51 protein-coding genes (1 of these 51 running past the window's edge) are annotated in these 57671 nt (G+C 50.2%); 27 read left to right on the forward strand and 24 right to left on the reverse strand.

Going from position 1 to position 57671, the window contains the following annotated elements:
- The first annotated feature begins 485 nt into the window (after positions 1 to 485).
- From OGX98_RS12885 to OGX98_RS12950, 14 genes are all read left to right on the forward strand, one after another.
- On the forward strand, positions 486 to 1484 hold the full coding sequence (locus tag OGX98_RS12885; protein WP_048998125.1) for a hypothetical protein: 999 nt from the start codon (positions 486 to 488) through the stop codon (positions 1482 to 1484).
- A 175-nt stretch (positions 1485 to 1659) separates the two neighbouring features.
- Entirely contained in the window at positions 1660 to 2547 is an 888-nt protein-coding gene (locus OGX98_RS12890; protein ID WP_047358715.1) for a GTPase family protein, read from the forward strand.
- A 205-nt stretch (positions 2548 to 2752) separates the two neighbouring features.
- A complete protein-coding gene (locus tag OGX98_RS12895; RefSeq protein ID WP_047358714.1) occupies positions 2753 to 3154 on the forward strand; it encodes a hypothetical protein in 402 nt (133 codons plus the stop codon).
- A gap of 96 nt (positions 3155 to 3250) precedes the next feature.
- Entirely contained in the window at positions 3251 to 3718 is a 468-nt protein-coding gene (locus OGX98_RS12900) for a YfjT/YkfB family phage-associated protein (RefSeq protein ID WP_047358713.1), read from the forward strand.
- 190 nt (positions 3719 to 3908) lie between these two features.
- On the forward strand, positions 3909 to 4160 hold the full coding sequence (locus tag OGX98_RS12905; protein WP_047358712.1) for a DUF905 family protein: 252 nt from the start codon (positions 3909 to 3911) through the stop codon (positions 4158 to 4160).
- A gap of 117 nt (positions 4161 to 4277) precedes the next feature.
- Positions 4278 to 5096 (forward strand): DUF932 domain-containing protein, encoded by an 819-nt coding sequence (locus OGX98_RS12910; RefSeq protein WP_047358711.1) that lies wholly within the window; start codon positions 4278 to 4280, stop codon positions 5094 to 5096.
- A 268-nt stretch (positions 5097 to 5364) separates the two neighbouring features.
- The gene (locus tag OGX98_RS12915; RefSeq protein ID WP_047358733.1) at positions 5365 to 5838 is read left to right on the forward strand and encodes an antirestriction protein; all 474 of its coding nucleotides are present in this window, start codon (positions 5365 to 5367) and stop codon (positions 5836 to 5838) included.
- A gap of 12 nt (positions 5839 to 5850) precedes the next feature.
- A complete protein-coding gene (gene radC / locus OGX98_RS12920; protein ID WP_047358710.1) occupies positions 5851 to 6330 on the forward strand; it encodes a RadC family protein in 480 nt (159 codons plus the stop codon).
- A gap of 13 nt (positions 6331 to 6343) precedes the next feature.
- Positions 6344 to 6565 (forward strand): DUF987 domain-containing protein, encoded by a 222-nt coding sequence (locus OGX98_RS12925; protein ID WP_047358709.1) that lies wholly within the window; start codon positions 6344 to 6346, stop codon positions 6563 to 6565.
- A gap of 21 nt (positions 6566 to 6586) precedes the next feature.
- The gene (locus tag OGX98_RS12930) at positions 6587 to 6952 is read left to right on the forward strand and encodes a type IV toxin-antitoxin system YeeU family antitoxin (protein WP_047358708.1); all 366 of its coding nucleotides are present in this window, start codon (positions 6587 to 6589) and stop codon (positions 6950 to 6952) included.
- 57 nt (positions 6953 to 7009) lie between these two features.
- The gene (locus OGX98_RS12935; protein WP_047358707.1) at positions 7010 to 7390 is read left to right on the forward strand and encodes a TA system toxin CbtA family protein; all 381 of its coding nucleotides are present in this window, start codon (positions 7010 to 7012) and stop codon (positions 7388 to 7390) included.
- Positions 7387 to 7878 (forward strand): DUF5983 family protein, encoded by a 492-nt coding sequence (locus OGX98_RS12940; protein WP_047358706.1) that lies wholly within the window; start codon positions 7387 to 7389, stop codon positions 7876 to 7878. The genes OGX98_RS12935 and OGX98_RS12940 overlap by 4 nt, the downstream gene beginning before the upstream one ends.
- On the forward strand, positions 7872 to 8111 hold the full coding sequence (locus OGX98_RS12945) for a DUF957 domain-containing protein (protein WP_075206725.1): 240 nt from the start codon (positions 7872 to 7874) through the stop codon (positions 8109 to 8111). Before OGX98_RS12940 ends, OGX98_RS12945 begins: the two co-directional genes overlap by 7 nt.
- A gap of 80 nt (positions 8112 to 8191) precedes the next feature.
- Positions 8192 to 9040 (forward strand): DUF4942 domain-containing protein, encoded by an 849-nt coding sequence (locus tag OGX98_RS12950; protein WP_047358705.1) that lies wholly within the window; start codon positions 8192 to 8194, stop codon positions 9038 to 9040.
- Between the two features lie 627 nt (positions 9041 to 9667).
- On the opposite strand, the gene OGX98_RS12955 is transcribed toward OGX98_RS12950, so the two are convergent.
- Both OGX98_RS12955 and OGX98_RS12960 read right to left on the reverse strand, forming a co-directional pair.
- A complete protein-coding gene (locus OGX98_RS12955; protein ID WP_200009983.1) occupies positions 9668 to 10387 on the reverse strand; it encodes a hypothetical protein in 720 nt (239 codons plus the stop codon).
- A gap of 344 nt (positions 10388 to 10731) precedes the next feature.
- Positions 10732 to 17649, reverse strand: a complete 6918-nt coding sequence (locus tag OGX98_RS12960) for an autotransporter outer membrane beta-barrel domain-containing protein (protein ID WP_286595362.1) — start codon at positions 17647 to 17649, stop codon at positions 10732 to 10734.
- Between the two features lie 1272 nt (positions 17650 to 18921).
- Between OGX98_RS12960 and OGX98_RS12965 the strand changes: the two genes are divergently transcribed.
- The 3 genes from OGX98_RS12965 to OGX98_RS12975 all read left to right on the forward strand — a co-directional run bounded on the left by OGX98_RS12965 (position 18922) and on the right by OGX98_RS12975 (position 21114).
- Positions 18922 to 19692: a winged helix-turn-helix domain-containing protein gene (locus OGX98_RS12965; RefSeq protein WP_286595363.1), complete on the forward strand. Its 771-nt coding sequence runs from the start codon at positions 18922 to 18924 to the stop codon at positions 19690 to 19692.
- Positions 19682 to 20200, forward strand: coding sequence for a FidL-like protein (locus OGX98_RS12970; RefSeq protein ID WP_048220566.1), 519 nt, complete (start codon positions 19682 to 19684; stop codon positions 20198 to 20200). The genes OGX98_RS12965 and OGX98_RS12970 overlap by 11 nt, the downstream gene beginning before the upstream one ends.
- A gap of 377 nt (positions 20201 to 20577) precedes the next feature.
- On the forward strand, positions 20578 to 21114 hold the full coding sequence (locus tag OGX98_RS12975) for a redoxin domain-containing protein (protein WP_286595365.1): 537 nt from the start codon (positions 20578 to 20580) through the stop codon (positions 21112 to 21114).
- A gap of 127 nt (positions 21115 to 21241) precedes the next feature.
- Here the strand turns inward: OGX98_RS12975 and gss are convergent, their stop codons facing one another.
- Both gss and OGX98_RS12985 read right to left on the reverse strand, forming a co-directional pair.
- The gene (gene gss, locus OGX98_RS12980; RefSeq protein WP_048220563.1) at positions 21242 to 23101 is read right to left on the reverse strand and encodes a bifunctional glutathionylspermidine amidase/synthase; all 1860 of its coding nucleotides are present in this window, start codon (positions 23099 to 23101) and stop codon (positions 21242 to 21244) included.
- A 151-nt stretch (positions 23102 to 23252) separates the two neighbouring features.
- Positions 23253 to 25541 (reverse strand): FdhF/YdeP family oxidoreductase, encoded by a 2289-nt coding sequence (locus OGX98_RS12985; protein ID WP_286595366.1) that lies wholly within the window; start codon positions 25539 to 25541, stop codon positions 23253 to 23255.
- Between the two features lie 218 nt (positions 25542 to 25759).
- On the opposite strand from OGX98_RS12985, the gene yghU reads away from it, so the two are divergent.
- A complete protein-coding gene (gene yghU / locus OGX98_RS12990) occupies positions 25760 to 26626 on the forward strand; it encodes a glutathione-dependent disulfide-bond oxidoreductase (protein ID WP_045447499.1) in 867 nt (288 codons plus the stop codon).
- Between the two features lie 49 nt (positions 26627 to 26675).
- Here yghU and hybG read toward each other — a convergent pair whose 3' ends face one another.
- The 11 genes from hybG to yghX all read right to left on the reverse strand — a co-directional run bounded on the left by hybG (position 26676) and on the right by yghX (position 36546).
- The gene (hybG, locus tag OGX98_RS12995; RefSeq protein WP_003024459.1) at positions 26676 to 26924 is read right to left on the reverse strand and encodes a hydrogenase maturation factor HybG; all 249 of its coding nucleotides are present in this window, start codon (positions 26922 to 26924) and stop codon (positions 26676 to 26678) included.
- Between the two features lie 30 nt (positions 26925 to 26954).
- Positions 26955 to 27296: a hydrogenase maturation nickel metallochaperone HypA gene (gene hypA, locus OGX98_RS13000; protein ID WP_045447504.1), complete on the reverse strand. Its 342-nt coding sequence runs from the start codon at positions 27294 to 27296 to the stop codon at positions 26955 to 26957.
- Complete coding sequence (gene hybE / locus OGX98_RS13005) at positions 27289 to 27777, reverse strand: hydrogenase-2 assembly chaperone (protein WP_045447507.1); 489 nt, start codon at positions 27775 to 27777, stop codon at positions 27289 to 27291. Before hybE ends, hypA begins: the two co-directional genes overlap by 8 nt.
- Positions 27770 to 28264 carry a HyaD/HybD family hydrogenase maturation endopeptidase gene (locus OGX98_RS13010; RefSeq protein ID WP_045447510.1) on the reverse strand — a complete coding sequence of 165 codons (495 nt, stop codon included), beginning with the start codon at positions 28262 to 28264 and terminating at the stop codon, positions 27770 to 27772. The genes hybE and OGX98_RS13010 overlap by 8 nt, the downstream gene beginning before the upstream one ends.
- Positions 28264 to 29967, reverse strand: coding sequence for a hydrogenase 2 large subunit (gene hybC / locus OGX98_RS13015; protein ID WP_045447513.1), 1704 nt, complete (start codon positions 29965 to 29967; stop codon positions 28264 to 28266). Before hybC ends, OGX98_RS13010 begins: the two co-directional genes overlap by 1 nt.
- Positions 29964 to 31142 (reverse strand): Ni/Fe-hydrogenase cytochrome b subunit, encoded by a 1179-nt coding sequence (hybB, locus tag OGX98_RS13020; RefSeq protein ID WP_045447516.1) that lies wholly within the window; start codon positions 31140 to 31142, stop codon positions 29964 to 29966. Before hybB ends, hybC begins: the two co-directional genes overlap by 4 nt.
- Positions 31132 to 32118 carry a hydrogenase 2 operon protein HybA gene (hybA, locus tag OGX98_RS13025; RefSeq protein WP_045447519.1) on the reverse strand — a complete coding sequence of 329 codons (987 nt, stop codon included), beginning with the start codon at positions 32116 to 32118 and terminating at the stop codon, positions 31132 to 31134. Before hybA ends, hybB begins: the two co-directional genes overlap by 11 nt.
- 2 nt (positions 32119 to 32120) lie before the next feature.
- On the reverse strand, positions 32121 to 33239 hold the full coding sequence (gene hybO, locus OGX98_RS13030; protein ID WP_045447522.1) for a hydrogenase 2 small subunit: 1119 nt from the start codon (positions 33237 to 33239) through the stop codon (positions 32121 to 32123).
- Positions 33240 to 33429: 190 nt separating this feature from the next.
- On the reverse strand, positions 33430 to 33717 hold the full coding sequence (locus tag OGX98_RS13035; RefSeq protein WP_045447525.1) for a DUF2623 family protein: 288 nt from the start codon (positions 33715 to 33717) through the stop codon (positions 33430 to 33432).
- A gap of 85 nt (positions 33718 to 33802) precedes the next feature.
- Complete coding sequence (locus tag OGX98_RS13040) at positions 33803 to 35443, reverse strand: methyl-accepting chemotaxis protein (protein ID WP_286595367.1); 1641 nt, start codon at positions 35441 to 35443, stop codon at positions 33803 to 33805.
- A 215-nt stretch (positions 35444 to 35658) separates the two neighbouring features.
- Positions 35659 to 36546: a YghX family hydrolase gene (yghX, locus tag OGX98_RS13045; protein ID WP_045447530.1), complete on the reverse strand. Its 888-nt coding sequence runs from the start codon at positions 36544 to 36546 to the stop codon at positions 35659 to 35661.
- Positions 36547 to 36700: 154 nt separating this feature from the next.
- Here yghX and OGX98_RS13050 point away from each other — a divergent pair, with 154 nt between their 5' ends.
- Positions 36701 to 37741 (forward strand): aldo/keto reductase, encoded by a 1041-nt coding sequence (locus OGX98_RS13050; protein ID WP_286595368.1) that lies wholly within the window; start codon positions 36701 to 36703, stop codon positions 37739 to 37741.
- A gap of 149 nt (positions 37742 to 37890) precedes the next feature.
- On the opposite strand, the gene OGX98_RS13055 is transcribed toward OGX98_RS13050, so the two are convergent.
- On the reverse strand, positions 37891 to 38394 hold the full coding sequence (locus tag OGX98_RS13055; RefSeq protein ID WP_286595369.1) for an ESA_00282 family adhesion-associated protein: 504 nt from the start codon (positions 38392 to 38394) through the stop codon (positions 37891 to 37893).
- 104 nt (positions 38395 to 38498) lie between these two features.
- Between OGX98_RS13055 and OGX98_RS13060 the strand changes: the two genes are divergently transcribed.
- On the forward strand, positions 38499 to 38903 hold the full coding sequence (locus OGX98_RS13060; protein ID WP_200010004.1) for a hypothetical protein: 405 nt from the start codon (positions 38499 to 38501) through the stop codon (positions 38901 to 38903).
- Between the two features lies 1 nt (position 38904).
- Positions 38905 to 39312: a hypothetical protein gene (locus tag OGX98_RS13065; RefSeq protein WP_048220547.1), complete on the forward strand. Its 408-nt coding sequence runs from the start codon at positions 38905 to 38907 to the stop codon at positions 39310 to 39312.
- A 79-nt stretch (positions 39313 to 39391) separates the two neighbouring features.
- Here the strand turns inward: OGX98_RS13065 and exbD are convergent, their stop codons facing one another.
- Both exbD and exbB read right to left on the reverse strand, forming a co-directional pair.
- Positions 39392 to 39817: a TonB system transport protein ExbD gene (gene exbD, locus OGX98_RS13070; protein ID WP_045447545.1), complete on the reverse strand. Its 426-nt coding sequence runs from the start codon at positions 39815 to 39817 to the stop codon at positions 39392 to 39394.
- 6 nt (positions 39818 to 39823) lie between these two features.
- On the reverse strand, positions 39824 to 40558 hold the full coding sequence (gene exbB / locus OGX98_RS13075) for a tol-pal system-associated acyl-CoA thioesterase (protein WP_045447548.1): 735 nt from the start codon (positions 40556 to 40558) through the stop codon (positions 39824 to 39826).
- A 250-nt stretch (positions 40559 to 40808) separates the two neighbouring features.
- On the opposite strand from exbB, the gene metC reads away from it, so the two are divergent.
- Positions 40809 to 41996: a cystathionine beta-lyase gene (gene metC, locus OGX98_RS13080; RefSeq protein WP_048220546.1), complete on the forward strand. Its 1188-nt coding sequence runs from the start codon at positions 40809 to 40811 to the stop codon at positions 41994 to 41996.
- 131 nt (positions 41997 to 42127) lie between these two features.
- Complete coding sequence (gene yghB / locus OGX98_RS13085; RefSeq protein ID WP_045447552.1) at positions 42128 to 42787, forward strand: DedA family general envelope maintenance protein YghB; 660 nt, start codon at positions 42128 to 42130, stop codon at positions 42785 to 42787.
- 60 nt (positions 42788 to 42847) lie between these two features.
- Here the strand turns inward: yghB and OGX98_RS13090 are convergent, their stop codons facing one another.
- Entirely contained in the window at positions 42848 to 43747 is a 900-nt protein-coding gene (locus tag OGX98_RS13090) for an AraC family transcriptional regulator (RefSeq protein ID WP_045447565.1), read from the reverse strand.
- A gap of 193 nt (positions 43748 to 43940) precedes the next feature.
- Here OGX98_RS13090 and yqhD point away from each other — a divergent pair, with 193 nt between their 5' ends.
- From yqhD to OGX98_RS13105, 3 genes are all read left to right on the forward strand, one after another.
- Entirely contained in the window at positions 43941 to 45104 is a 1164-nt protein-coding gene (gene yqhD / locus OGX98_RS13095; RefSeq protein ID WP_045447568.1) for an alcohol dehydrogenase, read from the forward strand.
- A 225-nt stretch (positions 45105 to 45329) separates the two neighbouring features.
- On the forward strand, positions 45330 to 46157 hold the full coding sequence (dkgA, locus tag OGX98_RS13100) for a 2,5-didehydrogluconate reductase DkgA (RefSeq protein WP_045449780.1): 828 nt from the start codon (positions 45330 to 45332) through the stop codon (positions 46155 to 46157).
- A 189-nt stretch (positions 46158 to 46346) separates the two neighbouring features.
- Entirely contained in the window at positions 46347 to 47801 is a 1455-nt protein-coding gene (locus OGX98_RS13105; protein WP_045447571.1) for a DASS family sodium-coupled anion symporter, read from the forward strand.
- 48 nt (positions 47802 to 47849) lie between these two features.
- On the opposite strand, the gene OGX98_RS13110 is transcribed toward OGX98_RS13105, so the two are convergent.
- Positions 47850 to 50021 carry a YgiQ family radical SAM protein gene (locus tag OGX98_RS13110; RefSeq protein ID WP_045447574.1) on the reverse strand — a complete coding sequence of 724 codons (2172 nt, stop codon included), beginning with the start codon at positions 50019 to 50021 and terminating at the stop codon, positions 47850 to 47852.
- A gap of 199 nt (positions 50022 to 50220) precedes the next feature.
- Here OGX98_RS13110 and OGX98_RS13115 point away from each other — a divergent pair, with 199 nt between their 5' ends.
- Positions 50221 to 51696 (forward strand): TrkH family potassium uptake protein, encoded by a 1476-nt coding sequence (locus OGX98_RS13115; RefSeq protein ID WP_286595371.1) that lies wholly within the window; start codon positions 50221 to 50223, stop codon positions 51694 to 51696.
- A gap of 16 nt (positions 51697 to 51712) precedes the next feature.
- On the opposite strand, the gene ftsP is transcribed toward OGX98_RS13115, so the two are convergent.
- The 4 genes from ftsP to OGX98_RS13135 form a co-directional block, all read right to left on the reverse strand.
- On the reverse strand, positions 51713 to 53125 hold the full coding sequence (gene ftsP / locus OGX98_RS13120) for a cell division protein FtsP (RefSeq protein ID WP_045447580.1): 1413 nt from the start codon (positions 53123 to 53125) through the stop codon (positions 51713 to 51715).
- 71 nt (positions 53126 to 53196) lie between these two features.
- The gene (gene plsC, locus OGX98_RS13125) at positions 53197 to 53934 is read right to left on the reverse strand and encodes a 1-acylglycerol-3-phosphate O-acyltransferase (protein ID WP_045447583.1); all 738 of its coding nucleotides are present in this window, start codon (positions 53932 to 53934) and stop codon (positions 53197 to 53199) included.
- Between the two features lie 195 nt (positions 53935 to 54129).
- Positions 54130 to 56388, reverse strand: a complete 2259-nt coding sequence (gene parC, locus OGX98_RS13130) for a DNA topoisomerase IV subunit A (RefSeq protein ID WP_286595372.1) — start codon at positions 56386 to 56388, stop codon at positions 54130 to 54132.
- A gap of 155 nt (positions 56389 to 56543) precedes the next feature.
- On the reverse strand, positions 56544 to 57671 hold the 3' portion of the coding sequence (locus OGX98_RS13135) for an ABC transporter substrate-binding protein (RefSeq protein WP_225761453.1). Its footprint extends 480 nt past the window's final position; only the last 1128 of its 1608 coding nucleotides appear in the window; the start codon falls outside the window, past its right edge — the gene reads right to left on this strand; it ends in the stop codon at positions 56544 to 56546.

A 57671-nucleotide genomic window follows, 5' to 3' on the forward strand; every position in this document is an offset into this window, starting at 1 on the left:
TAGCAGACTCAGGGAACACCTTCACATTCCAGCCTAAAAGATCTCCGCTATTATTTTTATTTATCACAAACAAAATATAGAAGCGCTATCTGTTATCGTATTGTTCCTCTCACAACGGCTTACCCTGACAGCGTATCTGTAACACATTCTGTCCGGTTTGATGCCGGTCTCTGAAAACAGGGCGTTCCTCCGTACGTCCACCGCTTACATATCCACTGTATATCGTTACTTCCCCCTACTCAGTTCCACGGACACTGACTACTTGCCAGTAATGAAGAACAGATCAACCTGATCCAATCAGCGAAATTAGCAACAACCACATCATAGCAGCACATTATAATCAGTTAGTTACAATATCAATTGTAAATAAAAAACCACAAAAAAAGATTATAATACCGCTGCATTTACAGTAAAAAAGAGTACAATCTGGACTAAATTTCCCAGGCTAAGGTATCACCTGTCAGCCACAAAAAGGAGAACGAGGTATGACGATATGGGATGATTTCCGGGTGTTTGAGTTGCGCAGGGAGGATCGGTTTTATGAAAAACCCGAACATACATGGGGTGACATTAGCAGGAAATATCTGTTCACCGCTTTCAGGAATAACAAGCCACCTTACGGTATGTATGATCTGCTGGATAAGTTGTACCGTATCCAGTACACCAGTGGGGAACGAGACTTCCGGCGTCCCAACATGAATAACAGAAATCAGAAAATCATCCTTAGCGAAAGGATCCCTTCTGAAAACAAAAAAGAACTAATACGAGCAATTACTGAAAAAGAATATACTCAGACTTACCTCAGCAATCATTATCTTTCAATGGTGAAACAATATCGCCAGATTGAAATGATTACATTTTCTTTTTATCTTCCCGATAATGATAACAAGATTATCCGTGCAGAGAATACATTCACCAGGTCTCTGATGGAACTCAGACAACGCTTTACCTCTTTAAAAAAACAAATAATGTCAGACCCGTTATATAAATCAGTTCGGGGTTATTCACGACTAATCCTGATGACTGTTGGGCATCAGCCATTTTATCTTGTTAACTTCTTTTTCATCAAACATCCTGACGCCTATGCCAGTGCCTATATTTCGTCAGATATTTATAATAAATGGGCAAACACAGGGGTACCGGAACGGCAGGAATATCCCATGGTTATTTGTTACAAGTTTTCAGATGGTCCGCGATTAAAAAATAAACGTAACGATCCGTTACGCTTCCATAATGCCACACAGGTAGTGGATGTTGGGCAAGAAATTAAAATTTTAGATTTAATCAATGATGAACACAGAAATACCATCTGTCATAACCGAAAAGGATACCTCACTTTTTTCCGTCTTCAGTCCCAAATATATAATAGCATTCCTGGAGTGAGAACCAGAACCAGTTCCAATAATTTCACTTACCTCAACACAGAAGAACGTAAGAAAAGGAAAAATAAAAAAGCAAAAATCCAGATACGCAAGTCCGTATAAACAGATGTAATCAATACGCCTAAATGCAGATAAGATGTAATATCTCGACCCGACGGCACAGGTATTTTATATTTTAAAAAAATATCAGATATATATCACACCAATGAATTCCTTCCCGTTTACTTCAGTCAGGCCATCCCCACCGGATGGCCTTTTTTATTATGCCGAGGCTTATATGAAACATCCTTCGGGCTATGCCCTTATCCGTCGCCATCTGCGACGCTATCCCCGCGCCCTGCGTCAGCATCTTCTCCAGGAACTCAACCAACTCGTCACATACGAACCCGTGATTGGCATTATGGGCAAAACCGGCGTCGGAAAATCCTCGTTGTGTAATGCGCTGTTCCGTAGCGAAGTCTGTGCGGTGAATGCCGTGGAAGCCTGCACCCGGCAGCCACAACGTGTGCGCCTGCGCTTCGGCAGTCATTACCTGACACTGGTGGATTTGCCCGGTGTGGGGGAGAGTATTAGCCGCGACGATGAATACCGTGAGCTGTACCGCGAACTCATGCCGCAACTCGATATGGTGCTGTGGGTGCTGAAGGCCGATGACCGGGCGTTTTCGGTGGAAGAGCATTTTTATCAGGGGGTATTCACACAATACAGCGGACCGCTACCACCGGTGTTGTGGGTCCTCAACCAGGTGGATAAAACCGAACCGGCTGAACAGTGGAACTGGCTGTCGGCACAGCCTTCAGTATCACAGAGTGAGCATATTACGCAGAAGCGCCAGGCCGTCGCCCGTCAGATGGGAACAGCAGAGACGGATATTCTTCCGGTGTCAGTCAGGGGACGGTACCACCTTCCCCGTCTGGTGGAGGCGATGATTACCCGTCTCCCAAAGCAGGCCCGCAGCCCGCTGGTGCCTCACCTGCAGAGCGGGTACCACACCCCCGGCATTATCAGTACCGCCCGCAACAGCTTTGGCGATGCCGTGGTGGAAGTGATTGACGCGGTCATCGACCTGGCCCCGTTGCCGCAGGCTGCACGTTATGCACTTCAGACCGTCACACACACAGTGGCCCGTGCTGCCCGAACCGTCTGGTCCTTCTTCTTTGGCTGACTTCCACATCGATAAGCCTGTCTTCCGTTTCGATAAATAATCTGGCTCTGTCACGATCGATTTTGTCGATCGACCCGATCGGTTTTATTCATTATTCATGATGAATTTCCGGTTATAGAATCCCTCAGGGATACTGTATTCAGCCATTTACTGATTAAAAATCAATGCGATGAATTGCAGGAATGCCTTCATCCGGAGAAAAGTAATGAAAAGGTTTTTTATGGCGCTGACCGCCAGTCTGTTGTTCACCTCACTTCCCTCCCTGGCCGGCAGCGATATGCCCGTTAAAGTGGAGGTCAGCCATGCCGGTCATGAATGCTATGGCTGCGTCTATGTCACCGTGACAGCAAAAACCGACACCGTTATGATAAAGAAAATCGATGTTAACCGGGGAAAATGCCCGATGCTGACACACCGAAAAATAGCCTACAGGGGCCGGAACGTGGATGGCTGGTGGCCCACAGATAAACCGTTCACACCCCGCAAAATGACCTTCGCTGACAGTGTCTTCTGGAAATTTGGTCACACGCTCGACTTTGGTAAAGCCTGCAATTTTGTTGAGGCCAGGGTGTTCACCGACCAGGGCACATTCACCGTCAGCCAGTGATATGGCCAGTATCACTTATCCGCCCTCTTTCTTAACGCGTCTCACCGCCTTCAGGAGAGACCCGTATCGTCTTAACCATCACCCTCAGGGAATACCATGAAAAAGAAAATACTGCTTTCCACTCTTCTGATATCTGCCCTGACTCCGGCAGTGTCACAGGCCTTTGGTAACCGTGATATCTGGGCCAGCGGCTGGGGTCAGGGGATGTCTGAGTTTGTGATTCTGGGGAAAGGACAGTCGCAGCTTTACCTGACCTGCGAAGACACCGGCTCACGAGCGGCCACCATGACCTTCACCGACGCAAACGGTCATCAGGTCAGGATGGATAACGGCCAGTCGCTGGACATGAAAATTGACGATGAGGAGCCTGTCAGCGTCAGTGACAGCGAGTCACATGTGGGCTCAGACAACGTGGCATGGGCATGGGATAAACTGCGCACCGGTAAGCGGGTCATTGTGTCCGGGGAGGGCGTAAAGGCAGCCGTGTTTACGCTTAACGGTGCGGGGAAGGTCCTTCCCGCGTTCGGGGACAGCGGCTGTCTGCCGAAATATGCCCTGCCGTAATAAAGGCCGGTAACGCCTTTTTTCTGAATTCATTCACGCTCACGACAACAGGAACCTCAGTCCATGACGGATATCCCGGCTCAGGCAGAACAAACCCGCCAGCCCTGACCACTGCACCAGTATTTCACACCGCCGACGCCCTGCTCACCTGAGCGGGGTGTTTTCTTTTATTTCTCATCAGGGATCAGATATGCAGAATACTGATAATGCGTCGCTGCCACCCGGCCCCTTCACCCGGGCACAGGCGGAAGCCATGGTCGCACGCTACCTCAACGTCACTGTCGAAGACGACCAGGGCACCCATTTTCGGCTGGTCATACGCGACTGCAGCGAAATGCTGATATGGCGGGACTGGAATTTTGCCCCGCAGGCCGGAGAGATGCTGAACCGCTGTCTCATCAGCGACGGTATCCCTGTGTCACCACAGCCACTGAGCCACTGAGTGGCGAAGTTCTGCTCATTTTTTTCAACAGAACACAGTCCCCCACAGGCCATGCACCTTCCGGAGCATGGCCTTTCTGCTTTTATGCCCTTTAACCTGATATCAGAGGTATTAACCATGCGCTTAGCCAGCCGTTTTGGTGCGGCCAGTCTCGTACGCCGCGACCGCCCACTGACCCGCGACGAACTGTCCCATTACGTCCCCAGCGTATTCAGTGAAGAAAAGCACGAATCACGCTCAGAACGTTATACGTATATCCCGACCATCACACTGCTTGATAATCTGCAGCGGGAAGGCTTCCAGCCGTTCTTTGCCTGCCAGACCCGCGTTCGCGACCTGAATAAACGCGACCACACAAAGCACATGCTGCGTCTGCGGCGTGAGGGGCAAATCACCGGCAAACAGGTCCCCGAAATCATTCTCCTGAACAGCCACGACGGCTCCAGCTCATACCAGATGCTGCCGGGCCTGTTTCGCTTTGTCTGCCAGAACGGACTTGTCTGTGGCGAAACCTTTGGTGAGGTTCGCGTACCGCACAAGGGCAATGTGGTGGAGAAAGTCATTGAAGGGGCTTATGAGGTGCTGGGGATATTTGACCGGGTGGAGGAGAAGCGGGATGCCATGCAGTCACTGCTACTTCCTCCGCCGGCACAACAGGCGTTTGCCAGAGCCGCCCTGACGTACCGCTTTGGGGAAGAGCACCAGCCGGTGACGGAAGCACAGATTCTGTCTGCGCGACGCTGGCAGGATGAAAGCTCCGACCTGTGGACCACCTACCAGCGTATCCAGGAAAACCTGATTAAAGGCGGCCTGCCGGGCAGAACAACGAAAGGTAAACGGGCCCACACCCGTGCGGTTAACGGCATTGACGGCGACGTGAAGCTCAACCGCGCCCTGTGGGTAATGGCGGAAAGCCTGCTCGGGAGCCTGAAGTAATGCAGTGTATTCCCGGCGGCGTGATTCAGGTTTAGCCACATCCGTTCTCCCTGATCAGTGAGCAAGGCTGCCGCTCCATCTCTGATGCCGACCTGTCCGCCTGGTGCTCTCACCTTCTTTATCGTCCCGGTGAACTCAGCATGTGCAGCGTAAGTATCCCTGAGGGGCACTGGCCCTCACGCTGTGACGAGAATGGCTACGCACAGTCCTGTCCGTCACTTCGTTTCAACAACCCACCTGAAAATACAAAGGAAATCAAATGAACAACATGCTCACCCTGGACGACAATACCGTCGACTCAGCATCCCCGGAACAACAGCACGCAGTCGCAATTGTCTGCACACCTGTACCGGATGAACAGCGCATTGCCTTCTGGCCGCAGCACTTTGGCAGCATTCCACAATGGATAATCCTTGAACCGGCTGTTTTTGCGTGGATGGAGCGTTTCTGTGAGCACTACAGCGGGGGCATCTGGAATTTTTATACGCTGGCCAACGGCGGGGCATATATGGCCCCGGACGCTGACGAAGGCGACGATGAGAAATGGACGCTGTTTAACCCCATGAACGGCAACGGCGCGGAGATGAGCGCTGAAGCCGCCGGGGTTGCGGTCTGTCTCATCGCCTACAGCCACCACGCCTGTCGCACGGAATGCGATGCCATGACCGGACACTATTACCGCCTGCGCGATTACGCGATTAACCACGCTGAATGCAACGCCATTATGCGCATCATTGACTGAGAGAGCTCTGGTATGGAACAACAGTTACCACTATTTGCCGCCTCATTAACGTCATCAGAACAACACACTATCCGGGAAGCCTTAACCCTGCTGGAGTGCCAGCTACGTGAACCCGGCACGTCATTTACCTCCAGCCATGCCGTTCGTGACTGGCTGCGTCTGCAGCTTGCCACACTTGACCGCGAAGCTTTCACCGTCCTGTGGCTTAACAACCAGAATCGACTGATAGCCCACGACACACTGTTCCTGGGGACGATCAACACTGTCACCGTTCACCCGCGTGAGGTCGTTAAATCCGGCCTGAAAAATAACGCTGCCGCAGCCATTCTTGCGCATAACCACCCGTCGGGGGAGGCTGAACCCAGTAAAGCCGACAGGCTGATTACGGAACGCCTGAAACAGGCTCTGGAACTGGTTGACATTCGCCTGCGGGACCATCTGATCATCGGCGGGATGGATATTGTCTCCTTTGCTGAACGCGGCTGGCTCTAAGGAGTAAACAGCGATGAAAATAATCAGCAAACGTCAGGCAATGGCAATATACCGTCAACACCCGCAGTCCCGGTTGTTTCGCTTCTGTACAGGGAAATACGAGTGGTCCGGCAGTATATGCCACTATGCCGGCCGGGAGGTGCAGGATATCAGTGGTGTGCTGGCTGTATTCGCTGAACGCCGCCAGGACCGTAACGGCCCGTATGTCGTTTTGCGTAGCGTCACGCTCAATTAACCTTAATTAAGGAGCACTAAATTGTCGAATCAACTACCTCCAGTAAACCATGATGTCTCTGAGCCCTGGTGGGGGCTGAAACCGGGCATCACTCCGTGTTTTGGCGCACGACTGGTACAGGAAGGCAACCGCCTGCATTATCTGGCTGATCGGGCCAGTATCGCCGGTGTGTTCAGCGATGCGGATTTACGCCATCTCGATCAGGCATTTCCGGCACTGCTCAAACAGCTGGAATTAATGCTGGTTTCCGGTGAGCTCAATCCCCGCCATCAGCACTGTGTCACGTTATATGCAAAAGGGCTGACCTGTGAAGCAGATTCCCTCGGATCACATGGCTACATTTATACAGCAATGTATCCGACACCAGACAACAGCATAACCCGGTAATCCCACCCCATAATCCCTCATTCTTTTTAACCCGACTTCATTCAGGAACATTTTATTATGCAGACCTTATCCGCCATCCCGACGCGGAAGGCACCGTCACACCCGACGCCCGTTGAAATCTGGCAGCAACTTCTTACGTATCTGTTAAAAAGACATTACGGCCTTTCGCTTAGCGACACGCAATTTTCCGATGAGAAGATTATTACGCAATATATTGACGCCGGTATCTCACTGTCAGATGCACTCAATTTTCTCGTTGAAAAATCTGAACTGGTGCGGATTGATCGTCCCGGTTTCTCCATTAAGCATCAGTCCCCTTTTATCGGGGTGATTGATATTCTCCGGGCCAGACGGGCAACGGGTTTGATGCAACGTAACGGGTATAAAAGGATCACTCTTCTCATCGCTGGAAATGCAGCTCAGGAGCAACATTCATGAAACTATCCCTGACGGCAGAAGCCGATGCTATCAATATACTGGCCCTCAACATGGGTCGTATCATCGTGGATATCGATGGCATTGAACTGAACGACATTATTAACGCGATCTGCGACAACGGATATTCACTTCGTATTGCTGATACCCCCGGAAAGCGGGTTGTTGAAGATCCATTACTACCCGCCGCCCACCTTACCGGTATCCATTGCAGTACCGCGCATATCACCGAAGCCGACAACACCCTGCTGTACAAACAGTCGCATCAGCATGAAGACTTTAGCGAGTCAGAATGGATCCATTTTTCGGGCACCGGCTATCTGCTCCGTCTGAGCGCGTGGTCATTTCCGGTGTTGCGGCTAAAACGCCTCGGTTTGTCGAAAGCCTGTCGTCGTCTGGTGGTAGCACTTATGCGTCGTTACTCCGTCAGCATTATTCATCCTGATGCCTGTGGCGAAGTGCTGCCAGGTTTTCCCACATTTGACTGGTAACCCAACATCAATCACCACAAAAATATCTATTTCCAGAGTTAACCACTGAAATCGCTCTCGATAGTCTGACTGGCTGGCTGCAGGACAATATCGATAGCGGTACGAGGATCATCTTCGACAACGACGAAGGCAACACCGGCTCAGCAAAGTTGTTGCCCTGGATTGAACAGGCGCTCAAAGATGTTCGGGATCTCCGCCATCTGCAGCTTCTGCAACAGGCCAGAACAGATTAGCCCCCGAGCCAGACTTATCACACGCACATAAGCGCCAGTCCTGACCGACTGACGTTTTATTTTATAAAAGGAAAGAAACGATGCCAGACCTCACTCTCACCGAACCCGAAATATTAACCGACCATACCGATGTGATTTGCTCGACCAGCATTGAACGCATCGTCACCGGACGTAATGCCGCGCTGGCGCAGATCGAAGAGCTAATGCAACAACTCGACGATATTTCAACCCTGACCCGCAGTATCGGTGGCAAAACCGCGCTGGACTGGGCTATGAAGCAGGACTTTCGCTGTGGCTGCTGGCTGATGGAAAAAAGAGAAACAGCGATGAAAGCCATTACCCGTAATCTCGATCGTGGTATATGGCGCGATTTAATGAAAAAGTCAGGGATGCTTTCCATCATGGACGCTCAGGCGCGTGATCAGTGGTACAGAAACCTTGAGGGAGAGAACATTCCTGCAGTCAGCGAAGCCAACATTCTGAGCACTTTTGAGCAACTGCATCTGAATAAAGGTGATGTGTTTGAGCGGGGTGTCATTAACGTCTTCAAAGGGTTGAGCTGGGATTTTAAGACGAACAGCCCCTGTAAATTTGGAGGGAAAATCATCGTCAGTGGACTAGTCAAATGTGACCGGTGGGGATTTGGGCTTCTCTGGGGCAGGCAACACGATCGGTTAGCTGACCTTGAGCGGATGCTGATGCTTCTGGACGGAAAACCGGTTCCCGACAACCGTGCCGACGTCACCCGTCGTCTCGCCGATCATATCCATGAAAACAGGCACAGCAATCGTTACGAGGATGAGATGTTTGCAATCAAATACTTTCAGAAGGGAACTGCTCATATCACCTTTAAGCGGCAAGAACTGGTCGATAAGCTGAATGACATCATCGCCCGTCACTACCCTGGAATGCTGGCATCCGGACAGTAATCAGGGGCCTGCGCATATGTGAAATGTCAGTACCAGTGCAGTGTTAAACAAACCCCTTGCCAGGTTCGCCTGCTTATGGACAAAATGATACTGGCGTTCCTGGTGCTTTTCTTCTGGTGGTTTGTTACTGGATTCTGTAACGTACCAGGAGCGTCACCAAACAAAGGACCATCATAAAGTATCAACACATCAGCCTGAGGCGAGTATCCCCCTTATCGTCACCGATTCGGGTTTCGGATTCATACCAATCGGGAATGAGGGTACAAATGAGGGTATAAATATAATCAAATCAAAAATTTTGATTGCAAATCATAAAAATAAAACAAAACATCGATTCCGAGTCCGGCACCAAAATTTAGAAAAACCAGCCTTAGGGCTGGTTTTTTGCTTTCTGAAGGATGCAGTAGATTTGTGGTCGTTCTGACTGCAAATGTCACCAACCTCTCGCTGAGCGGCGCTCGTTTTTTTGATACAAGGTGTGGCAACGTTTTGCTCAGCAGTAGGTGCTTCCGAACGAAATACCGGCTTGTGACTGAAGCCCCGGAACTATTAAAAAGTACGCATAATTAAAATGAGTATGCTCACATATCCACTGATATCTGCATATAAATAGTTCATAACGCGTGTTCAACGAACAAGCGTCTCACTATCATTCAAAACCTCAATTTTTTTTAGCATTTCCAGATACACTTTATGAACCCCTATTGCTTGCCCAATAGCACATGGAGGAATAGCATTTTCTGATCTGGAAGAACTCTCCCGACGAGGAATACTATATGCATACCAACTGAAATAACCATTGACCTGAAGGTCATTGATAGCATCCAGCATATCCACGCTCATTGAGGAACCATAGCGATCTACCAGTCTATCGAGACGATTAATACCAGATGTTATATGAGTACGAAATATATCATTCCATGTGCCGCCATCAGGCACAGAGAAGAAAGTCTTTGGTCGCAATTCCAGGCATGTGTTCTGAGCCTTTTCCAGCATCGGCTTCTTAAGCATTAAATCAAAAGAGATGTTGTTATCACTGATGTATTTACCACCATTATTTTCAATGTAAAGACTTCGAAAAGGTGATGCTATAGAATTCAAACTTTTTGATATTTCTAAGTTTATAATTTTGCCAAGCTTTTGTTTTTCTAATTTAATATGTTGTTCATTTTCACGCTGTTGATACGTAGAAACAAATGAGTAAATGAGTGCAAAAACTACTAAAGCGAGTGTGAAGCGTCCTGGAATCGTAAGTTTTTTTAGGCCGGACTCATTCTTGTCCCATGTATTACCGATAATTGCTATCAGAGCAGAACCGAAAGCCAGAAAAATTGGAATGTATTCCATATATAACTCCTTAAAAACTGTTCTAAATAATATTAGAACACAAAAAAATCAAGTTCGCTATAAACCGCAGTAAATGCAACAAAACATAAATATAACGTATTAAATATTTACCTTAGGAAGCCATTAATATCGACACTCTCTAACATGCGATAGATTATTTATCTAAAACTTAGCATAAAATACTCTATCCAGACACGAGTATTTAAGTTCCCCGAATCCGATTCCAGACACCACTATTTAGAAAAACCAGCCTTAGGGCTGGTTTTTTGCTTTCTGGCACCAAAAAAGTAACTCGAACTCAGTCAATTGCCAGGACTGACTGAATTCGATCTAGTTAGTTTGAGTTACTTAAAGTTATATTTAATACCAATCATCGCTGAAGTATCGTTATAACCTTTATCTCCAATCTGCGCGCCAATATTACCCCAGATATTGAGCTGCGGATTAATTTGCCCCTCAACACCCGTTTTAATTTCACCCAGATCACGTGCGCCTTCTTGTCGGATACTGACCCCATCCATTGTTGTGCCAAAGTTACGGGTATTGTGGATCCAGTTCACTTCCACAAACGGCTGGAACTCTCGTGCGTTGCCATCATCAATTGCACTGTGGCCTTTCAGGAAAGTACGGACTCCCAGCCGAGTCTGGATATTGCCATCTCCTTTGCCGCTGACGTGAGAACCATTCGATTCACGATGATCGTCTGCTTCAACCCCCATCCAGATAGCTTGTCCCTGCGGCTGGATAAACCATTCGTTTTCAGAACCTTTACTTCCGGTGAATTCACCGAGCTTGTGCGTATAACCCAGCTCCAGCGATCCGGTAATCCCTTTCGATTTGTATGATTCACTCTGAATACCCTGGCCTTTGACACTATTATTAAACCAGTTGTACTGCGCCCATGTATCCAGATAAGCCCCCTGATGCGTTTCATCATTGGCATACCATGTTGCATAGACCCCAGCACTGTAACCATTCACGGAACCATCAGAACGATAACCTGTAGATGAGGAGCGCGTATTGCTGTTGTTATGTCCATACCCGGCCATCACGCCAAGATGCCAGCGATCCAGCCCATCGCCACTCCAGCGGGCAATATCGCTACCAATCTGCATTACATAGCGATTACTCTGGGTTTTCAGCTGGCCGCTACCGTCACGCCAGTTGTTATGTCCACCGACATGACGCATCCACATACTTGTCACTTTCTGCTCGCCTGTCAGCGCGTCGATGTACTGGGTTTCACCCAGACGATCGTGCAGACGGGTAACAAACATATTATTTGCTGCCGCCAGGTTTGCCGTGTAGCTCCCACCCTCCGGGCGCAGATCTTTATCAGTATCAGGATCTGGTTTCGGATCCGGGTCTGGATCTGTTTTACCACTGGTCAAATACCAGTTGCCACTGTTCTCATCCTGACCACGCCCAAGAGTATAATCATAAGCGCCCGCCACAATACGACCTGCTTGCGTAAATTCACCATCCGACTGCCCGTCTACGTGGATCACTTCAATACCGTCGATCGTGGCAGCCCCTTTCCCACCAGCATTAGTGACGCTAACTGAAGTTGTGCCGCTGGTATCACCCTTCACAACCAGCTTATCCGTTACGGAATCATCATTCCCCAAAGCAGTGTTTAATGAAAGATGGCCGTCATTACCCGCATAATTGCCATTAACTACCAGTTGGTTGCCCGCCAGTTGGCCATTCACGCCGGTCTTAATAGTACCGCTGTTAGTGAGATTGCCTCCCACCGTAAACAGAAGATCATCGCCAGTCCCGGTACCAACCTGCACTCTCCCTGCGTTATTCACATTGCCAGCAACACCACCGACACCAGAGAGCATGCCAAATGTCGCAACATTCACCTGTGAACTGGCAAGGATAACCGGCGACGTTGCGTTGCCCAGCACTAAGCCGCCCTGCTCAATATCCGTTTGCCCGGTCCAGGCTGCGTTATCACCTACGGTAACGGAGCCTGCGCCCAGTTTGGTCACTCGACCACTACCATATACATCATTATTGAGTTGCCAGTCAGTGTCGCTGTTCAATACCAGAGAGCCCGTATTACTCACATCCGCACTGCCCAGGTTTTCTGCAATAGAAGCGGTAAGTTGGGAATCCGCATCGATAGAGAACTGACCGGTGAAAGCGCTGTTATTGCCTACCAGCACAACATCACTGCCGTTGAGTTCAACCAGCCCGGCATCACTGATATTATTGTATAGATTGCCTGCGGCCTTACCGATCGATAGCGTTCCTGCCGCTACAATATCACCCGAACCAAGGCCCAGGGTCGTGTTCATTAACACGCGGGCACCTTCCGCGATGGTGGTTGTCGCCGTCAGCGTACTGTTTTCACCAGTAATGGTCAGCGTATCGGCATTCACATTCAGCTCACCACTTCCCGTTAACACACCGTCTGCTGAGCCGCCGTGCTCAAGTGTCAGGCTACCACCGTTAATATTCAGCAAAGAGCCTGCTGCCGCAGCTAGCTTACCGATAGTCTGGCGATGACCATTCATATCATACCCGGACTCTGTCGCCAGACGCAGTTCGCTGGTCTGCCCAAGAACATTATCATTTTGCATCAGAAGGTTGCCGCTGCGTACATCGGTAACGCCGGTATAATCATTATCCTGATTGGACAGTGATACCGTCTGGCCTTTCTGGCTGTCAAACGCCAAATCTCCGCTCCCGGTTACACGGGCGCTGAGATCCGCCGCATTGCCGGTCTTGCCGTTTGCATCCAGTACCAGCGCATTATCTCCAGATGCCAGCAATTCTACCTGCGTCAGGCCATAGTTAATGTACAGGCCGTCATCACTCGCACCGCCGGTGAGACGATAGTCATAAGTCCCTTTCGCCACGACCTCGCCGTTTTGACTGATATCGACTTCCACGCCATCACTAATGATATTGCCATTGCTATCAGTCAGCGTCAGGTTACCCGCACCGCCTGAAACAGGGGTATCTGAGGTAGCCAGTTGGATCAGCGACTGCGCATCGTCCTGTTCAAGCAGTGACTGCGTGGTATCAGCCAGCGGACGATCGTTGCTGATCGTGCCAGTATCAACCTGCACGGTACCGCGCCCGGAAAGATCCATCTTCCCTGAATGAATAGTCCCTTCAGCGTTACTCTGCCCAGGGGTCACACCGTCAAAACTGACCGTACCGCCGTTAAAGGCGAGTCCTCCAATCTTCTGCTCGCCAACAGCCACATGCGTCACGCTACCCGTACCCGCACTTAATGTCGCCTGGCTCAGCGCCAGAGTATTCAACCCCGCCAGTTCAAAGGTGCTGTTGCTCAGCGCCAGCGTGCCATTGAATCCGTCTGCTGCATTGTTGCTGGTAAAATCGAACGCATTACCGCTGGCATCCACCTCTACCGTACCGGTACCCGCCAGATGACTGTTAAAGACATACGTGCTATTGGATTTCAGCGACAGCGTGCTGGTCTCGTCGACGCTATAACCAGTATCAGCAGCATCGTTTTGATTATCACCCAGCGCAAATGTGACATTATCAACGGTAAATACGGAGCCAGCAGTGAGATCAATATGCTCCATACCACTGATAGCATCAGTACGATTCAGGATGTACTGCGCGTTTTTCAGTTGAAGTGTATCTCCACCCGCACCACCATTAAGGCTGGTAAACAGCGATGTCTCCGTCTCTTTAATATCATTGAGCACATACAAATCGTTACCGCTTCCGGTCGTGACGTCCGTGGCCGTACTACCAGAATCCAGCGTAACCGTGTTATCGCCGCTCATCAGATTAACCTGTCCGACAATGCTCGCGCCTGCGGCGTTTGTAAACGCAACCCCGGCCCCCGTCAGCATTTCCACTGCTTTTTGCGAGGCATCCAGCGCTTTAATCACACCTTTATTAATGAAACTTTCCAGTGCACCATTATCAGCGTTGACCACCGCATGGCTTGTTGACTTCGAGGTTAGCTCACCAGATTGTTCAACATTTTTGGTTGTCCCCCCAATAATCAGCGCTTCACCGCCGTCACTGTCGAGCACGTTAACGCTGACACCTGTTTTCAGATCGGTTGACGCATTGGTGACAATCCCTTTGCCTGCAGCCTGTTCGACGTTGATCACCAGATTGCGTGAGTCGGACATATCCAGCGTTTGATCGGTTTCGCTACCGTCAATATTTTCAAACAAAATCCCCGTGCCACTACCCGTTACGGTAACAGTACCGGAGTTGGTTTGCGCCAGCGATGCGCCGGTATGAATACCAATACCGTTACCTACGCTTACAGTAGTATCTTTTAACTGGATGCCCGCAATTTTAGCGACGTTTTCAATAGCACTCCCTTTGCCAGCGCTGTCCATCGTAATGGTAGCGCCATCAACAGTCAGGCCTTTCGCGCCGTTAGCCAGCAGGATGCCATGCGCGTCTCCTGCTGCTTTGGTTTCCCCCGAACCGGTCAAGCTCAGCGAGGCATCATTGCCAACAAGATAGGCTGCTGTGCCATCCGTCGCGGTTACCGTCGCATCGTTTTTAACAACCGAATCAGCACCTTCAATACTGACCGCGACACCATTAACGTTAATATCACCAGCGTTATTCAGCGTGCCGCCAGAAACCAGGACGCCAGTGCTGCCCGCCTGGGCGAAATCAATAGTACCCTGGTGGTTAAGCGTACCACCGTTGCGAGCGATGTAGCCGAAGGCACCATCCGCTGTGTTGCTGGTATTCAATGTGGCATAGCTGGTAAGTACAGAGTCGCCCTTCAGACTCGCATCAACTTTCCCGGACAGATCGTAATAATTACCATCAACAATCCCGGCAGTGGTCCCTTTACCGGAGAGCTTAACAATCACCGCATCTTTAGTGATAACACCATCAGCACCGCCTTCCACACGCACGCCAGTGGCACCGTCGCCCGTGATGCTCAATGATTGCGAACCGGAATCAAAATGGCTTCCCGTCCCCGTCACTTGCAGAATAGTGGAGTCTTTGCCTGATGCCGTCATTGTCGTACCTGATGACCCACTACCATCAAAGGTTGCACCGCCTTCAATACGGTATAGCGTTGACCCTTCAGTCGATACGTCCTGCAGGGTCGAAGAGGATGCGTTGACTTTAGAACCGCTACCGTAAACAAAATAACCGATTTGGTTCTTACCACTGTCAAAAGACATTTTACCCGTATCGGTAATATCGATCGTACCGCCATCACGAACATGCAGACCAATCGCGTTATCTGCAGCAAGACTGACACTCCCGCTCATGGTCAGTCGTGAACCCGATCCTTCAACCCAGGCACCAATGTTTTTCTGCGTACTGTCGGTTGTACTGCCATTGGTGATGTTGATGCTGCCGGAGTGAATCGCCTCGCTCCCTCCCTGTAGCTCAATCCCGCTGGCACTGTACCCATTCAGATTGATCTTGCCGCTGTTTTCCAGACCTTTCGCGCCGTTAATACCCATCAGCCCGGTATTTTGCGCTGACCCGGTACCATTGATATCGATAACACCATTTTGCTTAACGCTGATGCCATCTGGCGACTCGCTACCATCCGCCTTGATAGCAACAGCATTTTCTACTTTTTCCCCGATAGTAATGTTGCCGGGGTTATTGATAGTCCCACCTTTCACATACATACCAATGGCGGGGAGCGTCACCACAACCTCACTGGTCGTTTCATCTTTTACCGCCTGGGCGGTACGTCCGATATAGAGAGTCCCGTTGTTTGTCGCAACGACATTATGCTGAGCAAATACACCGTAGGTGTATACACTATCGATGGATTGCACTGGTTCACCGCCAGTCGCAATATTCATTACGCCATTATTTATAAACGTTGCCGTGTCGTTCATCAGCAAAGCGTAAGCGTTATAAATATCCTGGTGAGAAGCGAGGTTGATAATGCCGTCATTCTGCACTTTCGTGGTACCTGTCGACAGAATCGCGGTATGCGCACCGACCCATGCGTTTTTCACATCAAGACTGGTACCCCCGTCAATAACACCGTTGTTATTCACGATGCTGTCCTGTGCCGAAATGACATAATCGCCCCCCGATGCACCAGCAGCGGTCCCTAACGTACCGTTGTTGTTCAGCGTGGCGCCTTTGGTCAATGTCACCACGGAGGTATCACTGAACACAGCCTGAATATTTGCATCAGCAGAAATATTAACGACAGAGTGCGCTCCGGTAGCTTTTATGAAACTATTCACATCCCGGTTTGCAAGCTGCAATACAGCATCGCCGGCCGGGATCTTGGTATCGAAGTGGATGCTTTTTTGTTCCGTGGAATAGGCTTTGTTTAACTCCGCCTGATAGTCTGCAGGTGAGAGTTGGCCCGCCTCAACAGCCTTCACCAGGGCATCATTATAGGTTTTTAAATCATCAATATTGTTAACGGTATACTGGCCTAACGCACTGGAGAAGGTGCCATTGTAAGTTGCGGTATTAAAGCTAAACGTTTTTCCAGAAGTATCCGCGACATTACCGATGCTACCGCTTTGCACGATAGTTTTAGAGTTGTAGTTCAGTACGGCATCTTTTGTATCGCTGGCGCTGGTCTCAACGTTATAAATCCCGGAAACCTTAGTGACAGCGTTAAACTTGTTCTCTGTGTGTTCTGCCCAATCGTTTCCCTTTGAACCGATATTGACATCAAGCTCACCACCCGACTTTACGGTTGCCAGCTTCATATTGACATACTGTCCGTTGCCAACTGCAACCCCCAGATATGTCGTCAGATCGCCGATATTATTAGTGGAGAAATTATTACTGTCGTAAACCTGTATTGTGCGTGAGGCTCCAGTGACAGGATCGACATATTGAATACTGTGCGTACGACCACCTAATGTCGTTTGTTTCAGGTTTATATTTTCACTACCAGATGAAATATACCCGCTATCCATTGCCTGCTGAATTGTCATCGTCTGGAAACCAGATGCCCCGGAAGCAATACTGCCATATCCTTTAGCGCCTGTGACGATATTCATCGTTTCACCATCGCCAACAACAAGCTGACCAACACCATTACTATTGGTATATGGTGTGTATTCTGGCAGCACATAATCAGCGGCCAGAGCATTTACCGACTGCGTCGCGAATACTGCACCAATTATACTTAACGCCAACGTTGATAAATTAAAGCGATAGTTATTAACTCGAATACCTACGTCGCTATTAGTTTCTACTGAAGCACCAGATCGATTAGCCAATTCAGAAACAACAACTGCACACGAGCGCGACACACTCCATACCACTTTATAAATCTTATTCATAATTACCTTTCCGAAGGACTCCACGATGCCTTTATTTACTGGCAAATTTTCGTGGTCACATAGCAGTAGATGAACTCATGAATATACAGCGGACGGACACGACTTCTTCGCTGGAAGTTTTCCGCTGAAACATTGAGCAACTTGTACTCGACGGATGGTATTACTCAAGCATAGCAATATCTATTTATATCGAAAATTATACATTATATAGATAATATGACTATAAATTTAAGTCAGTAAAGATTTTTATGTTAGCGAAGTACAAAAAACAACCAAATGGTTGATAATGATATGTATAAATTTTGTAATTTACATAACACACTCACATCACAACAAATAAACAATTCCAGCTTATTAAAAGACTGCAAAAATTCAAATGATAATAAGTCTCCATTCATTTAAAATTAGAATTTGAATACAGACAAAGATATCTATAAGACTAATCTCATACTATAATCTTTATAATAAAAAGTTCAACCCACTTGATTTGCAAAAAATTACATTCATGGACGATGACTACGACTGCAGTTGGAAAAACTTCACTTCACAATTCGCCAATTTTGCAGGTTCAAAGACTTTGCTTGTCGTATATAATAAGCGAAAAGCATCACACGCTACTGGCCAATGTTTTAAGTCTCTTGATGCTTTGCAATTTTTCTATTATTTTATTAGTGTGATTTTTTAGCCCTTTCATGAAGGGTGAAACACCATCTTCTAAAAACATCGGTCATTTACAAATCAATCAATGACCTAATGACTCTGGAGAACCTTAATCGTTATGAGATAAATATTACCTCGCCACACGTTGATATTAACGCGCCTGATCCCTTATCAACTTGAGCAAATGAATAGCGATGCAGAAACACAAAATCTTGTCCGTATCAGCGCTTTTCAGTAACGTATCAATAGAATAATGAAGGTAAGAACCATGAGTAAGAACGAAGTAATTCCTGTTTAGCAGAAATGATAGCTACTGTTGTGCGCCTTAACATTCCGGATATCCGAGGGAATAACGACATATTGGAACTGTATGTTTCAGGGAGTTTTTATCAAAAAAAAAACGAGTCTAGAATAAAACCCCTCAAAAAAACCAGGTATTTGTATCAAAAAAATACGCATCTATAGATATTTAAACTGATACTTTAAATTTTTATGTCAAAAGAAAAAAATAAAACACTACATTTTAGGCAATCAGGCAGTTCATCATTCTGCAACAAGAAAGAAGAATTGTGATGGTTTATAATTAAGTGATACTCTGTTAATGAATAAAAAATGAAATATATTATTAACAATGAAGTTACATTCAGAAGTGATGACGGTGTTTTGACAAGCCTGAGTATACCTGACAATTCAGTAATGCTATCTATTACAGCAAACCGAATCCTGACTTATCTGCTGCAGCAGCAAGGGAAAGTCGTCGCCAGAGAAGAGATGTTCATCAATGTCTGGGACAAAAATGGTCTGCAGGCATCAAATAACTCACTGAGCCAGTATATTTCCCTGATTCGCAAAGGATTGCTGGAGCTTGGTTGTGAGCAAGAAATCATTCAGACTGTGCCACGCGTGGGCTTTTTTATTGCTGAGGGTTTAATATCTGTGGCAGAAGAGCATCCTCGTGTCTCCTTCTCCCCCCCTCACATCGCTAAAATCATCCCCCCGATTTCGAAGCGAGTAAAAATAGCGCTGCTCACTACCATCTGCCTCTCGCTGTTTATGCTTTCTTACCCGGTAATGTCTTTATTTAGTGGCAAAGAAAACAGCATTCCTGTCCTGCCATTGCACAAACTCGGCAACATTGACCAATGTCCGGTTTATACCCTTTATAAAAGTTCGCAAGAAGTGGCTCCAGTCAAGCTTGAGCAGGCCAGAAAGATGGCTGATTTACACCTGAAATGTCAGCCCGGTGCATCATTTATTTTTCAGCCTGACGACCTGTATGTTTACGGCGAAAAGGGGCGTGTTTTTCTGTCCCGCTGTACTTTCAAAAATGCAGAAAAAACGAAATTTGCCGGATGCAAGGATGTATATATACATGAATATTAAAAATAAAATATTGCTTTCTTCCTCAGCCATGTTGCTGGTATGCAGCGCCCTGTTAAGTCTTAATGGTGTGACAGTCATTCCTGCTCATCACGGGATAAGTGTGCGCTGCATTTCCATACTTTCGCTTCCTGAACTACCTGGAGGCGGGAAATACAATGGCAGCCTGATGGTTCAACTCCAGAAAGATAACACTGGCATTTTGGATTTTGCTGGCGTCATATCAACGCAAGCAGAATCAGGCAACCGTCCCGAAAAACAACTCATCTTGCAACGTTCTGTCAGCTTCGATTATCGAATTGAAGAAAACGGTACTGTGTTTATGAACGAGATGAAAATGAACAAACATAATATCGATGACGTTCCTGATAAGTTGTTTACCCGTAATATATTTGACCTGTCTATGCCTGAAAAACGCGTACAGATTTATGAAATTAACAACGCTTATCTGTTAGGGAATACCTTTTCTCCGACAAACGTTTGTGTCAGCAAAGCAGAGTACCAAAGCTAACGGCTTATCCTGACCTGTCCCTTTTCAAGGTCACCTCAACCCGTTCCTGTTTACCAGTAAACATATCCGATAAGCACACCTTCCAGCCTGGGTGTGGAGTTTGCCTTGCATATAGTATCGAATCAAAACCATATTGACAGGCGATTCTGCCTGCGCATACAATCGAATGATACCGAGTCGATACTATTATCCCACAGGGAGAGTCGCCATTTTCTTTCACGCGGGTTGGCCGGTATGACGGGCTAATGCATCCGTTCACGCGCTGCTGCTTTGCGTCGAGGATGTATTTAAAGTTACCTTCGTAAACCAATGCTGCCGGGTAAAGTAAACCAGTAACTGATACTAACCCGCAGATCCATGCGGATTCTGGAGAGAACATGAATAAGATTCGTCATCCGCGCGCACCAGCCCTGACTGTTGAACGCTGGTTTAATACACCACAGCCGATAACCCTGGAGTCACTGCGCGGCAAGGTCGTGGTGATGGAATCATTCCAGATGCTGTGTCCAGGCTGTGTATCTCACGGGTTACCGCAGGTTTCTCGCGTTTACGCCACTTTTCCGCAGGATAAGGTGGCAGTGATCGGGCTACACACTGTTTTCGAACATCATGATGTGATGACCGCACAAGCGCTGAAAACCTTTCTTTCAGAATACCGTATCCCCTTTCCCGTCGGAGTGGACATGCCGTCTGCGGAAAGCGACATTCCTCAAACCATGCAGGCCTACACTATGCGCGGTACACCGACACTGACGTTAATTGATCAGCAGGGATACTTACGCCAGCAATATTTTGGTCAGGTAGACGACCTGGCACTGGGGGCAGAAATCGGCGCGTTGTTGAGCGAATCTCTGTCTGTTCCCTCAGAAGAACCTGTAACATCAGGGTGCAGCGATGGCCAGTGTGCACTGTAAGTCCAGACCCAACACCACTATTCAAAAAAAACCGCCCTGATGGCGGTTTTTACTTTTTGGATTTTCAATTACGGCTCGCTCGTTAAAACCCCGCGATGGCAAATCAGCCAGCACGGGGATAACAAGGCTACGCCTTCACCACAATCAACGGTTCGATATCGCTCTCTTTTTTAATCACCAGCGACTCATCACCGCGCAGGCAGGTGCCACCGTAGTTACCGCCTACGGTGAACGTACAGACCTGAATATATTTACCAGCAACCTTTGGCAGACACCAAAGCTGTTGGTAAATGTTCTTCTGCTCAGCGAACTTACCGCTGGTCTTATCCAGTAACTCTTCCTCATGACTCACCAGATCGATGTTGCTGCCACAACGTCCTGCAATAGGTTTCACCGCATAACCGGTTTGTGCCAGTTCGTCGTTGACAGTGAAATCCGTATCAAGCAGATAGCGATGATGTGGGAACAGTTGCCACAGGATCGGCAAAATCGCCTTATTACCGGGAATAACCGTCCACAGTGGCTCAAAGACCAGCACTTCCGGGCGCAGCAGCACGTCGATCAAGCGCACTTCCTGGTGGGTGTGTCCGGTACGAATCGGAACAGCGGCGTACTCGGTTTCGCTCACCTCGCGCACCTGCTCAATCGCGGTTTCCCATGCCCAGGTTTTCCAGACACAGTTCACCAGACGACCGTCGCCATCAATCAGTTGTCCCGCTTCATCCCAACGCAACTCGTCCAGACCACGCAGGATTTTGCTCTCGAAACCAGCCTGATGTAGCGCCTGCTGCATAAACTGCGCGTGGTAGTTCTCCTCAATGTCCTTATCCTGCATGATATGCACGAAAGGACGCGCACGACTGTGCTTCCAGGCGCCCGCCAGTTCGTTAATCAACCCTTCTGCAGGATTGTGCCCCTGCCCCGTGTAACCCCGTTCAGCCCATCTTTCAAGGATCAGGCCGGCTTCAGTATGGCACGATGCAGAATCGGCGTTGTATTCGTATACCTTCAGCCCACGCTCATCCATACAAAAATCCATACGACCGGTGATCATATGATGGCGACGACGCTGCCAGGAAAGGCGCAGTCGTGGCCAGAGGATTTTCGGGATATCAAACAGAGCCAGCAGATTATCGTCTTTCAGCACTTTATCAGTGGCGTGGAGATACATCAGATGCAGCTCGTTGGTCGCTTTTATCAGCTCCTGCTCTGCACTCTCGGTAATGGTGAAGTACTGGTGTGGGTCCTGATTAATCACGTGTCCGTTCGCCAGCACGTAGGCTTTTTGTAGCGGATCCTGCTCATCCAGCCATTTGCCATCAAATTGCCCTTTATCTTCCAGGCGTGCACCGTCAATTTTCAATGACTCGTTGGCGATTTCCGGCTGCGGCAGGCTGTATCGGGTGTCGTCAGTCTGGATCATCCAGCCAAGGATCGTGGTGTCATCAAAGGTATCACGCAGCGTGTAGCAGCCATTTTCGACCACCATCTCCAGTTCGCGAGTCCACTGCTGTCCAGGAGGCAGCGGCGTGTGGATCACATTCTGTTCAGCAATGCGGATTTTGTTTTCCAGTAGTTGGGTGATAATTGCCACATGGCCGGTATCTTTGAACTCGCCACCTTTTTGCCAAATAAGCAGCGCACCTGCTACCGGTGCCCGGGGTGAGCCGTTGGGGAATGCCTGAAGCGGCAGGATATTGTCATTCACGACTTCACGCAGAAAGCGCAAGGAGAAGATCTCCCACGCCATGCCCACATCCGTGAACACCACACCATAGTTGAGGAAAAGAAAGCGGCGCGCAAACTCAACGCACTGCCATTTGTGGCCCATATATTCATCGTCGATATAGCTGCGAAAGGCGGCATCATCGTCATAGTCCCGCGGGTCGAGGGAGCTGTAATCTGAAGAGTAGATTGCTACGCCGCCTGGGGCGTAGCCCAATAATGTCCCGAATGGGGCATCCTGACTGGTCGTTCCTTTGCTCATGCACCTTACCTCAAAACAATACAGCCTGAGCAGTCTGGCGTGAATTTTCGCTCTGATTGCCTGCTCTGCGACACTAACCGGACAGAGGTCGACCTATCATACACCTCAACGCAGCGACTGGCGCTCAGAGGAGAAAAATTCACATCAGGAACTACGCTTTCATCAGGATAACCGGTACGCTTTTATATGCCGGGGTCAAACTTTCCGTGTCGACCGCATCGAGTGACAGCAGCACGTTCGCTTCCGGCAAATACGCACCAATGGAACCCGCCGCCATGTCGTAAATCACCACCGTTAGCCCGTACATCATGCGTTCAACACAAGGCTGCCCGCTATCGTCCAGTGCCTGAACGTTCACAACATCACCTTGAATCAGACCACGAGCAGTCGCTTCATCTTCACTTAAAAAAACCACATCGCGCCGACCGGTAATGCCACGGTAACGGTCGTTCATCCCATAAATAGTGGTGTTGTACTGGTCGTGGCTACGCAACGTTGCCAGCACCAGCGCATAAGCAGGTTGGTTTTCACGTTCGATTGCGCGCTGACGGCTGACGACAAAGTTGGCTTTACCATTCGCAGTTCGCCACTCGCGACGTGATGCTGGCGTATCCATGCGAAACCCACCCGGCTCAGCGATACGTGCATTGTAATCATGAAACTCCGGGATAACGGCTTCGATAGCCTCGCGGATCAGCGCGTAATTACCTGCTAAGTCTTCCCAGTTTACCGGCGAATGAAGAAGTGTGGCGCGTGCCATTCCAGCCACAATGGCGGGTTCGGATTTTAACCATCTGGAGGCCGGCTTCAGCCCACCGCAGGAGGCATGCACCATCGACATCGAATCCTCGACGGTTACAGACTGAACACCGGTAGCCTGTATATCGCGTTCCGTTCTGCCCAGCGCAGGCAACAGGTAATTGTGTTTTGCCAGCAGCAAATGCGATCGGTTCAGCTTGGTCGCGATATGGACCTGCATATCCAGCTTTTTTATCGCCGCGAAGGTACGTTGCGGTTCTGGCATCGCCACCGCCAGGTTACCTCCCATGCAAATGAGGGCTTTCGCCTCGCCCCGTTCGATTGCCCGAATACTTTCCACGCTGGATCGACCATGTTTACGCGCAACGGTGATAGAAAAATGTGCTTCGAGCCGCTGCAGGAAATCTTCTGATGCCGCCTCATTGATCCCCACAGAACGGTCACCCTGTACATTCGAATGACCACGCAGAGGGCAAATCCCCGCCCCCGTCTTACCGATGTTGCCTTTAAGCAACAGCAGGTTCACCAGTTGCTGAACATTTTCCGTACCGTTTTTATGCTGGGTGATACCCAGTCCGTAACAAATGATGGTGGCGCGGGACTTATTGTAGTTGTGTGCCAGATCTTCCATCTGGCTACGCGTCAGACCGGAATCCAGTTCCAGTTCCGCCCAACTACGCTGGCGTAAATCCTCATACAGCGCAGAATATCCGGCGGTATGTTCATCAATAAACGCATGATCGAGTGTCGGCGGTTGATCGAGCAAGATCCGCGCCTCATCCATTTCGATCAACGCCTTCATAATACCCTTGAGCAATGAGGCATCGCCGCCCATTTTGACCTGGTAGTAGTCGCTGCTGAGTTCCGTCGCCTGGCCGGTGAACATCTCTTTCGGACTCTGCGGGAAGCTAAAGCGCTCAAGCCCTCTTTCGGTCAGCGGATTGATGGAGATAATTTTGGCCCCACGGTTGGCGACATCGCGTAACGTGGTGAGCATGCGCGGATGATTAGTACCAGGATTATGTCCAATGCAAATCACCAGATCACAATGGTTAAAATCGTCAAGTTCTACGGTTCCTTTCCCCAAACCGATTGCCCGCGTCAGCCCGGCACTGGTTGGGCCGTGGCACATGTTTGAACAATCGGGAAAGTTGCTGCTGCCGTATTCGCGGGCAAACAACTGGTAAAGGAACGCTGCCTCGTTTGAGGTTCTGCCGGATGTGTAAAATTCTACTTGCTGTGCTGAATCATAGCTGCGCAGGCGTTCGCCAATTTCCTGAAACGCAATGTCCCACTCGACAGCCTGCCAGGTGTCAGTTCCGGCATCGTATTTCATCGGATGCGTCAAACGGCCTGTATTTTCCAGTTTATAATCGCTGTATTGCCACAAGGTTGAAACCGGATGGCGGCTAAAAAACGCCGGTGACGCTTTCTTCGTGGTGGTTTCCCAGGAAACTGCCTTTACGCCGTTTTCGCAAAGCTCCATCGGCGCACGATGACCCGGATCTGGCCATGCGCAACCCGGGCAGTCGAACCCCTTCACCTGGTTCATTTTAAACATCGCGATAATGTCGCGCACGACTGCCTTTTGCGAAAACACTGAAGCAGTGACGGCTTTTACCGCGCCCCACCCACCCGCCGGTCCCTGATAACCGCTTACTCCTGGAACACCCTTTTTCATTATTACTGCTTATTGACCGCCAATGATTGATGGTGAGTACGGTAGCAATTTCCGTCTTACATTGATTTCCTCTTGATGGAGTACGGTCTGAGTACAATGAACGGGTTATATTTATCTTCCCCTTTCAGCACAAAGCGACATAAAGTCCCAATCTGTTAAATTGAGTTCTACCTAACTGCTACACTGCTTCAACACAACCACTCAGAAGGCAGGTCAACATGTCAGACAATACTTATCAGCCCGCGAAAGTCTGGACGTGGGATAAATCAAACGGCGGCGCATTCGCCAATATCAACCGCCCTGTTTCCGGTGCCACACACGAGAAAACGCTGCCAGTCGGCAAGCATCCATTGCAGCTTTACTCGCTGGGTACGCCAAACGGTCAGAAAGTCACGATTATGCTGGAAGAACTGCTGGCGCAAGGGGTGAAGGGCGCGGAATACGATGCATGGATTATCCGCATTGGCGATGGAGATCAGTTTTCCAGCGGCTTTGTGGAAGTGAATCCCAACTCCAAGATCCCGGCTTTGCGCGATCATTCGCAAAACCCGCCAGTTCGCGTGTTTGAGTCTGGCGCCATCCTGCTTTATCTGGCGGAAAAGTATGGTTATTTCCTGCCGCAGGATCTGGCGAAACGTACCGAAACGCTGAACTGGTTGTTCTGGCTACAAGGAGCGGCGCCCTTCCTCGGCGGTGGCTTCGGACACTTCTATAACTATGCACCGGTTAAAATTGAGTACGCGATCAATCGCTTTACGATGGAAGCCAAGCGTTTACTCGACGTGCTGGATAAGCAGCTGGCGCATCATCAGTTTGTGGCAGGGGATGAGTACACTATTGCCGATATGGCAGTATGGCCATGGTTTGGCAATGTCGTTTTGGGGAACGTCTATGACGCGGCAGAATTCCTTGATGCGGGAAGTTATAAAAATGTTCAGCGCTGGGCAAAAGAGATTGCAAAACGCCCGGCGGTTAAGCGTGGTCGCATTGTAAACCGCACTAACGGTCCGCTTAACGAGCAGTTGCATGAACGCCATGACGCCAGCGACTTCGACACGAATACCGAAGATAAACGTCAGGGTTAAAATAAGATGCCGGATTAGCCTGTTCGCTATCCGGCATTTTCAGAAGTGGTCACGCGCTGGTGACGTCATACTCCATACGGCGAAGTGCATCTAACGTGGCTTTAGCTTCATCTTCATCAATGATGCTCATGGCGAACCCTACGTGCACCAGCACCCATTGCCCAACCAGCTCGGCTGTATCACCTTCACAAATCAGGGCAATATTGACATCTCGTTTGATGCCGCACACTTCAACCTGCGCAAGCTGGTGAATATCCTCACCAACGGCCAGAACCTGACCCGGGACTCCAATACACATATCTGACTCCGCCCCATAGCAACCTATGGGCTATTCGACTTCTATACTTTTAACTTTCAGTGAATCGCCGGCATCAACCCGCAAACGATCGCCCTGACAGAGTGGACACTGCGCATCATGCTGGGTGATCTCCACGACCTGACTGCAATCCCAGCACCAGGCCTGGGCAGGTTTGTAATCAATGTGTAGTTCACATCCCTGCGCCAGCGTGCCCTGGCAGACGATGTCAAAACTGAAACGTACGGCGCTCTCTTCAACACACGAGAGCGCCCCAATTTCCAGCCAAACGCCGGTAACACGTTTTACATCGTGCTGCTCTGCCTGCTGTTGAATAATTTCAACCGCGCTCTGGCAAAGAGACAGCTCATGCATTTTCGCTACTCCGGCGGCCCAACAACAGTGCCCGACGTCCCATTTGCGGCGCATTCGGGTCGCTAACAGGTAACGATAACAACATTCGTGCACAATCGTCAGTCAGACGGACACCCTCTTGTGCCGACATGCTGTGCGAAAGCGGTGACATCAACGAACAGGAAAAGTACTGCGATACGCCATCAAGTTCGCCAACGGTAAATGTCATCTCACCATACGGCAGACGCAGCCCGATTTTCTCACTGACCTTACGTACGGGCCAGACCTGGTCTGGCCCCGGGAAAATCAGTGCGCTGAGCATCCAGGGCGTGATAACACACCCCGTCCACTGCCCTTCAAACAGCGAAAAATCAGAAACATACACCGGCATATTCGGATGCAAGAAAGAAAGATCGTGCATCGAACGTCGGGCTACTTCTTCAAACGCAGCCTGAATCTGCTCCTTCGGGGCCGCCTGAAAGCCCAAAAACTCTTCAGCCATGGGCCGTCTCCCGAGGGATCGCTTCCACACCCGATTCGCGCAGCGCAGCAAGAACCTGCTCAAGAGCAGGTTCAATCATGGCTTCAACCGTCGGGGTGAGACCGATATGCGGCTCCAGCGATTCCGGAATAACACCAACCAGAGTCAGTTTTTTCGGGAACTCGCCGGTAAAGCGCAGGGCCGACAAAACATCGGCCAGGCCAAGCTGGTGCGGTGAGATTTTGTTGGTAAACAGCGCCGGAATCTCTTCATCCCGCAGGACCATCATGGTTCCCGGCGTGTTTTTTCTCGACACAATGGCGTCAGCAATGATCAGATGATCTCTGTTCGCCATGTCGCCGAGAAGTTCCATCCCAGCCGTACCGCCATCCAGAACGTCAACATAGTCTGGCAGGATGTATCGTTGTTCTAATGCCTCAACGATACGTACCCCGATGGCTTCGTCGGTCAGCAAAATATTGCCGACCCCTAAGACTAATATCCGCATTACAGAACCTTAACTGAGACCACTTCGTTCCCGTCAACGTCCACCACATGCACCGCACATGACATACAAGGGTCGAAGGAGTGAATGGTACGAACCACTTCCAGCGGTTTGTTTGGATCAGCGATTGGCGTGCCTACCAGCGAACGCTCGTACGGCCCTACTTCGTCATTGAAGTTACGTGGGCCAGAGTTCCAGGTTGACGGAACAACCGCCTGGTAATTACTGATAATGCCGTCTTTAATCACCATCCAGTGAGAAAGCATACCGCGCGGCGCTTCAAGGAAACCGACACCTTTGAATTCGCCTGTTGCCGGAATATCCGGTTTCACGAAGGTTGTGTGGTCGCCTTTACCGATGTTCACGATCAGCGCATTGTACTGATCCTGCAGAACGTTCTGCAGTTCACAGCAGTGAACGGTACGGCCAATAATACGGCCCAGCGTGGAATGCAGTTGCGCTACTTCGATCGTTTTACCGGTCAGCTTCGTATAGATTGCAACGATTTCATTCAGCTTGGCATGGGTAGATTCGCGTTTCGCTGCCAGCTTACACAGCATGTTGGCCAGCGGACCCACTTCAACCGTTTTACCGTAGAAGGTCGGTGCTTTAACCCAGGAGTATTTGCCATCATCTGACCAGCCAGTGTAATCAGGAACCGTTGTGCCTTCCCACGGTGCCTGCGGCGCTTCGTCTTTGTACCACGCGTGTTTCGCACTCTCCTGGATCCCTTTAATCAGGTATTCATCAGAGTGAGAGGTGATCGGACGATAGGTCGACAGATCGGCATCGGTGATGTAACCGCCCGGGAACAGGAAGCTGCCGTTTTTACCGTCAGTCGGGAATTCCGGCGCGCTCAGATAGTTAACCGCACCCTGACCGCGTTCCAACCACTCCGGATAGAACGCCGCAATGACAGCGGTATCCACCTTGTAAACCTGCTCAACAAAGTCGCTCAGCTTATCGATGAAGGACTTGATGTACATCAGGCGTTCAAGGTTCAACACGCCGAGACCGTCGAGGTTAATTGGGTTCGCAACCCCGCCTACCGCCAGGTTCTGAATGTGCGGTGTCTTACCGCCCAGCAGCGCCACGACGCGGTTTGCATCACGCTGGCATTCCAGCGCCTGCAGGTAGTGTGCGACCGCAATCAGGTTCACTTCCGGCGGTAACTGCATCGCCGGGTGGCCCCAGCAACCATTAGCAAAAATACCTAACTGGCCGCTGGCAACAAGGTCTTTAATCTTGTTCTGAACCTTGGTGAACTCTTCCGCACTGTTCAGGTGCCAGGTCGACACACCGTTCAGCATCGCCGAGGCCTTCGCTGGATCGGCTTTCAGCGCAGAGGTGATGTCCACCCAGTCCAGCGCAGACAGCTGGTAGAAGTGCACGATATGGTCATGCGTGGTGTGCGCTGCCAGAATGATGTTACGGATGTACTGTGCATTCACGGGAACATCAATGTTCAGTGCGCTTTCTGCTGCACGCACAGAAGAGATAGCGTGAGTCGTGGTGCAAACACCACAAATACGCTGCACAATCATCCATGCATCGCGCGGATCGCGATTCTTCACAATCTCTTCCATGCCGCGCCACATGGTACCGGACGCCCATGCTTTAGATACCACGCCATTTTCGATTTCGCAGTCGATGCGTAAATGGCCTTCAATACGGGTTACCGGATCAATAGTAATTCTCTGGCTCATGCTTTGCTCGCCTCATGACGATTTTGATCGTTTTGTTTTAAAGGAGGAAGTATCGGCAGTAGACGAATGAGTACGATGTATGCACAAATCTCAATAGCCACAAAACCAATAGAAATCAACAGTTCTTCCCATGTCGGGAAGTAGTGGTAGCCACCACCAGGATTAAATGCCACCAGCGAATAGGACAGACGCCATGTCGCACAGCCCAGCAATGCACTCAACGCGGACAGATACAGCATACGCGAGTCATTACGCAGCTTAGCGATGCGCAGGACTACCAGCGGGAAGACCATCAGCACGACTTCAATCCAGAACATCACGGAGTAAAGATCGCCTGCAAACGCATACGACAATTTGTCGCGATAGATCAACTCGCCAAAGCGCAGGACGACGAATATCGCCAGCAGGACGCTAATCGTATTTGTCAGCTTGATGAACAAACTTTTCTCGTCCGGACCGTTACCTTTCAGGCCGGCTTGTACCAACGAGCCTTCAAAAATGACGATCGAGAAGCCCATAATGAAGGCGGTTAATACAGAGAAAAGCGGCAACATTTCATAAGCTTGCCATAGCGGATGGACCTTATAGCCTGCAGAAATCATCAATGAACCCATTGAAGACTGGTGCATAGTCGGCAGCAGCGCACCGAGGGCGATAATAAAGAACATCACTTTGTTCAAACGCTTGAGGGAGACTTTCCACCCCAGACGCTCAAACAAGGCCGGAGCAAATTCCAGCGCCATAATGCCGATATAGATGGTCATACAGACCGCCGTTTCGAACAGTACCGAGTTCACGTTAAAGTGGCCCGGAATGTAGAAATACGGCAGGTTCCAGTAGCGACCTACGTCAATGGTGATCGACAGGCCACCCAGCGAGTAACCAAACAGGCTCGCCAGTAGCGCCGGGCGAACCAGCGGATGATATTGCCCTCTGTTGAAAACATATACTGCCCACGCCAGCGCCCAACCGCCGCACGCGAAGCCAGTACCGATCAACAGGTCAAACGCGATCCACACACCCCATGGGAAACCGCCGTTCAGATCGGAGACAGACCCCAATCCGAAGACCAGACGTTTCACGATCAGGAGCATACACAGGACGATTAACGGCCCAAAAATAATGACCGGTTTGCTGACTATTTTTCCGCCCAGCGGTTTAGGATCATGACTCATGATCGTCTCCTCCATCGTGATGGTCGTTTTTCGTGTTACGACGAACCAGCACGGTTAAGCCCGCCAGCGCAGCCAGGGGTAAAATCATGCCCTTATACAGGGAATGTTGAACATGTTCGGAACGCGCACCGGTTGAAAGATCATCCAGTTTTGGCAGATCCAAATCTTCGTAAGGAACACCGGTCAGCACCATAACCTGCGTACCGCCGCCTTCCTTTTCACCGTACAGGTGCGGGTAGTACTTCGGTACCGTATGCAGATAGGTATCACCGGCTTTCACTGTCTGACGCGGATAGTGGTATTCGCTGCCAGGCTTCAGCGCGAGACGTTTTTTCGCCTCAGCCATCAGCTCTTCACGCGTACCAAAAATCACGGCACCAGCAGGACACACTTCAACACACCCCGGTAAACCACCTTTGTCCAGCCGTTCAACACCTTTCTGGTTACAAAGCTCACACTTGTGCAGAGCACCAAACGGGTTGTTGTAGTCGTATTTAGGGACATTGTACGGGCAAGCAACCATGCAGTAGCGACACCCGGTACAAACATCTTTGTCATAGTGGACAATGCCGGTTTTCGGATCTTTTTTCAGCGCGGAGACCGGGCAAACAGAGACACAGTTAGGATCGACACAGTGCATACACTGTTTCTTAATGTATGCGTAACCGTTCTCTTCCTGATCTTTGTTAACGCCTGTTCCGCTACGCCACACCTGAATGATGTTGTTGGTATACGGTGACAATTTGTCGTTGTTCGACCAGGTTTGCTCGCCTTCCGGGTTACGCGCCGGGAAGTTGATATCCTGACACTTGGTGACACAGGCCTGGCAGCCTACGCACAGCGTCGAGTCATAGAGCATCCCGAGAGAACCCGGGATCGGCGGACGGTTTTCTGCAGCCGCATGGCTGACGGACGGCGCAGCGCCCAACAGCAACGCTCCGCTGGAGGCTGCTTTAATAAAGTTACGTCTGTTCACGGTTATTCTCCCCGTGAGTCAGCGTTATCTTTCTTTTGCTGACGCCCCAGTTCACGTACCGCCATCACGCTGACGCCGGCAACCAGTCCTACTACGCCACCAAGCAGCCCAACAGCCCCGGCTGAAATGTTGCCGCCTTCTTTTATGTTGACATCAGGCTTCTCAGAACGCGGAGTCTGGTTTTCCACATGGGCGAGCTGGTGAATGCCTTTATGGAAACCAATGCCCTCTTCGTTACAGCCGTAGCACGGGTGACCAATTGCCACCGGCCACACGCCACCAACATCACAGAACTGCAATGTTGAGCAGTTGCCATACGTTTCTGGTCCTTTACAGCCCAGATGGTAGAGGCACCAACCTTCACGGTGACCTTCATCGCCAAACTCTTTGGCAAAGCGGCCAGCATCGAAGTGCGGACGACGTTCACAATGCTCGTGAATCAGACGACCGTAGGCAAATGTCGGACGGTTTTTCGCATCCAGCTTCGGTGGTTTGCCATAGGTGATGATATGCGCGACAGTCGCGAGGAAGTTATGCGGGTTCGGCGGACAGCCGGGGATATTGATGATGGTTTTGCCTGGCAGAACTTCTTGCAAACCGACGGCACCCGTTGGGTTAACGCCAGCGGCAGCAACACCACCCCATGCGGCACAAGAGCCGATAGCAATGATAGCTGCTGCACCTTCTGCCGCTCTACGGATGTGATCCACAATTGGCTCACCGGCAACCATGCAGTAAATACCATTATCTTTTAGTGGGATAGAACCATCTACCACCAAAACATATTGCCCTTTGTACTTCTCCAGAGCGTTATGTTTATTCTCTTCAACCTGATGGCCGAAGGCGGCGGAGAGCACCTCATGGTATTCCAGAGAGATTGTCTCAAGGACGAGGTTTTCCACTGTAGGGTGTGTCGCACGAAGCAGAGATTCAGTACAACCCGTACATTCCTGAGCACCGATCCAGATAACTGGCGGGCGCTGAGGACGGGAAACTGATTCTGCCATTTCTGCGGCGGCTTTGCTACTGAGCCCCATGGTAGCGGCCAGTGCTGCACAAAGCTTCATGAAATCACGGCGATTGATGCCGTTCGAATTGATGAGAGAATTATCTCCAGTCATTTTATTGTTATTCCGTTGCGAAGACCTGGCTTTTTATTTTGCACCATTCGCATGTTGCATATTGCGATCGGCGCGCCATTTACCACACTTTTTATATGGTTATGTGCATTATAATACTTCGGCGGAGCAACAAAACGAAGGCGTAGGTCAATAGTGTAATTAATTAAAGCAAGATAATACCCCTTTTGGATCAAGCTTCGAGCCGATAGCCGGCCATGAAAAACCGAATTGTTGTACTCGACTGGTTCTCTTTAAAGAAATCCATCACCATCTCTTTATCCAGTCCATAACGACGCGTCAGGATCCCCGCCTCCCACGCGCTAAGCTGTCGATCACCCGTTTTTTCAAACATACGATGCGAAAAACCGAGCACAAATCCGCGCTTATAGTCAGCACAAAAACCAGCCACTTTACGTGCACTGTCCGCACTTGAGGCGTTTAACCCGGCCATCAGGCCCTTACCAAAATGGTTGTCCATGCATATTCTCCAATCTCTATATAACAAATTATATAGCGATTTTTTAAGCAAAGACCAGAGGTATCACGCACTTTTTTGTGCCAGATTAAAAGGCCACCCATTCGTCCGTTTTAGGTGTCGCAGGTGTTCTGCTTTCTTCTGCAGAGGAAGCGGTGTTAGTTGAAGCGTATTGCACATCATTTGCAGAAAGCCGGAACTGCTGTACAGAGCGCTGTAGTTCTTCAGTCTGCCGCTCCAGTGCAACCGCCGCAGCAGAAACCTGTTCCACCAGCGCGGCGTTCTGCTGGGTCACGCTGTCCATTTGCGTAATCGCCACGCTGACCTGCGAAATACCTTTATTCTGTTCCTCAGAAGCAGAAGCGATTTGTTTCATAATGACGGTCACTTCGGTCGCACCGCGCAGAATTGCTTCCATCGTCGAGCCAGTCTCTTTAACCAGACGAGCCCCCTGATCGACACGGCGCGCCGATTCGCCAATTAATGTCTCTATCTCTTTCGCCGCCCCGGCACTACGACTGGCGAGATTGCGAACCTCACCGGCGACCACCGCAAAACCACGTCCCTGCTCGCCAGCTCTGGCAGCTTCGACTGCAGCATTGAGCGCCAGAATGTTCGTCTGGAAGGCGATACTATTAATAACTGAGGTAATTTCAGCGATCTGTTTCGAGCTGGCCGCAATACCATCCATTGTGTCGACCACTTGCGAAACTAACGTGCTACCTTTACCCGCCGTTTCTGTCGCAGTGTCGGCAAGCTGGCTGGCTTCGCGCGCGTTTTCAGCGTTCAGTTTTACCGTTGCGGTCAGCTGTTCCATGCTGGCTGCGGTCTCTTCCAGCGCAGCTGCCTGTTCTTCAGTACGTGAAGAGAGATCATTATTGCCGCTGGATATTTCTGTTGCCCCACGCCAGATGTTGTCGCTTCCCGAACGAATCGTGCTCACAGCTTCACGTAAGCTGTCCTGCATCGCGGACAGTAAAGGCACCAGTTGGCCCACGCAGTTACGCCCTAATTCTTCAATTGGATGACTGAGATCGCCCTGCGCAATCTGACGGAACTGTTGGCGAATACGCGCCAGCGGCTTCACCATCATTGAAACGAGGTAACGGTCGGTAAAGATAAGGATTGCAATCCCCAGGATGACGGCAGTGATAATTAACGTCCGGATGATAGACGTCTTGCTGTCAACCATAACACGTGTCGTATCCAGCCTCTCACCCGCAGTGGTATTAAAACGCTCGGCGCTGGCGCCAAATTCACGGCTCAGTGCAGGTGTGACGGTACTGGCATGTTCTGACCATGCCGTGAGGGTTCCCTGCTGCGCCAACTGCATTTGTGGGGTCACGCCTTTGTCCAGCAGTGCTTGCCACTTCGCCAGTACTGCGGCAGCAATTTCCGGATCCATCGGCCCTGGAGACAGTTTCTTCATCTCCTCAAGCTTTTTACTCATGTTATTCAGCGATTGTTGGGCAGGAACAAAATCAGGTGTTCCCCCGCTAATTTTGACATCCATTGCCCGACTTAAACGCGTCACAAAACGGAAATACTGATCGTTTCCCTGGCTGAGAATCGTCATCTGCTGTACCAGATGGCGATCAATATCATTCCCTTCTGAGATTTTTGATAAAGAATGGAGACTGAATAAACCCACGCCCGACCAGAGCAGGCAAAAAAGTCCAAGTATTGCCAACATAACAATACGAATAGTGAAGTTTTTCAGCAAACGCATAATAATTTCCTTGCCGTTGATGAGGGGATTCGCCATCAGGCGAGACTTACCCTTGTTATCGGCAGAGAGCAGAGAAGATATAATGCGTTTGTTATTTTTTTACTTTTTTAAGTACATCTTGGTCTTTTCCGGCCATATCAATATGAATGCTAATGAAACCAGGTAGCATTCTTATTCAGATAACTAACCAGGTTAACTAAATAATGCCTTGTTTTTTATTGTAAATATTTTTTAAACCATGAGATAGTCCGCTCCCAGGCTAAATCGGCAGCGGCTTTATCATAACGCGGCGTTGAATCATTGTGAAAACCATGATTAACCCCAGGATAGATAAATGCTTCATAGACTTTCTTATTGGCCTTCAGCGCTTCTTCATAAGCTGGCCAGCCTTCATTAATACGCTCATCTAATGCTGCATAGTGTAATAACAAAGGTGCATTGATTTTAGGGACATCTGACGCAGGCACCTGCCGCCCATAAAAGGGAACGGCACAGGCCAGTTCAGGAAAGGTGACAGCCGCTGCATTTGATACGCCACCTCCGTAGCAAAATCCGGTTATGCCGACCTTCCCCGTCGCTGTCGGATAACGCTGCATAAATTCAACTGCGGCAAAAAAATCGTTCATCAACTTAACAGGATCAACCTGTTGCTGTAATTCCCGGCCTTTATCATCATTCCCCGGATAGCCCCCTACTGAACTTAATCCATCCGGTGCGAGTGCCATATAGCCAGCTTTAGCCACCCGCCGGGCGACATCCTCAATATACGGATTCAACCCACGATTCTCATGTACAACAATGACCGCAGGTATTTTCCCCGACACTTTCACAGGCTTAACCAGATAAGCCCGCACATCGCCGTGCCCTTCAGGTGACGGGTAGGTAATGTACTCTGCCAGAATATCGGGATCGGTAAATTCCACCTGCACCGCCTGGGCATAATTCGGTTTCAACAAATTAAATAATGCCAGCGCCGTCATGCCGCCAACTGCATATTTCGCCGCTATATTGAGGAACTCTCGTTTAGATATTTTACCGTGAGCATAATAGTCATAGTAATTGAGTAGCTCCTGTGGAAAGTCTTTGGCTGTCAAACGCGGCATAGTTCCACTCCTGCATGATGTTTTTTTAAGCAAAGCACAGCGGCCTGTTTTTGCCCAGTTTTTCATCCCAATGTGACTTGTGAACGGGATATTCATCGCTAACCCGCTAGAATAGAAACGTTGTTTCGAAATTCACCTGCACTAAGGAGATCTCATGGCCTGGTTTGCCAATACTGAACGTTATGAGCAGATGCTCTATCGCTACTGTGGCCGTAGCGGTTTGCGCTTACCCGCGTTGTCGCTGGGTTTATGGCATAGTTTTGGACACGTTCAAGCACTGGATTCACAGCGTGCCCTGCTGCGCAAAGCATTTGATCTGGGGATCACCCATTTTGATTTAGCCAATAACTACGGGCCGCCTCCGGGTAGCGCGGAAGAGAATTTTGGCCGATTACTGCGCGAAGATTTTGCTCAGTATCGTGATGAATTGATCATCTCCACCAAAGCAGGCTATGACATGTGGCCGGGACCATACGGTTCGGGCGGATCGCGCAAGTACCTGCTTGCCAGCCTTGACCAAAGCCTGAAACGGATGGGACTTGATTACGTTGATATCTTCTATTCTCACCGCGTGGATGAAAACACGCCAATGGAAGAGACCGCTGCTGCGCTGGCCCATGCTGTGCAAAGTGGCAAAGCGCTGTATGTCGGTATTTCATCCTATTCGCCCGAACGAACACAAAAAATGGCAGAGCTGCTGCGGGAATGGAAAATTCCGCTGCTGATCCACCAACCCTCCTACAACCTGCTTAACCGCTGGGTAGACAGCAGTGGTTTGCTCGATACGCTGGAATCCAACGGCATGGGCTGCATAGCTTTTACGCCACTGGCCCAGGGATTACTGACGGGGAAATATCTCAACGGCATTCCGGAAGGTTCGCGCATGCAGCGTGAAGGGAAAAAGGTTCGTGGACTGACGGAAAAAATGCTGTCGGAGGCGAATATTAACAGCCTGCGCTTGCTGAACGAAATGGCGCAACAACGCGGACAGTCAATGGCGCAGATGGCGTTGAGCTGGTTACTGAAAGATAACCGGGTGACGTCAGTCTTAATCGGTGCCAGCCGACCTGAACAACTGGAAGAAAACGTTCAGGCATTAAGCAATCTGACATTCAGTGCAGAAGAGCTGGCGCAGATTGATAAACACGTCGCCGATGGTCAGCTTAATCTATGGCAGGCGTCATCAGACAAATAATCGTCTTTAATACTGTGCCGGGTGGCGGCGTTGCCGGCCCCGGCCAGAATGTTTCAGTACTTATGTCGTATCAGCTGGTCATCACAACTACCGAGAGCACAAAGTTCAGAGGCATGATGATGTAGTACAGTACTGAAATAACAGACGCCTCAAATCTCTTCCGCTTTGATCTGCGGACGCTGGTGCTCCGGCCATACCAGCGCGACGAGTGTGGGGTAAGCTTCCAGACTGAACTCCCTGAAGCATTGTCGCAAATTGAGCACGTCGAGATCGGCATGTGGTACTTTCTCCCCACTCAGACAGCGCTTTTTGATGTTGTCGTAATATTTATACACCGCAGAGTTGAGATCGCTACAGCGTCGCTGTGAGTCAAATAGCCCAGGAGTTTCATTCAACTCCACCATTGTCATCCGTTTTATCGTCGAGTGAATAAAATCAATATATTCGTGGTTAACCCGCCAGTACCATACTGGGGTGATCGAATTCATCAGTACCGCAAAATGATCTTCACCCTCTTCTTTGCTTAGTATTTCTGGTTGGTTTGCTAATGTAAAATCCTCTGCATATCGGTTTTTATTTGTACTACGCATCAGAAAAAGTACACCGCAGGTAAGTAATAGCAGGGTAATAACAGAATAAAATATACTGTTCATATGCAGGCTCCGTTTTTTTTGATTTTAAATTTACCCCATGTTATTGTCAACGCGGCCTATCTTATTAAAAACATCCTATCATTGGCAGCAAAGGATATATCAACATGCTTCCCGAGCATCTTGTTCCCTCTCACTTTCATTTATCCACTTCCCCGAGCAATACCAGCACCACAGAAAATAGTGAAAATTTGACTCAGGGAAAGATTACGTTAAGCGATTATGAAAAAGATATTTTGATCAGTTCCGCAGCGACCGGACAGTCACGAAATATGCTGTTTGAAGAGCGCGATCGTCATTTAAAAGAACGCCTTTTTCACGTAGCAAAAATTGAATCGTTCACGCGCTTGCTAAATGCCTTACAGGCAGAGGGTGACATTAACTCTCAAGAATTAAGTGAAATTCTGACTCAAAAAACGAACATGATAAATGAACATGGCAATAAAATTTGGCTTAATTTAATTACTCGTGAAACCGACGCCCCCATTTTTTATTCTCTGGTAGAAAAATAAGATGAAAGATGTTGAGGATAATAATGTTTATTTAGCTTTAGATAACCATAAAAGTGATGAGTTTGTCTTAAAGCAAAATCTGGCGGTGTTAATTGCCAATAAGAACGCGACGCTGGAAAGCGTAGCTCAGGATATGGTCTCAATACCCGCAGCGCTGGTACGTATGAAATGGCAAAATCGCCGTGAAATCTATGCCCTGCAGGCTAAAGAAGAGATCTACGGGGCTGCTATTGAAGCCATCATTGCCCGGCAACCAGAGTTGCGCGACAAAATCTTGGCACGCCTGGAAAGCACATATCAACATATACTCGCTCGCGAAACAGCCACATTACGCCTGACACGCAAGCTGTCAGAGGGGAACTACGAAGCGACCAGAATCACTACAGTCGCATTGGACGAAGACAGATAGTCCAAGGTGATAACGGGGGAAGAAAACGCGGAAGTGGAAGGCCGGGTAAGGCTAACAGCATCACCCGGCAACAAAGAGGTTATTTTGCTTTCACAACCTCTTCACCAACCAAACCAATCTTCAGGAACCCTGCCTGGTGCAGCGTATCCATTACTTTCATCATGGTTTCATAGTCGACGGTCTTATCAGCACGGAAGAAGATAGTGGTATCTTTCTTCCCTTCCGTCAGCGCGTTCAGCTCGCTAATCATGGTTTCATCCGTCACCTGCTCGTTACCGATGAACATGGTGTTATCGGCTTTCACTGACAGGTAAACCGGTTTCTCCGGACGCGGTTGCGGCGTACTGGTGGATGCAGGGAGATTCACCTTCACATCCACAGTTGCCAATGGCGCTGCCACCATAAAAATGATCAACAAAACCAACATCACGTCGATAAACGGCGTCACGTTTATTTCGTGCATTTCACCGTTATCGTCCAGGTTTTCATTAAAGCTCATTGCCATGGAACATTATCCTACACGTAATTTCTGCGCAGCACGTACCGGATGAGCAGCAGCACTTGCGCTCAGGTCCAGATCGCGACTTTGCAGCAACAACACCTGTGCCGCGACATCACCCAGCATAGCTTTGTAGCTGCCTATCTGACGTGCGAAGATGTTGTAGATAACAACTGCAGGAATTGCCGCTACCAGACCAATTGCAGTCGCTAGCAGAGCTTCTGCAATACCCGGTGCAACAACGGCCAGGTTAGTCGTTTGAGTTTGAGCAATACCGATGAAGCTATTCATGATGCCCCATACCGTACCGAATAGCCCCACAAATGGAGAAATGGCCCCGATGGTCGCCAGGTATCCATTACCGCGGCCCATCTGACGGCCGACTGCGGCGACACGACGCTCAAGGCGGAATCCGGTACGCTCTTTGATCCCTTCGTTGTCATCACTGCCTTCTGACAGTTCCAGCTCGTTCTGTGCTTCGTTAATTAGCAGTGAGCCCAGGCTTTTGGTATCAAATCCAGCGGCAATCTCACTTGCCTGATCTAAAGAGCGGGCTTCAGCCAGCATTTGCTGTTCACGCTTAAGGCGGCGCTTCTGTGTAAAGAACTCAAGGCTCTTGCTAAAGAAGATAGCCCAGGTGACCACTGATGCCAAAATCAGCCCAATCATCACGCACTTAACCACGATATCGGCGTGCTGATACATACCCCAGACGGAAAGGTCCGTCTGCATCAAATTATTACCCACTCTGTATCTCCAGGACGCAAATCACAAAATCTGAGCGTAATCATATCAAAACGACGTCGAATTGATAGTCGTTCTCATTACTATTTACATAGTGCCGCACCTTTGGTTTCTTTTCCTTGCGCTTACGCAGTAAAAAAGTCACCAGAATCATTTTGAGATTATTTTCTACTTTATGACCGCCGTGCAGGGTGCATGATGCTGGATCCATGCTAGTTTAGACATCCAGACGTATAAAAACAGGTATTAAAACATGGCAGACAAGCATCTTGAGACCAAACTTGTTCAGGCAGGGCGCAGTAAAAAGTACACGCTGGGCTCAGTTAATAGCGTGATCCAGCGCGCTTCTTCGCTGGTGTTTGAGTCCGTTGAGGCAAAAAAACAGGCTACGCACAACCGTGCTAACGGCGCTCTTTTCTATGGTCGTCGCGGAACGCTGACACATTTTTCACTACAGGAAGCAATGTGTGAACTGGAAGGCGGTGCGGGATGTGCCCTTTTCCCATGCGGTGCAGCAGCCGTCGCCAACACAATTCTGGCCTTTGTTGAACAAGGCGACCATGTGCTGATGACGAACACGGCCTATGAACCAAGCCAGGATTTCTGCACCAAAATTCTCGGCAAGCTCGGCGTCACAACCGGCTGGTTCGATCCGCTGGTGGGCGCCGATATTGTGAAACACATCCGGCCGAACACCAAAGTCGTATTTCTGGAGTCACCCGGCTCAGTCACGATGGAGGTGCATGATGTTCCAGCCATCGTTGCCGCGGTCAGAAGCGCTGCACCTGACGCAATCATTATGATCGATAACACCTGGGCTGCCGGAGTACTGTTCAAAGCATTGGATTTTGGTATCGATATCTCGATTCAGGCTGGCACCAAATACCTGATTGGCCATTCCGATGCGATGGTCGGTACGGCGGTGGCAAATTCCCGTTGCTGGGATCAACTGCGCGAGAACGCTTATCTGATGGGACAAATGCTGGATGCAGATACCGCCTATATGACCAGCCGTGGATTACGTACCCTGGGCGTTCGCCTGCGCCAACATCATGAAAGCAGTTTAAAAGTTGCCGAGTGGCTGGCAAGCCATCCGCAGGTTGCCCGCGTAAATCACCCTGCGCTACCGGGCAGCAAAGGCCACGAATTCTGGAAACGTGATTTCACGGGCAGCAGTGGACTGTTCTCATTCGTGTTGAATAAAAAACTGAATAATGAAGAGCTGGCGGCATATCTTGACCACTTTAGCCTGTTCAGCATGGCTTACTCCTGGGGGGGGTTTGAATCACTGATTCTGGCGAATCAACCTGAACACATTGCGGCAATCCGTCCGGAAGGAGAAGTGGACTTCAGCGGGACACTCATTCGTTTACACATCGGTTTAGAGAATGTTGATGATCTGATTGTGGATTTAGCCGCAGGATTTGCCCGAATCGAGTAACATTGCCGCAGATGGACATATATGCAGACACTTCTGGTGGAAAAGTCTGCAATTGTTGCGTCCGGGATCAAGGCATCCCGGACAATTCAGGAGTACAATCCACTCATAAACGCTGTTCCACAGGAAAGTTCATGGTCGTCATTCAAGATATTATCTCCGCGCTCTGGCAACACGATTTTGCCGCGCTGGCAGATCCGCACGTTGTGAGCGTTGTGTACTTTGTAATGTTTGCCACACTGTTTTTAGAAAACGGCCTGCTGCCTGCCTCCTTTTTACCCGGAGACAGCCTGCTGTTGCTGGCAGGGGCACTGATTGCACAGGACGTGATGAGCTTTTTACCCACCATCGCTATTCTGACAGCTGCAGCCAGTCTGGGCTGCTGGTTGAGCTACATTCAGGGACGCTGGCTGGGCAACACGCGCACGGTAAAAGGCTGGCTGGCACAATTACCCGAAAAATATCACCAACGTGCCACCTGTATGTTTGACCAACATGGACTAATGGCGCTGCTCGCCGGGCGTTTCCTGGCGTTTGTTCGCACTTTGCTGCCTACGATGGCGGGAATTTCAGGCCTTCCTAACCGTCGATTCCAGTTTTTTAACTGGCTGAGCGGTCTGCTGTGGGTCAGCGTCGTCACCAGCTTTGGCTATGCGCTCAGCATGATCCCGTTCGTTAAACGCCATGAAGACCAGGTCATGACCTTTTTGATGATCCTGCCGATTGCACTGCTAACCGCAGGTCTGCTGGGAACCTTATTTGTGGTGATTAAAAAAAAATACTGTAGTGCCTGAGTAACAGCCATCGCCATCCGGTACACATTACCGGATGGCGCTTCTGCGACATCCTCAAAATCAACTCCCCTGCATCGTTCGAATTCTTGCCGCATCCTCACCCGGCGTCACACCAAAGTAGCGTTTGAACTCGCGGCTAAACTGCGATGCACTCTCATAGCCTACCCGCATCGCCGCCGCACTGGCTTTCATGCCGTCATGAATTATCATCATCCGCGCTTTATGCAGGCGATAACTCTTCAGATATTGCAGCGGGGAAGTGCTGGTTACCGATTTAAAATTATGATGAAACGCCGATACGCTCATATTGGCCTCTGCCGCCAGTTGCTCGACGTTGAGGTTCTCGGTGTATTTGTTCTCAATCCGCTTCAACACACGGCTTATCAAACTGAAATGCGTCTGGCGGCTGACCAGTGCGAGTAATGCGCCACCACGTGGCCCGGTCAGCACATGGTAAAGGATCTCGCGAATAATCTGTTTCCCCAGGATGCGCGCGTCCAGCGGTCGCTCCATTACATCCAGTAAACGCTCAGCTGCGCAGAGAATCTCGTCCGAAAGCGTGGCAGAGTTGATTCCGCTTGCCGCCATTGAGGGTTGAAACAACTCGTCCTCACCAATATCCATCAGCAACTCCTGCAATTGCAGAATATCAACATTCAGGCGGATACCGGCCAGCGGAACCTCCGGTGTCGCATAAGTTTCACATTCGAAGGGTAAAGGTACTGTCAGTAACAGGTATTCGTTGGCGTCATAACGAAATACACGTTCGTTTATGTAACCGATTTTATGCCCCGAGAAGAGAAATATGATGCCAGGCTGATACATCACTGGCGTACGCTGTCCCGGCTCAGTGCCATACAGTAAGCGCACATCAGGCAGTAGTTCGTTTAATCTATTTTCATTGTTTTTCAGTTTGTTAACTTTATCTGTCAACAGAAGACAGATCTCATCACGGTTCATAGAGCACCATTTCATTATCGGTTTTCGACCTTGATATAGTGCGCATATTTATCCGTTTTCTCCAGCAGTCTGTAGAAATGGGCAAGACATTGGCAGAAATGAGCATTGAGAGGAGCGCTTCTGGCGACCACAATGTTCACCATCAGGCAGACACTCGCCTGCCCTCTTTTTTACCCACATAAGGGAACGAGCAATGAACAACTTTAATCTACATACCCCTACTCGCATTTTGTTCGGTAAAGGCGCTATCGCAGAGCTGCGCGATCAAATCCCTCAGGACGCTCGCGTGTTAATTACCTACGGCGGCGGCAGCGTTAAAAAAACCGGCGTTCTGGCGCAGGTACAAGATGCCCTGAAAGGACTGGACGTACTTGAGTTTGGCGGAATTGAACCAAACCCGTCTTATGAAACCCTGATGAACGCAGTAAAAATTGTGCGTGATGAGAAAGTGACGTTCCTGTTGGCTGTAGGCGGCGGTTCTGTACTGGATGGCACAAAATTCATCGCAGCTGCAGCGCATTACGCTGATGGTATCGACCCATGGCGCATTCTGGAAACCCGCGGTAACGACGTGAAAAGCGCAGTACCAATGGGCTCTGTACTGACGCTACCAGCAACCGGTTCAGAGTCTAACTCCGGGGCCGTGATTTCCCGCAAAACCACCGGCGATAAACTGGCTTTTATGACCCCGTTTGTACAGCCTGTATTTGCCGTACTGGATCCGGTTTACACCTACACCCTGCCGCCGCGTCAGGTCGCTAACGGTGTGGTAGATGCGTTTGTCCACACCGTGGAACAGTACGTGACGTACCCGGTAGACGGGAAAATTCAGGATCGCTTTGCCGAAGGTATTTTGCTTACGCTGGTAGAAGATGGTCCGAAAGCGTTGCAGGAACCAGAAAACTACAACGTACGTGCTAACGTCATGTGGGCGGCAACGCAGGCACTGAATGGTCTGATTGGCGCAGGTGTACCGCAGGACTGGGCAACCCATATGCTGGGTCACGAGTTGACTGCGATGCACGGTCTCGACCACGCTCAAACGCTGGCGATCGTCCTGCCTGCACTGTGGAATGAAAAACGCGATACCAAGCGAGCCAAATTACTGCAGTACGCAGAGCGCATCTGGAATATCACCGAAGGTTCCGATGACCAGCGTATTGATGCTGCCATCGCTGCCACCCGTCGTTTCTTCGAGCAAATGGGTGTACCAACGCGTCTGTCTGACTACGGTCTGGATGGTAGCTCCATCCCGGCGCTGCTGGAAAAACTGGAGGCACACGGTGGTACTAAACTGGGCGAACATCAGGACATTACACTTGACGTCAGTCGCCGGATTTACGAAGCAGCACGCTAAGCTTTTTTCACCTCTGACTTTCGTTTTTGGTCATTTAGTCCAGACTTAAGTCACACAAACCTCACCGGAGCCTGCTCCGGTGAACTCAATTTACACCTAATCATTCATGATGCATCGAGGCGGCAATTGAGAGAATCCCCAGGAGCGTACATAAGTACGTGACTGGGGTAAACGAAAGCAGCCAACAAAGAGGCAGCTTGAAGGATTAAGTGTATGGGGGGAATTATGACTAATCCAACTGTTATCAAGCTACAGGATGGTAACGTAATGCCACAGCTGGGCCTGGGCGTCTGGAAGGCAAGTAATGAGGAAGTAATCTCCGCTATTCATAAAGCGCTGGAAGTGGGTTATCGCTCTATCGATACTGCCGCCGCGTATAAAAATGAAGAAGGTGTTGGGAAAGCGTTACGTAATTCGGGCGTACCCCGGGAAGAGTTGTTCATCACCACCAAACTGTGGAATGACGATCAGAAACGTCCCCGTGAAGCTTTGCTCGAAAGTATGGAGAAACTCCAGCTTGATTACCTTGACCTTTACCTGATGCACTGGCCCGTCCCGGCTATCGACCATTACGTTGAAGCGTGGGAAAACATGATTGACCTGCAAAAACAGGGTCTGATTAAAAGCATCGGCGTGTGCAACTTTCAGATCAACCACCTCCAGCGTCTGATGGATGAAACGGGCGTTTCGCCGGTGATCAACCAGATCGAGCTTCATCCACTGCTGCAACAACGTCAGTTACATTCATGGAATGCGACGCATAAAATCCAGACCGAGTCCTGGAGTCCACTGGCACAAGGTGGGAAAGATGTGTTCGATCAAAAGATTATTCGCGACCTTGCTGAGAAATACGGCAAATCTCCGGCACAAATAGTTATCCGCTGGCATCTGGATAACGGTCTGGTGGTTATCCCGAAATCGGTAACCCCTTCCCGTATCGCAGAGAACTTTGATGTTTGGGACTTCCGCCTGGACAAAGATGAATTAGGCGAAATAGCTAAACTCGATCAGAGTAAACGCCTGGGTCCTGATCCAGACCAATTCGGCGGTTAATTCCCCTCTCCCGCCCGGCATTCTGCTGGGCCTTTTCATTTCATGAAATATCAGGAAACAATAAAACACCTGTTTATATGTGTATTTCCTGCGTTCACAAGCGCAGCATTACCACCAAATAACCACCTAATTATTAATGGTTATTATATTTAAAGAATACACATATCAATTTTTTATAGGTGTCAAACCGTGGCGGAAAACAAATCCCAGGGAGTTAAATGGCTCCCATTGATTCTTATAATATTAATCTCTTCTGGTCTCTGGCAACTCACCCCACCAACAGGGTTAAGTGCCCCAGCCTGGCATTCGGCGATTATATTTGTCGCCACTATCGCCTCTATCGTGGCAAAAGTTCTGCCGATTGGCGCTGTCGGCATTATTGGCATTACCGTTTTTGCACTCGCCTATGCCGCGGGGGATAAAACGGCCAGTGGTGCTATAACTACAGCACTAAGCGAGCTGAACAGTTCGCTTATCTGGCTTATCGTCGTCGCTTTTATGATTGCCCGTGGATTCATCAAAACCGGTCTGGGTCGGCGTATTGCGTTACAGATGATCCGACTGCTCGGTAAACGCACGCTGGGGCTCGCCTACGGTCTGGCTTTTGCCGATCTGATCCTTTCTCCCGCCATGCCAAGTAATACGGCGCGCTGCGGCGGCGTTATCTATCCGATTGCCGATTCTCTGGCACGCAGTTTTAACTCAAACCCGGAAGATGAATCTCGCAGCAAAATCGGTACCTTTCTCATCACTTGTATCGGCAATGTCAACGACGTCACCGCCGCGCTCTTTATGACTGGGTATACCGGTAACCTGCTGGCGGTGAAACTGGCGGCAAACGCAGGAATCACGTTGACATGGGGAAGCTGGTTTATGGCGGCGCTGCTGCCTTGCCTGGTGTCACTGCTGCTGGTTCCGCTGCTGGTGTACTGGCTGGTGCGCCCGGAAATTAAACATACGCCTGATGCCCCTAATCTGGCCCGTAAAGAGCTGGCAGAAATGGGCCACATGTCACGCGGCGAGTGGTTGATGCTGGCGACCGTCGGCGTTCTGCTGGTGTTGTGGATCTTCGGTGATACGTTAGGTGTCGATGCCACTACGGCCTCGTTTGTTGGCCTGTCGATTTTATTACTTAGCGGCGTTCTGAGCTGGGAAGATGTGAAAAGCGAAAAAGGCGCATGGGATACGCTGATTTGGTTCGCCGCGTTGCTGATGATGGCAAACCAGTTGAAAAAACTCGGCTTTACCACCTGGTTTGGTAACCTGATTGGCGATAGCCTTAGCAGCACCATGCACGGTACCAGTTGGGTGATCGTTCTGCTGCTGCTTAACGCCGCCTACTTCTACACCCACTACTTTTTTGCCAGCGGAAACGCGCAGATTGCCGCACTGTATGCCGTATTCCTTGGCGTCGGCCTGCATCTGAATATTCCGGCTGCTCCTACAGCATTAATGTTGGCCTTCACCAGCAGCCTGTACTGTTCTCTCACTCAGTATACTCACGCCCGTGGTCCGATCCTGTTTGGCGCGGGATATGTACCAACGGGAGTCTGGTGGCGAACAGGATTTGTCATCAGCCTGTTTAACCAGGCGGTCTTCTTGACCGTGGGTTTGATGTGGTGGAAGGTGTTGGGTCTGTACTAAGCTGAAGTGAAACTGGCCCGGTAAGCGTTGCGCCACCGGGCTACACATTTAGCGCCCTGCCACTTTCCCGCGTTTTTTATTCGCCGCAGGTGTCTGGCGTTGATGTGCCACTGGCGTATGCTTGGTCAGCGCCGGACGTGTATGTCGGTTCTGGCGACGCGCTTCACGCATCTCTTCCAGCGTAGGAGACGGAACCAAACATTCGCGACGACCACCAATCAGATGCTTTTTACCCATATCTTCCAGCGCCTGACGAATTAACGGCCAGTTGGCTGGATCGTGATAACGCAGCAACGCTTTATGCAGACGACGTTGTTTGTCGCCCTTCGGCACCACCACATCTTCACTCTTATAACCAATTTTACCCAGAGGATTTTTCCCGGTGTAATACATGGTTGTCGAGTTCGCCAGCGGCGATGGGTAGAAGTTCTGCACCTGATCCAGACGGAAACGACGCTGTTTCAGCCACAGCGCCAGATTCACCATATCCTCGTCACGCGTACCCGGGTGCGCGGAGATAAAGTATGGGATCAGGTACTGCTCTTTACCGGCCTGTTTAGAGTAGGTATCGAATAGTTCTTTAAAGCGATCGTAGCTGCCCATGCCCGGCTTCATCATCTTCGACAATGGGCCTTCTTCGGTGTGTTCCGGCGCAATCTTCAAATAGCCCCCCACGTGGTGGGTCGCCAGCTCTTTGATATAGCGCGGATCTTCAACCGCGATGTCATAACGCACACCAGAGGCGATAAGGATCTTTTTAATACCTTTTAAATCACGCGCACGACGATAGAGATTAATGGTCGGCTCGTGGTTGGTATCCATATGCGGGCAGATATCCGGGTAGACGCAAGACAAGCGACGACAGGTCTGTTCCGCGCGCGGCGACTTACAGCGCAGCATATACATGTTGGCCGTTGGGCCGCCAAGATCGGAAATCACACCGGTAAAGCCCGGAACGGTGTCACGAATCGCTTCGATCTCGTTGATGATCGAATCTTCCGAGCGGCTCTGGATGATGCGTCCTTCGTGCTCGGTGATCGAACAGAAAGAACATCCGCCAAAACACCCACGCATAATGTTGATCGAGAAACGGATCATTTCATAAGCCGGGATGCGGCTGTTACCGTACGCCGGATGAGGAACACGTTGATACGGCAGCGCGAAGACGCTATCCATCTCTTCAGTCGACAGCGGGATCGCTGGCGGGTTGATCCAGATGTAGCGATCGCCGTGTTTTTGCATCAGGGCGCGCGCGCAGCCAGGGTTTGTTTCGTGGTGCAGGATTCGTGATGCATGTGCATACAACACTTTATCGCCCTTCACCTTCTCAAAAGACGGCAGCAGCACGTAGGTTTTCTCCCACGGCTTCGGACGTGGCGGCTGAACGGTGACCGCTTTTGCTTCCTGCTTTTTAGGTGCAACAGGCTTGTTATCCGCGCAAGGCAGATCTTCACCATACGGATGTGGGATAGGATCAATTTTCCCCGGCGTATCCAGACGCGTGGAATCCACACCGCTCCAGCCTGGCAGCGCTTCTTTGACCATGATCGCGGTGTTACGCACGTCGCGGATCTGATCAATTGTCTCGCCCATCGCCAGACGGTGCGCCACTTCTACCAGCGGACGTTCGCCGTTGCCAAACATCAGCATATCCGCTTTGGAATCCACCAGCACAGAGCGACGCACGGTATCAGACCAGTAATCATAATGCGCAGTACGGCGCAGGCTGGCTTCAATACCACCGAGGATCACCGGAACATCTTTCCAGGCTTCTTTACAGCGCTGGGTATAAACCAGCGTAGCGCGGTCCGGGCGTTTGCCTGCAACGTTGTCCGGCGTATAGGCATCGTCATGGCGCAGTCGGCGATCGGCGGTATAACGGTTGATCATCGAGTCCATATTGCCGGCGGTCACGCCGAAGAACAGGTTCGGTTTACCCAGACGCATAAAATCGTCTTTGTTGTTCCACTCCGGCTGCGCGATAATCCCGACACGAAATCCCTGGGATTCCAGCATACGACCACAAATGGCCATACCAAAGCTTGGGTGATCGACGTAGGCATCACCGGTAACCAGAATAATGTCGCAGCTATCCCAGCCAAGTTGGTCCATCTCTTCTCGCGACATCGGCAGAAACGGCGCGGGACCAAAACAGGCGGCCCAGTACTGCGGCCAGGAGAAAAGGTCTCTGTCCGGTTGGATCAGGGATATTGCGCTCATAGTGCTTCCAAAAATGGTAAAAAAATAATCAAAGGCCGGGGATTATACGCTGTATGTCCGCAAGAAATGAAGTGGAGTCTGAGCCAGACGGGTAGAAAGCTTTATAAATTGTTAAATTTTACTACACCCATTTTTTTCAATCATAATTAACACCATGCCGACCTGTTGAGATATCTCTTTTTCGGCGGGGGATTTTTCATTGCGACTCAACGATTCACTGCATATTTCCCAGTTACGGGTTGTTGTTCATCTGTGCGGATTTTTGGTTCTTCTGTACAGCTTCTCTATGCTGCCACCGATGGCCATCGCTCTGTTGCATAAAGAGCGGAGCTTTTTCGCTTTTTTCAGTACATTTATGACTTTCTTTACCCTCGGCGGCGGTGCATGGCTGGTAACAAAACATGCCGGTATTCAGCTACGAACCCGGGATGGTTTCGTCATCATCGTTCTCTTCTGGCTGCTTTTTTCATTTATCAGCGCGATGCCGATGTGGATGGACGATGGCTTAAATCTCTCCTTTTCCGATGCCCTGTTTGAAGGGGTCTCCGGCATTACCACTACCGGAGCAACGGTGATTGGCGACGTCAGCGCCTTGCCAAAGTCCTATCTGTACTATCGGGCTCAGCTCAATTTTATTGGCGGCCTGGGGGTTATTGTCCTCGCCGTAGCGGTATTGCCGCTGCTGGGTATCGGGGGTATGAAACTCTATCAGTCTGAAATGCCCGGCCCCTTTAAAGAAGAACGCCTCACGCCAAGACTTGCTGACACTGCACGCACGCTGTGGCTAACCTATTTCATTCTGGGACTTATCTGCACTCTGGCTTACTGGATTGCCGGTATGTCGTTTTTCGACGCTGTATGCCACGGGCTTTCGACGGTCTCCCTTGGCGGATTTTCCACCCGCAGCGAGAGCATCGGCTTTTATAACAGCCATGCTATTGAGCTTGTCGCCGGGCTGTTTTCGCTGTTATCTGCATTTAACTTCACCCTCTGGTACGTCGCTATCGTAAAACGAACCTTCAAGCCATTTCGCCGTAATGCCGAACTGCAATTCTTCTTGATTATTGCGCTGGTTATCACCCTGGTCAGCACCTGGCAGGTCTGGCGAGCGGGCATGTACGGTATATCAGACAGTCTGGTGCACGCCTTTTTTCTGGCCAGCTCCATGTTGACAGATAATGGCCTGTCGACGGCGGATTACGCACAGTGGCCCTCACACACAATTTTCATGCTACTCAGCGCCAGTTTCTTTGGCGGTTGTGTGGGCTCGACCTGCGGGGGAATTAAGGTGCTGCGCTTTCTAATTATGTTCAAGCAGTGTCGTCAGGAGTTACACCAACTCGCGCACCCTCGCGCATTGCTGAATATCAAAGTTGGCAACAACGTGGTTACCGACCGTGTGGTTCGCTCGGTATGGAGCTTCTTTTTTCTTTATGTTTTGTTTACCAGCTTTTTCATCTGGGCACTCAATTTGATGGGCTACGATCTCTTCTCATCTTTCGCCACCGTCGCCGCCTGCATCAATAATATGGGACTGGGATTTGGCGTAACCGCTACAACGTTTGGCACTTTACACGACGAGGCAAAGCTTCTGATGTGCGCAGCTATGATCATGGGGCGCCTGGAGATTTACCCCATTTTGATCCTTTTCTCGCGCATGTTCTGGCGGGCCTAACAGGCCCACCTGCGCATTACGGTGCCGGATTCACCAGCATCTGTCCGATGGAGCCACGATCCGCCATTTCCAGCGTCTGGCTGTTGAAGTAGAACGGGAAATGGGCCCAGGAAGGCTGTCCGTAATAGACCAGCAACTCCACCTGACCATCCACCCAGACGGTATCTTTCCAGCCCCTGTCTTCCGGGAACGGCATTGCGCCATTCACATTACGGACCAGGAAAGAGACGCCTTCAATATGGAACGCCTGCGGCATATCCGCGCGTACTGTCCAGCGCTCCCAGGTTCCCTGCTGAGCGGTGATATCCATGCGGTTTACATCCCACAGTTGACCATTGATACCAGGGTCGTCATCGAGGCTGATATCGCGGCTACGAATCGGCGTTCCACTCAAAATTTCTGTTGGCAAAAGACGCATCGGCAGACTGTCAGTCACCAGCGGTAGCAGGCCTGTGGGTCGCAGCGTTAATACCAGTGTGGAGACCAGAATACTGGAAGGTTCAAAGAATCCCCGGATCCGGTCAACAATACTGGCTGCCTCACCACAGGTGATCGACACTTCGTCACCGTTAGTCATATCCACCAGAATCTCACGCCGCTCGCCAGGCGCCAGCGATAGCTGTTTCACCGACACCGGAGCCGGTAAAAAACCTTGATCGCCGGAAATAACATGCAGTGCGCGCCCGTCGCTCATTTGTAGTTGGTAACGACGAGAGTTAGACGCGTTCAGCAGACGCAAACGTACCCAGCCACGAGACACTTCCACATAAGGACTCTGCGCCCCGTTGACCAATAACGTATCACCGACAAAACCACCACTGCCCGGTTCGCTGTATTCCGGCGTACCAAAGTTATCCAGACGCTTATCCTGAATAATGATCGGAAAATCATCCACGCCATAATGGTTGGGAATAGGCAGTGATTTACTCACTTCATCTTCGACCAGCCACATCCCGGCAAGACCGTTATAGACCTGCTGTGCGGTACGGTTTGGCGTATTGGCGTGATACCACAACGTCGCGGCGCTCTGGCGAATCGGCAGGACCGGCGCCCAGTCCGCATTCGGCGACATCATGCGTGCCGGCCCCCCCATCAGTGGGCCAGGTACCTGCAATCCGGCGATGGTCATCGAGACATTTTCAGTCAGACGGTTGCTGTAGATAAGCTTAACGTCATCCCCTTTCCAGACGCGGATTGTCGGCCCCAGGTAGCGCCCGTTAATTCCCCAGACAGGCGCGCGCGTACCTTGTGTAAAGGACCAGTGAGCGCGTTGCAGGGTCATAAATAACGGCTGTCCCCGGCGGGACTCCAGCAGTGGCGGAACAGGTAGAGGTTGTTGCTGACCGGCAGCATTAGCCTTCAGCGGAACAGCACCTGCACACAGTGCGATTCCCGATGCCTGAATGAACTGACGCCGACTGAGTGACATATAAGCTCCATGTAAAACTGGCTATTAACACGCAGGAAATCACTTCCTGTAAAAAACTCGAATTGCGCGAATCAAACCTTACCGGCAGCTTCCCGCTCGGCAACTTCTTTGTCGAGTTCGGCGATTTTTTGTTCCATCAGCGTACGGCAATGCGCTGCCAGTTCACGAACCTGATCCTTACCAAAATGACTGATATCCACTGGCGGTAACATCTCTACGATCGCCAGACCATTATTCAGCCGGTTAAGTTTAATCTTATTCGAGGTCGTTGAAACACATACCGGGATAACAGGGACGCCAGCAGCAATTGCCGCATGAAACGCGCCAGTTTTAAATGGCAACAGGCCACGGCCACGGCTACGCGTTCCTTCCGGGAACATCCAGATGGAAATACGGCGTTTTTTGAAATGGTTCACCACCGCTGCAATCGTACTGTGCGCTTTCGCACGATTATTTCTGTCAATCAACAGATTACCGGTGAGCCAGTACAGCAGACCGAAGAAAGGGATCCACAGCAGGCTTTTTTTACCAACCGTTACTGTCGGTGGCTGAACAATATTCGCGGCAGTAACCATGTCGTAGTTATTCTGGTGGTTACAAATATAGATGGCATTACCATAGTCCTTCGCGTCCGCTGGCATACGGCACTCAACCTTCAGGCCGTAAAGAGGGGCCAGCCGACCAAACATATGGCCGAACGTCGCGACGTGTTTTGGATTTCGCGGGCTGAAAAGACAGTATATACAACCGAAAATACAGACCAGAATGCAGTAAATAACAGTAATGAATAAACGAAAAATATATAGCATAACAACCTCTAAGGCCTAAGAGCCTGGCATTTTACGTCACCTGATCCAGAACACAGTATCAGGTTAGGGCTTTGTTAAGAGCGGCTCTCTGGAAAAGCGTATTGTTAATCGCAACGCACGAATAAACAACGGTTTCACGGGAATTTTTAACGTTTGCTCTCCCTCCGTAAAAGAAGGGAGAGCCAAACGACAGCGTTATTCTTCGCTGTCGCCGTTGCTGGCACGTCGAGGCGAGTCAATCTCAATACGATCAATGCGCTGCAGACCGCGCATTAGCGTACCGCGACGACCACGCTCGCCGGTTACCTTCTGCAACTCTTCTGGACGCAGTTTAATTTTGCGTTTACCGACGTGAATTGTCAGCGTGCTTTGCGGCGGTAATACATAGAGCAGTGCCAGACCATCTTCACCTTTTGCCGCTTCCGCAGAAGGAATGTTGATTATCTTATTCCCTTTGCCTTTCGACAATTGCGGCAGATCGCTCACCGGGAACATCAACATACGTCCGGCCTGGGTGATCGCCAGCAACATATCGGTTTCATCTTCGATCACTACCGGTGGCATGACATGCGCATTCTCCGGTAACGTAATCAACGCTTTACCCGCACGGTTACGCGCTACCAGGTCATTGAAAGTACAGACGAAGCCGTAGCCAGCATCTGACGCCATTAATAGTTTCTGGTCATCGCCTTCCATCAGCATGTGCTCAACCGTCGCACCTGGCGGCAGCGTGAGTTTACCGGTCAGCGGTTCACCCTGACCACGTGCTGACGGCAGAGTAATCGGATCGATAGCATAGCTTCGCCCGGTCGAGTCAACAAAGACCACCGGTTGGTTGCTCTTACCTTTCACCGCAGCTTTATAGCTGTCACCCGCTTTATAGCTTAATCCCGGCGCATCGATATCGTGCCCTTTCGCGCTACGTACCCAGCCACTCTGAGACAACACAATGGTGACCGGCTCAGACGGCAGCATGTCATGCTCGCTCATTGCTTTGGCTTCTTCGCGCTCCTTCAGAGGGGAACGGCGATCGTCACCATAAGCGTCTGAATCCGCCTGCAACTCTTTCTTCAGCAGGTTACTCATTTTGCGTTCGGAGGCCAGAATGCCCTGCAGCTGATCGCGCTCTTTAGCCAGTTCATCCTGCTCGCCACGGATTTTCATCTCTTCGAGTTTGGCAAGATGGCGCAATTTCAGCTCAAGGATGGCTTCAGCCTGCGTTTCGGAAATACCAAACCGCGACATCAGCTCGGGTTTGGGTTCATCTTCATGACGAATAATTTCAATCACTTCGTCAATGTTGAGGAACGCCACCAGCAAACCTTCGAGGATATGCAGGCGCTTGAGTACTTTTTCCAGACGATAGTTCAGACGACGACGCACCGTGTCGCGACGGAACGCCAGCCACTCGGTCAGGATCTCCAGCAGGTTTTTCACCGCCGGGCGACCGTCGAGACCTATCATGTTCAGGTTGATACGGTAGCTTTTTTCCAGATCGGTGGTAGCAAACAGGTGGTTCATCACCTGCTCCATGTCCACGCGGTTAGAGCGCGGCACAATCACCAAACGGGTCGGATTTTCGTGATCCGATTCATCGCGCAGATCGTCCACCATCGGTAGCTTTTTATTGCGCATCTGGGCAGCGATCTGTTCCAGCACTTTTGCCCCGGAAACCTGGTGCGGTAGCGCAAAGATCACCACCGCGCCGTCTTCTTTCGTCCATACTGCACGCATACGTACAGAGCCGCGCCCGTTTTCATAAATCTTACGAATTTCTGCGCGAGGAGTGATGATTTCCGCTTCGGTCGGATAATCCGGTCCCTGTACGATATCCAGCAGTTGATCCAGCGTCGTTTTCGGCTGTTCAATCAGCGTAATCGCCGCTTTCGCCACTTCACGCAGGTTATGCGGAGGAATGTCCGTAGCCATCCCGACGGCAATCCCGGTGGTGCCGTTAAGCAGAATATTCGGCAAGCGCGCAGGCAGCATCTTCGGCTCCTGCATGGTGCCGTCAAAGTTAGGCACCCAGTCCGACGTCCCCTGACCAAGCTCACCCAGCAGGATTTCCGCGTATTTGGACAGTCGGGATTCGGTATAACGCATCGCCGCGAAGGATTTCGGATCGTCCGGCGCCCCCCAGTTCCCTTGCCCGTCAACCAGCGGATAACGGTAAGAAAACGGTTGTGCCATCAGTACCATGGCTTCATAGCAGGCACTGTCACCATGTGGATGGTATTTACCCAGCACATCACCGACGGTACGCGCGGATTTTTTAAATTTGGCGCTGGCATTCAGCCCCAGTTCGGACATCGCGTAAACGATGCGACGCTGAACGGGTTTCAAACCATCGCCAATAAACGGCAACGCCCTGTCCATGATGACGTACATGGAATAGTTCAGATAGGCGTTTTCCGTGAATTCATGCAGCGCAAGGCGCTCTGCCATATCGCTCATTAATCGTGGTTCCTCAACTGTAAGCCCGAGCAATACCCAGTATCTGTCAGGCAATATTGCCGCAGATACTACCCTATCTGGCGTGTTGAGTCACAAAGTTCAGTGGTTTTACCGCCGCAGATAGCGACGGCAATCGTCTCCTTAGTACTTCGCTCTTAATGCGCCCGGATATAGAGCTCTTTGCTATACACATAGTCTTGGGGATTATGCACAGGAAACCCTCCCACATAGGGTTTAAGTAATTTGATCAACGGCTGATAATAGATAGGAATGATGGGGGCTTGCTGGTTAATAATACCTTCCGCTTGCGCATACAGCTGGTTTCGCTGTGCAGCATCGGGCGTACGAGCCGCCTGCGCCAACAACGCGTCATAGCGCGCATCGCGCCACTGACCGACATTTTCTGCATTGCCTGACTGCAACGTATTCAGGAACGTTGACGCTTCATTATACGTCGCGTCCCACGACTGGCGAGACAACATGAAGTCCCCCTCGCGACGTGCATCCAGATATGTTTTCCACTCCATGGTGCGCAACTTAACATCAGCCCCGAGCCATTTTTTCCACTCTGAGGACAAGGCAATGGCCGTTTTCTCATGCAGGTCGTACTTATTGTAAAACAGCTCAAACGTTAACGGATGCTGCTCGTCAAATCCGGCTTGTTTCAATAACGCTTTCGCTTCGGCAACCCGCTCATTCCACGGTGCCTGAAGATCGGTCAGCACAGGCGGCGTGAAACCGGTAACCTGCGGCGGTGTTAGCGTCGTTGCAGGTGTACGTAATCCAAGGACTTTCTCAGCAATAAGCTGTCGATTGGCCGTTAAGTACAGTGCCCGACGCACCCGGACATCGTTGAACGGCGCTTTGCGGATGTTGAAGTTGTAATACTCGCTGTTCAGGCGAGGGATCACCCGTAGCTCGCCCGGCAGATTCTTTTTTATCGCCGGAATTTGCTGAGTCGGAACCCAGGTGAGATCAACATCGCCGGCACGATAGCGATTGTACCCCGTCACGGCGTTATCTAACGACAGATAGTCGACCTGCTGTAAAACAGTATGTTGCGCATCACGGTAACGAGGATTTTTACGCACAACGATCTTCTCGTTCACCACCCATTTATCCAGCACAAATGCACCATTGGAAACCAGATGTTCAGGCTTACTCCACGCATCACCATATTGCACAATGGTGTGCTGCGGGACGGGAAATAACGTGGGCCACGCCAGCATGGTAGTGAACCACGGTACAGCCTGTTCGAGAGAGACTTCAAGGGTAACATCGTC

The organism is Citrobacter sp. Cm046, assembly GCF_030333065.1.
Lineage (GTDB): Bacteria > Pseudomonadota > Gammaproteobacteria > Enterobacterales > Enterobacteriaceae > Citrobacter > Citrobacter murliniae.

Excerpts from the sequence above, each read along its gene's own strand:
- OGX98_RS13110 (WP_045447574.1), bottom strand. The coding sequence starts at position 50,021 with ATGAGCGCAATATCCCTGATCCAACCGGACAGAGACCTTTTCTCCTGG.
- hybG (WP_003024459.1), bottom strand. The coding sequence starts at position 26,924 with ATGTGTATTGGAGTCCCGGGTCAGGTTCTGGCCGTTGGTGAGGATATT.
- dkgA (WP_045449780.1), top strand. The coding sequence starts at position 45,330 with ATGACTAATCCAACTGTTATCAAGCTACAGGATGGTAACGTAATGCCA.
- hybB (WP_045447516.1), bottom strand. The coding sequence starts at position 31,142 with ATGAGTCATGATCCTAAACCGCTGGGCGGAAAAATAGTCAGCAAACCG.
- hybC (WP_045447513.1), bottom strand. The coding sequence starts at position 29,967 with ATGAGCCAGAGAATTACTATTGATCCGGTAACCCGTATTGAAGGCCAT.
- OGX98_RS12885 (WP_048998125.1), top strand. The coding sequence starts at position 486 with ATGACGATATGGGATGATTTCCGGGTGTTTGAGTTGCGCAGGGAGGAT.
- hypA (WP_045447504.1), bottom strand. The coding sequence starts at position 27,296 with ATGCATGAGCTGTCTCTTTGCCAGAGCGCGGTTGAAATTATTCAACAG.
- OGX98_RS12910 (WP_047358711.1), top strand. The coding sequence starts at position 4,278 with ATGCGCTTAGCCAGCCGTTTTGGTGCGGCCAGTCTCGTACGCCGCGAC.
- plsC (WP_045447583.1), bottom strand. The coding sequence starts at position 53,934 with ATGCTATATATTTTTCGTTTATTCATTACTGTTATTTACTGCATTCTG.
- OGX98_RS12965 (WP_286595363.1), top strand. The coding sequence starts at position 18,922 with ATGAAATATATTATTAACAATGAAGTTACATTCAGAAGTGATGACGGT.
- OGX98_RS13035 (WP_045447525.1), bottom strand. The coding sequence starts at position 33,717 with ATGGACAACCATTTTGGTAAGGGCCTGATGGCCGGGTTAAACGCCTCA.
- OGX98_RS13010 (WP_045447510.1), bottom strand. The coding sequence starts at position 28,264 with ATGCGGATATTAGTCTTAGGGGTCGGCAATATTTTGCTGACCGACGAA.
- exbD (WP_045447545.1), bottom strand. The coding sequence starts at position 39,817 with ATGGCAATGAGCTTTAATGAAAACCTGGACGATAACGGTGAAATGCAC.
- OGX98_RS12895 (WP_047358714.1), top strand. The coding sequence starts at position 2,753 with ATGAAAAGGTTTTTTATGGCGCTGACCGCCAGTCTGTTGTTCACCTCA.
- yghU (WP_045447499.1), top strand. The coding sequence starts at position 25,760 with ATGTCAGACAATACTTATCAGCCCGCGAAAGTCTGGACGTGGGATAAA.
- OGX98_RS12925 (WP_047358709.1), top strand. The coding sequence starts at position 6,344 with ATGAAAATAATCAGCAAACGTCAGGCAATGGCAATATACCGTCAACAC.
- OGX98_RS12955 (WP_200009983.1), bottom strand. The coding sequence starts at position 10,387 with ATGGAATACATTCCAATTTTTCTGGCTTTCGGTTCTGCTCTGATAGCA.
- OGX98_RS12960 (WP_286595362.1), bottom strand. The coding sequence starts at position 17,649 with ATGAATAAGATTTATAAAGTGGTATGGAGTGTGTCGCGCTCGTGTGCA.
- OGX98_RS12890 (WP_047358715.1), top strand. The coding sequence starts at position 1,660 with ATGAAACATCCTTCGGGCTATGCCCTTATCCGTCGCCATCTGCGACGC.
- OGX98_RS12915 (WP_047358733.1), top strand. The coding sequence starts at position 5,365 with ATGCTCACCCTGGACGACAATACCGTCGACTCAGCATCCCCGGAACAA.
- metC (WP_048220546.1), top strand. The coding sequence starts at position 40,809 with ATGGCAGACAAGCATCTTGAGACCAAACTTGTTCAGGCAGGGCGCAGT.
- OGX98_RS12975 (WP_286595365.1), top strand. The coding sequence starts at position 20,578 with ATGAATAAGATTCGTCATCCGCGCGCACCAGCCCTGACTGTTGAACGC.
- radC (WP_047358710.1), top strand. The coding sequence starts at position 5,851 with ATGGAACAACAGTTACCACTATTTGCCGCCTCATTAACGTCATCAGAA.
- parC (WP_286595372.1), bottom strand. The coding sequence starts at position 56,388 with ATGAGCGATATGGCAGAGCGCCTTGCGCTGCATGAATTCACGGAAAAC.
- ftsP (WP_045447580.1), bottom strand. The coding sequence starts at position 53,125 with ATGTCACTCAGTCGGCGTCAGTTCATTCAGGCATCGGGAATCGCACTG.
- yghB (WP_045447552.1), top strand. The coding sequence starts at position 42,128 with ATGGTCGTCATTCAAGATATTATCTCCGCGCTCTGGCAACACGATTTT.
- OGX98_RS12940 (WP_047358706.1), top strand. The coding sequence starts at position 7,387 with ATGAAACTATCCCTGACGGCAGAAGCCGATGCTATCAATATACTGGCC.
- OGX98_RS12900 (WP_047358713.1), top strand. The coding sequence starts at position 3,251 with ATGAAAAAGAAAATACTGCTTTCCACTCTTCTGATATCTGCCCTGACT.
- yqhD (WP_045447568.1), top strand. The coding sequence starts at position 43,941 with ATGAACAACTTTAATCTACATACCCCTACTCGCATTTTGTTCGGTAAA.
- yghX (WP_045447530.1), bottom strand. The coding sequence starts at position 36,546 with ATGCCGCGTTTGACAGCCAAAGACTTTCCACAGGAGCTACTCAATTAC.
- OGX98_RS12935 (WP_047358707.1), top strand. The coding sequence starts at position 7,010 with ATGCAGACCTTATCCGCCATCCCGACGCGGAAGGCACCGTCACACCCG.
- hybE (WP_045447507.1), bottom strand. The coding sequence starts at position 27,777 with ATGGCTGAAGAGTTTTTGGGCTTTCAGGCGGCCCCGAAGGAGCAGATT.
- OGX98_RS13040 (WP_286595367.1), bottom strand. The coding sequence starts at position 35,443 with ATGCGTTTGCTGAAAAACTTCACTATTCGTATTGTTATGTTGGCAATA.
- OGX98_RS13060 (WP_200010004.1), top strand. The coding sequence starts at position 38,499 with ATGCTTCCCGAGCATCTTGTTCCCTCTCACTTTCATTTATCCACTTCC.
- OGX98_RS12970 (WP_048220566.1), top strand. The coding sequence starts at position 19,682 with ATGAATATTAAAAATAAAATATTGCTTTCTTCCTCAGCCATGTTGCTG.
- OGX98_RS12905 (WP_047358712.1), top strand. The coding sequence starts at position 3,909 with ATGCAGAATACTGATAATGCGTCGCTGCCACCCGGCCCCTTCACCCGG.
- hybO (WP_045447522.1), bottom strand. The coding sequence starts at position 33,239 with ATGACTGGAGATAATTCTCTCATCAATTCGAACGGCATCAATCGCCGT.
- OGX98_RS13050 (WP_286595368.1), top strand. The coding sequence starts at position 36,701 with ATGGCCTGGTTTGCCAATACTGAACGTTATGAGCAGATGCTCTATCGC.
- OGX98_RS12950 (WP_047358705.1), top strand. The coding sequence starts at position 8,192 with ATGCCAGACCTCACTCTCACCGAACCCGAAATATTAACCGACCATACC.
- OGX98_RS13090 (WP_045447565.1), bottom strand. The coding sequence starts at position 43,747 with ATGAACCGTGATGAGATCTGTCTTCTGTTGACAGATAAAGTTAACAAA.
- OGX98_RS13055 (WP_286595369.1), bottom strand. The coding sequence starts at position 38,394 with ATGAACAGTATATTTTATTCTGTTATTACCCTGCTATTACTTACCTGC.
- OGX98_RS13065 (WP_048220547.1), top strand. The coding sequence starts at position 38,905 with ATGAAAGATGTTGAGGATAATAATGTTTATTTAGCTTTAGATAACCAT.
- OGX98_RS12985 (WP_286595366.1), bottom strand. The coding sequence starts at position 25,541 with ATGAAAAAGGGTGTTCCAGGAGTAAGCGGTTATCAGGGACCGGCGGGT.
- gss (WP_048220563.1), bottom strand. The coding sequence starts at position 23,101 with ATGAGCAAAGGAACGACCAGTCAGGATGCCCCATTCGGGACATTATTG.